Source organism: Bradyrhizobium sp. AUGA SZCCT0177 (assembly GCF_018130125.1).
Classification (GTDB): domain Bacteria; phylum Pseudomonadota; class Alphaproteobacteria; order Rhizobiales; family Xanthobacteraceae; genus Bradyrhizobium.
In genome coordinates this window covers 1-56,137 of sequence record NZ_JAFCMA010000006.1, presented here as the reverse complement: position 1 = coordinate 56,137, position 56,137 = coordinate 1, and the positions used below count along the sequence as shown (strand labels likewise).

53 protein-coding genes, 1 tRNA gene and 1 pseudogene are annotated in these 56,137 nt (G+C 61.9%); 36 read left to right on the top strand and 19 right to left on the bottom strand.

The features are described from left to right. Positions 1-25: 25 nt before the first annotated feature. Positions 26-1,252: an acyl-CoA dehydrogenase family protein gene (locus JQ597_RS08910; protein ID WP_212263826.1), complete on the bottom strand. Its 1,227-nt coding sequence runs from the start codon at positions 1,250-1,252 to the stop codon at positions 26-28. Between the two features lie 245 nt (positions 1,253-1,497). Between JQ597_RS08910 and JQ597_RS08905 the strand changes: the two genes are divergently transcribed. From JQ597_RS08905 to JQ597_RS08885, 5 genes are all read left to right on the top strand, one after another. Further along, positions 1,498-1,767 carry an acyl carrier protein gene (locus tag JQ597_RS08905; RefSeq protein ID WP_192738752.1) on the top strand — a complete coding sequence of 90 codons (270 nt, stop codon included), beginning with the start codon at positions 1,498-1,500 and terminating at the stop codon, positions 1,765-1,767. A gap of 164 nt (positions 1,768-1,931) precedes the next feature. After that, complete coding sequence (locus tag JQ597_RS08900; RefSeq protein WP_212263825.1) at positions 1,932-3,749, top strand: long-chain-acyl-CoA synthetase; 1,818 nt, start codon at positions 1,932-1,934, stop codon at positions 3,747-3,749. A 42-nt stretch (positions 3,750-3,791) separates the two neighbouring features. Continuing rightward, positions 3,792-4,037, top strand: coding sequence for an acyl carrier protein (locus JQ597_RS08895; RefSeq protein ID WP_212263824.1), 246 nt, complete (start codon positions 3,792-3,794; stop codon positions 4,035-4,037). Then, positions 4,024-5,409, top strand: coding sequence for an AMP-binding protein (locus JQ597_RS08890; RefSeq protein ID WP_212263823.1), 1,386 nt, complete (start codon positions 4,024-4,026; stop codon positions 5,407-5,409). The genes JQ597_RS08895 and JQ597_RS08890 overlap by 14 nt, the downstream gene beginning before the upstream one ends. Then, positions 5,402-6,130, top strand: coding sequence for an SDR family NAD(P)-dependent oxidoreductase (locus tag JQ597_RS08885; RefSeq protein ID WP_212263822.1), 729 nt, complete (start codon positions 5,402-5,404; stop codon positions 6,128-6,130). Before JQ597_RS08890 ends, JQ597_RS08885 begins: the two co-directional genes overlap by 8 nt. Before the next feature lie 23 nt (positions 6,131-6,153). On the opposite strand, the gene JQ597_RS08880 is transcribed toward JQ597_RS08885, so the two are convergent. After that, a complete protein-coding gene (locus tag JQ597_RS08880; RefSeq protein ID WP_212263821.1) occupies positions 6,154-6,501 on the bottom strand; it encodes a hypothetical protein in 348 nt (115 codons plus the stop codon). A gap of 281 nt (positions 6,502-6,782) precedes the next feature. Here JQ597_RS08880 and JQ597_RS08875 point away from each other — a divergent pair, with 281 nt between their 5' ends. Continuing rightward, complete coding sequence (locus JQ597_RS08875) at positions 6,783-7,205, top strand: cupin domain-containing protein (RefSeq protein ID WP_211998602.1); 423 nt, start codon at positions 6,783-6,785, stop codon at positions 7,203-7,205. 110 nt (positions 7,206-7,315) lie between these two features. On the opposite strand, the gene JQ597_RS08870 is transcribed toward JQ597_RS08875, so the two are convergent. The 5 genes from JQ597_RS08870 to JQ597_RS08850 form a co-directional block, all read right to left on the bottom strand. After that, positions 7,316-7,391, bottom strand: a tRNA-Lys gene (locus tag JQ597_RS08870). Positions 7,392-7,667: 276 nt separating this feature from the next. After that, entirely contained in the window at positions 7,668-8,261 is a 594-nt protein-coding gene (locus JQ597_RS08865) for a Spy/CpxP family protein refolding chaperone (protein ID WP_212263820.1), read from the bottom strand. Between the two features lie 124 nt (positions 8,262-8,385). Further along, entirely contained in the window at positions 8,386-9,711 is a 1,326-nt protein-coding gene (locus JQ597_RS08860) for a TRAP transporter large permease (protein WP_212263819.1), read from the bottom strand. Continuing rightward, positions 9,708-10,283 (bottom strand): TRAP transporter small permease, encoded by a 576-nt coding sequence (locus JQ597_RS08855; RefSeq protein ID WP_212263818.1) that lies wholly within the window; start codon positions 10,281-10,283, stop codon positions 9,708-9,710. Before JQ597_RS08855 ends, JQ597_RS08860 begins: the two co-directional genes overlap by 4 nt. A gap of 177 nt (positions 10,284-10,460) precedes the next feature. Beyond that, complete coding sequence (locus JQ597_RS08850; protein WP_212263817.1) at positions 10,461-11,462, bottom strand: TRAP transporter substrate-binding protein; 1,002 nt, start codon at positions 11,460-11,462, stop codon at positions 10,461-10,463. A 1,068-nt stretch (positions 11,463-12,530) separates the two neighbouring features. Here JQ597_RS08850 and JQ597_RS08845 point away from each other — a divergent pair. The 4 genes from JQ597_RS08845 to JQ597_RS08830 all read left to right on the top strand — a co-directional run bounded on the left by JQ597_RS08845 (position 12,531) and on the right by JQ597_RS08830 (position 16,172). Continuing rightward, the gene (locus JQ597_RS08845) at positions 12,531-13,949 is read left to right on the top strand and encodes an APC family permease (protein WP_249133807.1); all 1,419 of its coding nucleotides are present in this window, start codon (positions 12,531-12,533) and stop codon (positions 13,947-13,949) included. Between the two features lie 154 nt (positions 13,950-14,103). Further along, the gene (locus JQ597_RS08840) at positions 14,104-14,691 is read left to right on the top strand and encodes a GNAT family N-acetyltransferase (RefSeq protein WP_212263816.1); all 588 of its coding nucleotides are present in this window, start codon (positions 14,104-14,106) and stop codon (positions 14,689-14,691) included. A 139-nt stretch (positions 14,692-14,830) separates the two neighbouring features. Continuing rightward, positions 14,831-14,974, top strand: coding sequence for a bacteriocin (locus JQ597_RS08835; protein WP_192734361.1), 144 nt, complete (start codon positions 14,831-14,833; stop codon positions 14,972-14,974). A gap of 235 nt (positions 14,975-15,209) precedes the next feature. Further along, entirely contained in the window at positions 15,210-16,172 is a 963-nt protein-coding gene (locus JQ597_RS08830) for an aldolase/citrate lyase family protein (RefSeq protein ID WP_212263815.1), read from the top strand. A 27-nt stretch (positions 16,173-16,199) separates the two neighbouring features. Here the strand turns inward: JQ597_RS08830 and JQ597_RS08825 are convergent, their stop codons facing one another. The 6 genes from JQ597_RS08825 to JQ597_RS08800 all read right to left on the bottom strand — a co-directional run bounded on the left by JQ597_RS08825 (position 16,200) and on the right by JQ597_RS08800 (position 22,902). Beyond that, entirely contained in the window at positions 16,200-16,520 is a 321-nt protein-coding gene (locus JQ597_RS08825; protein ID WP_212263814.1) for a DUF6665 family protein, read from the bottom strand. Between the two features lie 81 nt (positions 16,521-16,601). Further along, entirely contained in the window at positions 16,602-18,101 is a 1,500-nt protein-coding gene (locus tag JQ597_RS08820; RefSeq protein WP_192734358.1) for a tripartite tricarboxylate transporter permease, read from the bottom strand. Then, positions 18,101-18,586: a tripartite tricarboxylate transporter TctB family protein gene (locus tag JQ597_RS08815; protein WP_212263813.1), complete on the bottom strand. Its 486-nt coding sequence runs from the start codon at positions 18,584-18,586 to the stop codon at positions 18,101-18,103. Before JQ597_RS08815 ends, JQ597_RS08820 begins: the two co-directional genes overlap by 1 nt. Further along, positions 18,583-19,551 carry a Bug family tripartite tricarboxylate transporter substrate binding protein gene (locus JQ597_RS08810; RefSeq protein WP_192734356.1) on the bottom strand — a complete coding sequence of 323 codons (969 nt, stop codon included), beginning with the start codon at positions 19,549-19,551 and terminating at the stop codon, positions 18,583-18,585. The genes JQ597_RS08815 and JQ597_RS08810 overlap by 4 nt, the downstream gene beginning before the upstream one ends. A 196-nt stretch (positions 19,552-19,747) precedes the next feature. Then, a complete protein-coding gene (locus JQ597_RS08805) occupies positions 19,748-20,596 on the bottom strand; it encodes an IclR family transcriptional regulator (protein ID WP_212263812.1) in 849 nt (282 codons plus the stop codon). Positions 20,597-20,772: 176 nt separating this feature from the next. Beyond that, the gene (locus JQ597_RS08800) at positions 20,773-22,902 is read right to left on the bottom strand and encodes an acetate--CoA ligase family protein (RefSeq protein ID WP_212263811.1); all 2,130 of its coding nucleotides are present in this window, start codon (positions 22,900-22,902) and stop codon (positions 20,773-20,775) included. A 214-nt stretch (positions 22,903-23,116) separates the two neighbouring features. On the opposite strand from JQ597_RS08800, the gene JQ597_RS08795 reads away from it, so the two are divergent. The 8 genes from JQ597_RS08795 (at position 23,117) to oxlT (ending at position 32,542) form a co-directional block, all read left to right on the top strand. After that, positions 23,117-23,812: a GntR family transcriptional regulator gene (locus tag JQ597_RS08795; RefSeq protein WP_212263995.1), complete on the top strand. Its 696-nt coding sequence runs from the start codon at positions 23,117-23,119 to the stop codon at positions 23,810-23,812. Positions 23,813-23,907: 95 nt separating this feature from the next. Then, the gene (gene oxc / locus JQ597_RS08790) at positions 23,908-25,641 is read left to right on the top strand and encodes an oxalyl-CoA decarboxylase (RefSeq protein WP_212205590.1); all 1,734 of its coding nucleotides are present in this window, start codon (positions 23,908-23,910) and stop codon (positions 25,639-25,641) included. 61 nt (positions 25,642-25,702) lie between these two features. Next, positions 25,703-26,980, top strand: a complete 1,278-nt coding sequence (gene frc / locus JQ597_RS08785) for a formyl-CoA transferase (RefSeq protein ID WP_212263810.1) — start codon at positions 25,703-25,705, stop codon at positions 26,978-26,980. A 205-nt stretch (positions 26,981-27,185) separates the two neighbouring features. After that, the gene (locus JQ597_RS08780) at positions 27,186-27,323 is read left to right on the top strand and encodes a hypothetical protein (RefSeq protein ID WP_212263809.1); all 138 of its coding nucleotides are present in this window, start codon (positions 27,186-27,188) and stop codon (positions 27,321-27,323) included. Positions 27,324-27,855: 532 nt separating this feature from the next. After that, positions 27,856-28,866 carry a Bug family tripartite tricarboxylate transporter substrate binding protein gene (locus JQ597_RS08775; protein WP_212263808.1) on the top strand — a complete coding sequence of 337 codons (1,011 nt, stop codon included), beginning with the start codon at positions 27,856-27,858 and terminating at the stop codon, positions 28,864-28,866. A gap of 84 nt (positions 28,867-28,950) precedes the next feature. Further along, positions 28,951-29,445 carry a tripartite tricarboxylate transporter TctB family protein gene (locus JQ597_RS08770; protein ID WP_212263807.1) on the top strand — a complete coding sequence of 165 codons (495 nt, stop codon included), beginning with the start codon at positions 28,951-28,953 and terminating at the stop codon, positions 29,443-29,445. Between the two features lie 58 nt (positions 29,446-29,503). Next, positions 29,504-31,006 carry a tripartite tricarboxylate transporter permease gene (locus tag JQ597_RS08765; RefSeq protein ID WP_212035307.1) on the top strand — a complete coding sequence of 501 codons (1,503 nt, stop codon included), beginning with the start codon at positions 29,504-29,506 and terminating at the stop codon, positions 31,004-31,006. A 243-nt stretch (positions 31,007-31,249) separates the two neighbouring features. Beyond that, complete coding sequence (gene oxlT, locus JQ597_RS08760) at positions 31,250-32,542, top strand: oxalate/formate MFS antiporter (RefSeq protein ID WP_192734343.1); 1,293 nt, start codon at positions 31,250-31,252, stop codon at positions 32,540-32,542. Between the two features lie 123 nt (positions 32,543-32,665). Here the strand turns inward: oxlT and JQ597_RS08755 are convergent, their stop codons facing one another. Beyond that, entirely contained in the window at positions 32,666-33,103 is a 438-nt protein-coding gene (locus JQ597_RS08755; protein WP_212263994.1) for an Lrp/AsnC family transcriptional regulator, read from the bottom strand. Between the two features lie 133 nt (positions 33,104-33,236). On the opposite strand from JQ597_RS08755, the gene ocd reads away from it, so the two are divergent. From ocd to JQ597_RS08725, 6 genes and pseudogenes are all read left to right on the top strand, one after another. Then, complete coding sequence (ocd, locus tag JQ597_RS08750; RefSeq protein ID WP_212263806.1) at positions 33,237-34,292, top strand: ornithine cyclodeaminase; 1,056 nt, start codon at positions 33,237-33,239, stop codon at positions 34,290-34,292. A gap of 1 nt (position 34,293) precedes the next feature. After that, on the top strand, positions 34,294-35,223 hold the full coding sequence (gene ctlX / locus JQ597_RS08745) for a citrulline utilization hydrolase CtlX (protein ID WP_212263805.1): 930 nt from the start codon (positions 34,294-34,296) through the stop codon (positions 35,221-35,223). Between the two features lie 205 nt (positions 35,224-35,428). Continuing rightward, on the top strand, positions 35,429-35,857 hold the full coding sequence (locus JQ597_RS08740; RefSeq protein WP_192734339.1) for a CBS domain-containing protein: 429 nt from the start codon (positions 35,429-35,431) through the stop codon (positions 35,855-35,857). Positions 35,858-35,963: 106 nt separating this feature from the next. Beyond that, on the top strand, positions 35,964-37,043 hold the full coding sequence (locus JQ597_RS08735; RefSeq protein WP_212263804.1) for a ketopantoate reductase family protein: 1,080 nt from the start codon (positions 35,964-35,966) through the stop codon (positions 37,041-37,043). Between the two features lie 29 nt (positions 37,044-37,072). Then, a pseudogene (locus tag JQ597_RS08730) lies at positions 37,073-37,228 on the top strand (fumarylacetoacetate hydrolase family protein); the annotation flags it as partial. A gap of 215 nt (positions 37,229-37,443) precedes the next feature. Further along, positions 37,444-38,508 carry a ketopantoate reductase family protein gene (locus JQ597_RS08725; protein ID WP_212263803.1) on the top strand — a complete coding sequence of 355 codons (1,065 nt, stop codon included), beginning with the start codon at positions 37,444-37,446 and terminating at the stop codon, positions 38,506-38,508. Between the two features lie 103 nt (positions 38,509-38,611). On the opposite strand, the gene JQ597_RS08720 is transcribed toward JQ597_RS08725, so the two are convergent. Beyond that, entirely contained in the window at positions 38,612-38,830 is a 219-nt protein-coding gene (locus JQ597_RS08720) for a hypothetical protein (RefSeq protein ID WP_212263802.1), read from the bottom strand. Between the two features lie 324 nt (positions 38,831-39,154). Next, positions 39,155-39,739, bottom strand: coding sequence for a DUF6647 family protein (locus JQ597_RS08715; RefSeq protein ID WP_212263801.1), 585 nt, complete (start codon positions 39,737-39,739; stop codon positions 39,155-39,157). 321 nt (positions 39,740-40,060) lie between these two features. On the opposite strand from JQ597_RS08715, the gene JQ597_RS08710 reads away from it, so the two are divergent. The 4 genes from JQ597_RS08710 to JQ597_RS08695 all read left to right on the top strand — a co-directional run bounded on the left by JQ597_RS08710 (position 40,061) and on the right by JQ597_RS08695 (position 43,801). Beyond that, complete coding sequence (locus tag JQ597_RS08710; RefSeq protein WP_212263800.1) at positions 40,061-40,330, top strand: hypothetical protein; 270 nt, start codon at positions 40,061-40,063, stop codon at positions 40,328-40,330. A gap of 227 nt (positions 40,331-40,557) precedes the next feature. Continuing rightward, complete coding sequence (locus JQ597_RS08705) at positions 40,558-41,553, top strand: NAD(P)H-dependent flavin oxidoreductase (RefSeq protein WP_212263799.1); 996 nt, start codon at positions 40,558-40,560, stop codon at positions 41,551-41,553. A gap of 163 nt (positions 41,554-41,716) precedes the next feature. Next, complete coding sequence (locus JQ597_RS08700) at positions 41,717-42,685, top strand: zinc-binding dehydrogenase (RefSeq protein WP_212263798.1); 969 nt, start codon at positions 41,717-41,719, stop codon at positions 42,683-42,685. A gap of 267 nt (positions 42,686-42,952) precedes the next feature. Continuing rightward, positions 42,953-43,801 carry an SMP-30/gluconolactonase/LRE family protein gene (locus JQ597_RS08695; protein ID WP_249147633.1) on the top strand — a complete coding sequence of 283 codons (849 nt, stop codon included), beginning with the start codon at positions 42,953-42,955 and terminating at the stop codon, positions 43,799-43,801. 48 nt (positions 43,802-43,849) lie between these two features. Here the strand turns inward: JQ597_RS08695 and JQ597_RS08690 are convergent, their stop codons facing one another. Further along, positions 43,850-44,167: a hypothetical protein gene (locus JQ597_RS08690; protein WP_249147631.1), complete on the bottom strand. Its 318-nt coding sequence runs from the start codon at positions 44,165-44,167 to the stop codon at positions 43,850-43,852. Positions 44,168-44,690: 523 nt separating this feature from the next. Between JQ597_RS08690 and JQ597_RS08685 the strand changes: the two genes are divergently transcribed. From JQ597_RS08685 to JQ597_RS08655, 7 genes are all read left to right on the top strand, one after another. Further along, complete coding sequence (locus tag JQ597_RS08685; protein ID WP_192734771.1) at positions 44,691-44,855, top strand: hypothetical protein; 165 nt, start codon at positions 44,691-44,693, stop codon at positions 44,853-44,855. Further along, entirely contained in the window at positions 44,852-45,088 is a 237-nt protein-coding gene (locus tag JQ597_RS08680) for a hypothetical protein (RefSeq protein WP_192734329.1), read from the top strand. Before JQ597_RS08685 ends, JQ597_RS08680 begins: the two co-directional genes overlap by 4 nt. A gap of 100 nt (positions 45,089-45,188) precedes the next feature. Continuing rightward, entirely contained in the window at positions 45,189-45,437 is a 249-nt protein-coding gene (locus JQ597_RS08675; protein WP_212263795.1) for a hypothetical protein, read from the top strand. Between the two features lie 10 nt (positions 45,438-45,447). Next, the gene (locus tag JQ597_RS08670) at positions 45,448-45,948 is read left to right on the top strand and encodes a hypothetical protein (protein WP_212263794.1); all 501 of its coding nucleotides are present in this window, start codon (positions 45,448-45,450) and stop codon (positions 45,946-45,948) included. Between the two features lie 153 nt (positions 45,949-46,101). Continuing rightward, positions 46,102-46,752 (top strand): histidine phosphatase family protein, encoded by a 651-nt coding sequence (locus tag JQ597_RS08665; protein WP_212263793.1) that lies wholly within the window; start codon positions 46,102-46,104, stop codon positions 46,750-46,752. 1,381 nt (positions 46,753-48,133) lie between these two features. Further along, a complete protein-coding gene (locus tag JQ597_RS08660) occupies positions 48,134-49,522 on the top strand; it encodes a cation diffusion facilitator family transporter (RefSeq protein ID WP_212263792.1) in 1,389 nt (462 codons plus the stop codon). A gap of 205 nt (positions 49,523-49,727) precedes the next feature. Beyond that, positions 49,728-52,028, top strand: a complete 2,301-nt coding sequence (locus JQ597_RS08655; RefSeq protein ID WP_212263791.1) for a sensor histidine kinase — start codon at positions 49,728-49,730, stop codon at positions 52,026-52,028. Positions 52,029-52,035: 7 nt separating this feature from the next. Here JQ597_RS08655 and JQ597_RS08650 read toward each other — a convergent pair whose 3' ends face one another. Then, the gene (locus tag JQ597_RS08650) at positions 52,036-52,932 is read right to left on the bottom strand and encodes a LysR family transcriptional regulator (protein WP_212205530.1); all 897 of its coding nucleotides are present in this window, start codon (positions 52,930-52,932) and stop codon (positions 52,036-52,038) included. 534 nt (positions 52,933-53,466) lie between these two features. On the opposite strand from JQ597_RS08650, the gene JQ597_RS08645 reads away from it, so the two are divergent. Next, entirely contained in the window at positions 53,467-54,633 is a 1,167-nt protein-coding gene (locus JQ597_RS08645; RefSeq protein ID WP_249147629.1) for an acyl-CoA desaturase, read from the top strand. A 54-nt stretch (positions 54,634-54,687) separates the two neighbouring features. Here JQ597_RS08645 and JQ597_RS08640 read toward each other — a convergent pair whose 3' ends face one another. Continuing rightward, positions 54,688-54,885 carry a hypothetical protein gene (locus JQ597_RS08640; RefSeq protein ID WP_212263790.1) on the bottom strand — a complete coding sequence of 66 codons (198 nt, stop codon included), beginning with the start codon at positions 54,883-54,885 and terminating at the stop codon, positions 54,688-54,690. Between the last annotated feature and the right edge of the window lie 1,252 nt (positions 54,886-56,137).

The window sequence follows — 56,137 nt, the reverse complement described above, 5'->3', positions numbered from 1 at the left end:
AACCCCATTTCTTCGAGAAAAAAAATCAATCGCGCAGGGACGCCGGGACGGCGCTCATCAGAGTGGCGCTACCCATGCTGGCAAGGATGCGATCGTTGTTGATCATGATCGGAGCCGACAGCACGTCGCGGAGATGGCGGCCGACACTGACATCGGTGTCGTTGCGATAGCCGGACAGGCCGCACGCGCGCATCGCATGCATGACGACCGTGACTGCGAGTTCCGAAGCCTCCACCTTGAGAAGGTTGATCGAGGACTGGAAGTCGATGGACGAAAGCGCGCGCTCGTCTTGTTCGCGGGCCGCAAAGGAATCGAGGTTTGCGGCGATGATGGCGCGCAGTTTCGTCAGAGTCATCTTGGCGGAGGTAAAATGCGGCGCGCCGGGAGGAAGGTTGCCGCCGGCCCCGCGGGCGGCCTTGCGGATGAAGAGCTGCGCCCGGTCCACTGCCGCAGCCGCGATTCCCGCCCAGACCGACGACCAGCATAGGTGCGCGACGGGCGTCATGGTCTGCGCATGGACCTTTTCGTATGCCACCGGGAATATCTGTTCCGCCGAGCCCTTGAAGCTCAGCTTGAAGCCGGCGCTGCAGGTGCCACGCATGCCGAGCGTCTCCCATGCGAGAGTTTGCTCCAGCGTGTAGTCGTCACGTGTGATGGCCAACAGTACCTGATCGGATCCGGTGGCGTCGTCGGAGCGGCGGGCGATGGTTACGATGCCGTCCGCCTCGGCGCCGTAGGAAATCACCGTCGCGTCGCGCACCAGCGAGATCTCGGCGCCCTCGTGCTCCACCGCGGCCGAGCTGAAGCGAATGTTTCCACCGTTCTGGCCTTCCGTGGTCGAAGACGCCAGGAGCATTTGTTCGGCCGCCACGCGGCGCATCAGCCTTTCGTGCCAGCTGCTGCCCGCGCCGTGACGGACCAGACAGGCGATCTTGGTCTGATGCATCGCGAAGATCATCCCGGCCGATGCGCAGGCGCGTCCGAGCGCGTAGCACATGTCGGCCACCTCGGAAATCGACGCGCCGTCGCCGCCGAACTCGATCGGGATCTGGGCGCCTAGAAGTCTTTCCGCGCGTGCAGCGTCGATCGCCTTCTGCGGGAAGCGCGCTTCGCGGTCGACCGCTACGGCCTCCGACGCCGCAGCCTCCGCGACGGCGGCAACTCGCTGCTGGAACGAAGCGCGATCGGGAGAGAATGGCACTCGGCTGGCTTCCCGAGCGAGACTGCGGAACTGGACTTCCTGCACATTCATGGCCCAACAGCTCCCATTTGGATGGTTTGATGGTCGAAGACCCCGACGGGTCGAGACGAATTCCGCGAGTGCGATGGCGGCAATCTAACCGACCGCAGTTGCGGTGTCGGCGGCGCAAAGGTGGATGTTGCCGAGAACGTGCTCCCAAGCGGGGTACCCCCGAAGTGGAGCTACTGACCTGAGCTGCAGTCAGGTATCGTGACGTCGATCAAGATCTGCCCCGTCACGCGATGAGTGGAGCTGAAATGCAAGACTTTGCCGCCAACGTCCAAGAGCGTGTTCTTTCCGTCGTCAGGAACGTCCTTGCGCAGAACGCTATCATTGCGGATGTCCACCCGGAGTCCCGGCTGGTGGATATCGGACTGGACTCGATGGATATGGTTGCGCTGATGCTCAAGGTCGAAGCCGAGTTCGATCTCACCCTTCCCCAGCCCGAGATCACGCCCGAGAATTTCCAATCGGTGAAGACGCTGGAGGTTATGATCCTCAACCAACTCGGACCCGCGACGGGATAAGGGAGTTGGACAGAGATGCGTCTTGTGCGATCGAGCGAAACCTCATCGACAGTGATCGCAAGATCGCGCGCGGTCCGGTGCGCCTCGTCACTCCTTCCGCCGCAGCTCTGCCGCCTCGCAACCTGGTCGGCGCGAGCAAAGATCGAAATCACTTGGGTCAAATCATGAAAGCAGGCGCACTTCAGCGGGCGACTGAAAGCGGTGACCCGCGACCCAGACCGTCTGCCACCAAGGCCTGGCTGAAGGCCATCGAACTGACCTCGCGGATCGAGGCCGAACCGCAACGGCTGTTCGCCGACGTCGTGGAAGAATGGGCGAAACGGCAGCCCGAACGCCCTGCACTGCTCTCGGACCGCCAATCCTTCACCTACGGGGAGCTCAGCGCCCGGATCAGCCAGTATGCGCGCTGGGCGCGGAGCCTGGGCGTCCGCGCCGGCGACACCGTCTGTCTGCTGATGCCGAACCGGCCGGAGTACGTTGCCTGCTGGCTCGGAATCAGCAGCGTCGGCGGTACGGTGGCGCTAATCAACACCCGGCTGGTCGGCCGGTCCCTTGCCCATTGCATCGACGTCGCGCGTGCCGACCACATCATTCTTGCCGCCGATTGCATGAATGCGTTCGAAGCCGCACGTCCGCACCTGGATCGCGTGCCCCAGATCTGGAGACTGGGTCCTGGCAGCGCTGGCGCCGATCTGGATGCGGCGCTCGCCGGCACGGATCCACGCCCGCTGTCCTCCGTCGAGCGCGGCGACGTCACTATCAATGAACGCGCCCTGCTCATCTACACCTCGGGCACCACGGGATTGCCAAAGGCGGTAAACGTCAGTCATCGCCGCATCCTCAGCTGGGGAGGATGGTTTGCCGGGCTGACAGACGCTTCCATCCACGACCGCCTTTACAATTGCCTGCCGCTCCATCATTCGGTGGGCGGTGTCGTCGCGCCTTGCAGCATGCTTCGCGCCGGCGGTTCAGTCGTGATCGCCGAGAAGTTCTCCGCGGAAGACTTCTGGGACGACATCATGTATTTCGACTGCACCGTCTTCCAATATATCGGTGAACTCTGCCGCTACCTTCTGAACGCACCGGCCTCGGGGCTGGAGGTCGGACACGGGCTGCGGCTCGCCGTCGGCAACGGATTGCGCGACGACATCTGGGAGGCGTTCGCGAAGCGGTTCGCGATTCCGCAGGTCCTGGAATTCTACGCCGCGACGGAAGGTAATTTTTCGCTGTTCAACTTCGAGGGAAAACCCGGCGCGATCGGCCGTGTCCCGCCGCTGCTGGCGCATCGCTTTCCCGCCTCGATCGTGAAGGTCGATGCCGACAGCGGCAGCCCGGTCCGCGGCGACGACGGGCTCTGCATCGCCTGCACCCACGGCGAGGTCGGCGAGGCAATCGGGCGCATCGGCACCGCAGATCGGGGTGGCGGACCTTTCGAAGGCTATACGGAGCCGGCCGAGACCGAGAAGAAGATTCTCCGCAACGTGTTTGCGGAAGGCGATGCCTGGTTCCGGACGGGCGATCTGATGCATCGGGATCAGCAGGGCTACTTCTATTTCGTCGACCGGGTCGGCGACACCTTCCGTTGGAAGGGCGAGAACGTCGCGACCAGCGAGGTGAACGACGCGATCAGGGACTGCCCCGGCGTTGTTGACGCCTCAACCTACGGGGCCGCCGTCCCCGGTGCCGACGGCCGCGCCGGCATGGCGGCCTTGGTCGTGGACCAGCATTTCGATCTTGGGATCTTCGCCGAACACCTGTCGCGCCGGCTCCCGGTCTATGCCATTCCGGTCTTCGTCAGGTTCTGCGCGGAACTCGACGCCACCGAGACCTTCAAGATGAACAAGCAGCGGTTGATCCGCGAGGGATTCGATCCTTCCGTCGTGAGCGACCGGCTGTTCCTGCGCGATCCGGCGACCCGCGCCTATCGTTCGATCGACCGGGCCGTCTACGCGCGCGTCGCGGAGGGCGGAATCAGGTTTTAGCATCGGCTCGAAGAGCCGTTTTTTTGAAGAGGTGAGGTGTTCATGTCGGTAAAGTTGAGGATTTTTTCGGCGATGCAGCAGATCGCTGAAGAGCAAAAGGTCACCCTTCCGCCGCTCCGGGACGATCTGGCGCTGCAGGACACCGGGTTCGATTCTCTGGCCTTCGCGATCCTGGTCGCGCGGCTGGAAGACGATCTCGGCATCGATCCGTTCACCATCGCGGAAGACGCCGCCTTCCCGTCGACCGTCGGCGAGTTCATCAGAGCATACGAGAATGTCCCAGCCTGACGTCTTAGCGCTTCGCGAGTATCTCGGCCCGGAGCTGAAGGGCCGCACGATTTCCGATGCCCGGCACGTCATATCGCTGACCGACATTCTCGGGTACAGCTGTCTGATCGGCAGATATCGCGAGCTGTCCGGCCGCTCGGTGCTGCTTGCGACGTCGGGACAGCTGCAGTCTGCGCTCGCGATGATCGAGCTCGACGGCGTCGCTCGCCGCATGCTTCTGTGCCCGCCCGACCTCGATCCGGATCACATCGAGGGCCTGCTTGCGGATGCCGAGATCGACGCCATCGTGACCGACAGGCCGCTGCACCGATGGGATGATGGCGCGTATCTGGTCGTCGGCGCCGGTCTACCTGAACGGCCGGGTGCGGGATGGAAGACCGAACGCGCGACCGAGTGGCTGATGCTGACCTCGGGCACATCCGGGCCGCCCAAGATCGTCGGCCATACGCTCGACGGGCTGGCCGGCGCGATCATCGCCGACGGTGCTGCGCGCTACCAGAACGCTACCTGGGCGACGTTCTACGACATCCGTCGCTACGGCGGCCTGCAGATCTTCCTGCGCGCGGTGATCGGCGGCGGATCGATGGTGCTGTCGGAGCCCAAGGAAGCCACCGTCGATCACGTGGCACGGCTGCGCGCGGGCGGCGTCACCCACATTTCCGGGACGCCGTCGCACTGGCGCAAGCTCCTGATGAGCAGCGCGGTCGCGGACTTCTCGCCACGCTATGTCCGCCTGTCCGGCGAAATCGCCGACCAGGCGGTGCTCGACGGCCTCGCCCGGGCGTTTCCGCATGCGTCGATCGGCCATGCCTATGCTTCGACCGAAGCCGGCGTTGGTTTCGCGGTCAACGACGGGCGCGAGGGTTTTCCCGCCGACCTGATCGGGCAGAACCGCGACGGCGTCGAGATGAAGGTCGTCGACGGCTCGCTTCGGATCCGCTCGCACCGCACGGCGCGCTCCTATGTCGGCACCGGCGCGCCGCAGCTCACCGACGCCGAGGGCTTCGTCGACACCGGTGACTTGGTCGAACTGCGCGACGAGCGTTACTACTTTGTCGGCCGGCGCACCGGCATCATCAACATCGGCGGGCTGAAGGTCCATCCCGAGGAGGTCGAGACCGTGATCAATCGGCACGAGTCCGTCCGAATGTCGCGCGCGCGGTCGCGCAGAAGCCCGATCACTGGCGCCATCGTGGTCGCCGACATCGTCCTCGCCGACGGCACCGAGGCTGGTCGCCACGAGACGATCCGTACGGAGATTCTCAGCCGGTGCAACGACGCGCTGGCAGCATACAAGGTGCCTGCGGTGATCCGCTTCGTCGAGCGGCTGGACCTCACGGCAGCCGGCAAATTGACGCGCGCCGATGCATAACGTCCTCGTCACTGGCGGCAGTCGCGGCATCGGGCTTGCGATTGCACGCAGGCTTGCCGCATCCGGCGACTACAACGTGGTGGCGGTCGCGCGCCGCGAGAGCGAGGAGCTGGGACAGGCCATCCGCGAGGCGGGTGCGGACCGCCTGCACTTCAGGGCGTTCGATCTCGGGCAGACCGACAAGATTCCCGCCTTCGTGAAGGAACTGCGCGACGCCTTCGGCGCGATCTATGGCCTCGTCAACAATGCCGGGATCAGCGCCGAAGGGCTGCTGGCCAACACGCGCAATTCCGAGATCGAGGCGTTGATCCGTCTGAACGTGCTGTCGCCGATCGTTCTGACCAAATACGTGGTGCGCCATATGATGGCCGACGGCGCCGGGCGCATCGTCAACATATCCTCCATCATCGCCTCGACCGGCTACAACGGCTTGGCCGTCTACGGCGCGTCCAAGGCAGCGGCCGGCGGATTTACCCGTTCGCTGGCCCGCGAGGTCGGCAAGCTCGGCATCACCGTGAACGCGATCGCGCCCGGCTTCGTCGACACCGAATTGACCAAGTCCCTGGACGACGACGGCCGCCGGCGGATCGCCGGCCGCAGCGCGTTGCGCCGCCTGCCCGAGGCCGACGACATCGCTTCGATGGTCGAGTATCTGCTGGGCGAAGGCGGTCGGAACATCACCGGCACTGTGCTAACGGTCGACGCCGGCAACACTGCCTAAGTGTAGCCGCCCCTCACCTCGGCCTACCCTGGCATGCCGGGGAAACAGCGGCTGAACACTTCCCGAACAGCGATCAGACTGCCAAGCTGACTCTCCAGCTCCTGCACGCGCTTTTCGCCGGCTATCATCTGCGACTCGTATTCTTTGATCATGGACGCGTCCTTGGCATCCCGGGTCAGATATTCTTCGTAATCCGTGCCCGCGACAAAGGAAGCCAGATCGCGGGCCGCATCTACTCGCCCACGCAACGCGTCCCTCTCCTTCTGAACTGACGCAACCGCGGCGCTAATCGCGGCCGAAATCGAACCGAACCGTTCGCTATCGGTCTGAGCATCGCGCTCAGCGGAACGAACCTTGAAACTTCGAACCATAGCCGGTCTCCTTGTCGCACCAGCTTCGTCGCATCACCGACCCTGTTCGCCGGGCGCCAGAAGATAGCGCATTCTAGCTTCATCTCGAATGTCGAAACGGCCTGAGGTGGCTCTTTAGAGGTAACCCGCGTTGAACGACCCGTTGGGCGCCCCCAAACTGGCCTCTTCATTCTTTGTGGGATAATCTAATCCCATCCGTTCCGGGAGAGTTAGCAATCTGCAACTCGCGTAGCCGGGACGCTGTTGAGCCGTGCATATTTTTCAATCCGCTGAGGTGATCGATGCCGCTTGCGCTTATTGAAACTGGCCATTTGAACGTGGATCTCAAGCCGTCGCCGATCGAGCCATCCTGGATCCTTGAAGGCAATCCGGAAGCCCGCTCGCATGTGCTGTCGACCAGCGCGGACGGCGCTGCCACAACCGTGATCTGGTCCTGCACCGAGGGCAAATTCAACTGGTACTACGATGTCGACGAGACCATCGTGATCCAGGAAGGATCGATCGTGCTTGAGAGCAAGGGCATGCCACCGAAACGTTACGGCGTCGGTGACGTGATCGTTTTCCACAACGGTGCCCACGCCAAATGGCATGTCGAGGGCTATGTGAAGAAGGTCGCCGTCTTCCGCCAGACCAGTCCGTTCTTGCTCGGTTTGGCCGTTCGCGCCGTCAACAAGCTGAAGCGGACGCTCGCCCCCGTCCATTGACTTCCTGACTGCCGATCCGCCATGCGGAGCATTCAGATATTGCTCGGCCGCGACCGCGCAAACGGTTCGCGGTCTGCGTGGCGGCTATCTGGCCAAATTCTTGAAAAGCTTGGTGGGCGCACCAGGGCTCGAACCTGGGACCCGATGATTAAGAGTCATCTGCTCTACCAACTGAGCTATGCGCCCGGACTTGGTCCGGAAAAGCCTTCGCAAGAGGGCGTCGTTTAGCAAAGCGATTCCCCGATGTCCAGCAAAGCTGACGGAGTTTTCCCGGCCTTTGGCGTGGGCCCGGAAAGGCAAAAAGCCGCTGGATTTCAGCGGCTTCCGCCCCTAGAGCCTTTTCCGTTCCGATTGAATCGGAACGGGGCTCTAGATTCATGATTTGACGCGCTTTCTTGACGCGAACCGGTATCCACTTCGCTGGAAAACGCCCTACCCGGGCCGAACTCGGCAAACCTGCGCTCAGAGCCGCTCCGGGCCCCCTCGGTCCGGCCCGTCATCCCGGTCATAGCGGTTGCGGTTATAGCCGCGGTCCCGGCCGCCATCGTCGCGATCCCGCTCAAAACGCTCCATCCGGCGCTCCCGCCAGCCTTCGCCACGACCATGAAACCGGTTCATTCCGGTCAGCACGGCCAGGCGGCGCTTCTGGCCATCATCCAGCGTCTTGTAAAGCGGATCGGCCGCGTCAGCGATTTTCTTCATGGCGGCCGCCGAAGTCGCCATGTTGTCGGCGCGCTCGCGCAGGCGCGTCAGCGGATCATCCGGCTTCTGCTGGCTCGAATCGTCCCGCCGCGTATCCATCCGCGCATTGGCGCGATCGATCCGCAGTTTGGCGAATTCCCGCACCGCGGTTTCCACCGCCGGCCACAGCTTTTCCTGGTCGGCGGTCAGCTTGAGCCCGGCATGCACGGAGGCGATCCGCGCGTCGGCAAACGCCGCCCGGTCTTCCGGGTTCATCCGCGTATGCCCGTAGCCCCAATGACGGTGCTGGGCATAGACCGCCGTAGAACCGGCGATGGCGAGCACCGCGACCGCGGCGATGGCGAACTTCCTCATGCTGACCTCCGTTGAAAGGTTGCATGAAGATGGGCCCGCGGCTGCCGGCAATCAACTTAACGATAGGCAAGAGTGCCTTCCCTTACCAAGATGTAATGTCGATGAACTTCGTCTGTCCAGATCGTTAAAGCATCCCGAGGGTACGCGGCAGCCACAACGACAATTCCGGGATGTAGGTGATGAGGCCGAGGAAAACCAGCAGCGTGACCAGCCATGGCAGCACCGCGATCGACAATTCGGTAATGCCCATCTTGGCGATGCCGGAGGCCACATAGAGATTGAGGCCGACCGGCGGATGGCACATGCCGATTTCCATGTTGACCACGATCATGATGCCGAAATGCACCGGATGGATGCCGAGCTTGACCGCGATCGGATAGAGGATCGGCGCCATGATCAGCACGATCGACGACGGCTCCATCACGTTGCCGGCCAAGAGCAGCAGCAGGTTCACCACCAAAAGGAAGGTGATCCAGGTGATGCCGCTGTTCGTGATCCAGTTCGACATCGCCTGCGGGATCTGCTCGCTCGTCATCAGGAACGAGAACAGCACCGCGTTGGTGACGATGTAGAGGATCATCGCGCTCATGTTGGCGGAGATGAGCAGGACTTTTGGCACGTCCTTCCACCTCAGGTCCTTGTAGATGAACATCTCGATCAGGAAGGCATAAACCGCGCTCATCGCCGCGGCTTCGGTCGGCGTGAACCAGCCGAGATAGATGCCGCCGAGAACCACGACTATCAGGGAGACGCCCCAGAACGAGTCTACAAACGCCGTGAACGCCTCGCCCCACGAAGCCTTCTCGACCCGCGGAATATTATTCTTCCACGCGCGATACCACGTGGTCCCCGACAGCATGATCGCCAGGATCACGCCCGGCACCATGCCGGCCATGAACAACTGCCCGACCGAGGCAGAGGCGACTTTCTCGCCATTCGGGCCAAAGTAAACCGCCCCGCTCGTCGCCACCGCATAGATCACCATGATGATCGACGGCGGAATGAGGTTGCCGAGCGCGCCGCCGGTGACGATGACCCCGGCGGCAAAGCGCTTGGGATAGCCGACCGACAGCATCGCCGGCAGCATGATCGAGCCGATGGCGACGACGGTTGCGGGCGAAGACCCCGACACCGCCGAGAACAGCGCGGCTGCCATGGTGGCGGCGATGCCGAGCCCTCCGGGCCAATGGCCGATCATCGTTCTGGCAAAAGCGATCATGCGTCTGGCGACGCCGCCATGGGTCAGAAAGTTGCCGGCCAGGATGAAGAACGGGATCGCCATGATCTCGAACTTCTCGATGCCGGTGAAAAGCTTCAGCGCCACGGACTCGATCGGCACCGAGGTCATGAAGAACAGGAACGTCAGCACGGTCAGGCCGAGCGCGATCGAGATCGGCATGCCCGTCAGCATCAGGGCGACGAGCAGCCCGAAGATCATCAGCGTGATCATCGGGCGATCCCCCCAGCGCCGACACCGGGCGCATCGATCTCCACGCCCTCGACCTGGGTTTCGTCGTGATGCGGCAGATGCCCGGTATGCCAGAAATTATTGGCCACCTGCAGGAAGCGGAAGCACATCAGGTAGGAACCGAGCGGAACGCAGAGATAGGTGATCCAGCTCGGAATCTCCATGTCGGCCGTCACCTGGTCGGTGTGGTAGAGCCCCCAGACGAACTTCGCCCCCATGGAGCCAACGACGAACGTAAACAGCGCACCGCACAGCAGACTGAACATGACGGTGACTTTGCGCTTATTCGGACCGAGCTTGTTGACCAGTACGTCGACGCCTACATGGATGCCGGTGCGCACGCCATAGGCGGCACCGAACTTCGCCATCCACACGAACATGATGATGCAGAGCTCCTGCGCCCATGCGAGGTTGATGGGAAACAGGTACGGATAGAAAAGAGGAATGCCGACCAGATAGCGATGCATCACCGCGATGAAGATAATCACCGTGGCCGCCGCGATCAGGAATGTGATCAGCAGTTCCTCGAGCCGGTCGAGGATGCGTAGAAACATCTATATCCCCCAATTATCGAACTTCGTCATGGCCGGGCTTGTCCCGGCCATCCACGTCTTTCTAGCTGCTAAGCGAGTAAGACGTGGATGCCCGGCACAAGGCCGGGCATGACGAAGAACGATTTACTTGCCCCTACCAAGAGCTTGAAAAAGCTCACAGCATCCCAAATCGTCGTCTTAGTTGGTCGCGCCCCTGGTCTCCTTCAGGAACTCGTCGATCAGCCCTTGGCCGACGCGGCCGGCGACATCCTTGTAGATCGACTCCATCGCCTTGCGCATCGCAGCGTCCTGCTCCGGCGTCAGCGTGACGATCTCCGTCTTGCCGCTCTTCTTGATGTCGGCGAGCGCTTCGTCGTTTTCCTTCTGCGACTGGCCGTTGCCGTAAGCGGTGGCTTCCTTCATGGCCTTGTCCAGCTGGACACGAATATCATCCGGCAGGCCGTCCCAGAACTTCTTGTTCACCACCACGATATAGCCGATGTAACCGTGGTTGGTGACGGTGATATGCTTCTGCACCTCGTGCATTTTCTGGGTGTAGATGTTCGACCAGGAATTTTCCTGACCGTCGACGACGCCGGTCTGCAGCGCCTGATACACTTCGGAGAACGCCATCACCTGCGGGATCACGCCCAGCGCACGCATCTGCGCCTCGATCACTTTCGACGACTGGATGCGGAATTTGAGGCCCTTGTAGTCGGCCGGCGTGATCAGCTTCTTGTTGGCGCTCATCTGCTTGAAGCCGTTGTCCCAATAGGCGAGACCGGTCATTCCCTTGGCATCGAGCAGCTTCAGCAGCTTTGCGCCGAGCGGCCCGTCGGTGACTTTGCGCAGCGTCTTCAGGTCGGGGAGGATGTACGGCAGATCGAACACCTCGAATTCCTTGACGCCGATCGGCCCGAACTTGGCGCTTGATGGCGCCAGCATCTGCACCGCGCCGAGCTGCAGCGCCTCCAGCTCTTCCTTGTCCTTGTAGAGCTGCGAATTCGGGTAGACCTCGACCTTGACCTTGCCGCCCGTGTACTTCTCGGCCAGTTCCTTGAATTTCTCCGACGCCAGCCCCTTCGGCGTGTTCGGCGCCACGACATGGCTGAGCTTGATGACGATCGGCGACTGCGCCGAGGCCGGGCTCGCCAGGGCCAAAGCTGCAATCGATGCCGCAGCCAAAATCAATTTGCGCATGTTTCCTCCCAATTTATTTTTGCGGAGCGCGAACACCCGGCTCCGAAGCTTGTATGCCACCGAACCAATACAGAGAAGCCGGGCAAAACGCCATTGCCCGTTAGCAGGGGCCGGTCTTTGGAGGTTTGCTGCAGCGCAAAATGCGACATCCTGTCCATCCACGGTGTTCACCAAAGAGGCGGTTTGCTGCTTCGCAATGCAGGGACATGGTTCAGGGACATGGTTCCGCGCCCTCGCCGCGCGATGCGCCCGAGCTTTGCCAGAAACTCCTTGCCCTCTCATGAGAGGGCGCAGGGAAGACCGGGTGCGCGCTGCACCCGCGGTCTCGCGTGCGGTTTGCACAAAACAAAGTGCACACGAGCATACAGGGCAGCGGAGAACACCCGGCCTTCCCTGCGCAATGGCTTTACGGCTTATGCCGTGATCTCCCCGGAGACGAGTTCTTGGTTGACTCCGTCACCGTCGGTTCAGCTCACGCTTAGCCGACGGCTTGACGCCAGCAACGGGCGCCAGGACCACACGGTTTTGCCGTACGCTCATCCACGCCGTCGTCTCAGCGTAAACCAGCGTCCACCGCAACCCGTCCAACGTCCGTGACGACGGCCGACGCCCTCTGAGTGGGACGGGATGGGCAAAACAAATATCCCTGATTTGCCTTCTGGTAAACAGAAATATTTTTTATTTCGGGGCTTGACACGATTTCCGCAAATCGGAAATGATTTGCCCGACGGGCAACAGCCCCCACGGCAAGCGAACACGACGCAGTAAGATCCTAGATCATCCGGTAGCCCCTGTAAGCTACTCCACCGTCGCCCAAATAACCCGTCCCAACGGGGGCAATCCATGCTTCCCTTGCGCGGCGCGATGGATTGTTTCGCGGAGCCTGTCATCGGGCGCGCATTCGCGCGACCCGGTGGCTCGCAATCCGGTGGCTCGCAATGACGAGGAAATGGCTTCGCATCCCGCAGCGCGATGCACCGAGCTGTGAATGGTTTGACCCGCACCTTCCACAAGCCGCGAACTGCCGATACACTGCACCGGCGCTACCGAGAGTGGAAAGGACGTACGATGGCCGATGTCACCGTCAACGCCGGCACCCCGTCAAGCAGCGTCGAACCTAGCCTTCACAGGGTCATGGGCCCCTGGCTGCTCCTCCTGTTTATCGTCGGCGACATTCTCGGAACCGGGATCTATGCGCTGACGGGCCAGGTCGCCAAGCAGGTAGGCGGGGTGGTCTGGCTGCCCTTCGTGGTGGCATTCGTGGTCGCGCTGGTGACCGCGTTCAGCTATCTCGAACTGGTCACGAAATATCCGAAAGCGGCGGGAGCCGCCCTCTATACCCACAAGGCTTTCGGCATCCATTTCATCACGTTCATCGTCGCGTTTGCGGTGATGTGCTCGGGGATCACCTCGGCATCGACGGCTTCCCGGGCGTTCGCTGCGAACATGTCGCATGCGATGGGGCTCGGTCTGACGGGGTTTGGCATCACCGTCACGGGTCTTGCTTTCATGGCGGTCGTTGCAGCGGTCAATTTCCGTGGCGTCGGCGAAAGCGTGAAAGCCAATGTGGTGCTCACCTGCGTCGAGCTGACCGGACTGCTGATCATTATCGTCATCGGCCTTTGGGCCATCGGCCTCGGCCAGGGCGATGTGTCGCGCGTGATGCAGTTTCGCTCAACCCCGGACGGCGGCATGTTCTGGCCGGTGGTCGCAGCGACCACGCTCGCGTTCTTTGCCATGGTGGGCTTTGAGGATTCGGTCAACATGGCCGAGGAATGCAAGGATCCAACCCGCCACTTCCCAAAAGTGCTGCTTGCGGGCCTTGCGATTACCGGTGTCATCTATGTTCTGGTCTCGATTTCCGCGATCACGCTGGTGGCTCCGGAGCAATTGGGCGAAGGCGAGACCCCTCTTCTGCAAGTGGTTCAAAAAGGCGCGCCCGGTTTCCCGCTCTGGATCTTCGGCTTCATCACCATGTTCGCGGTGGCGAACAGCGCGCTCATCAACATGCTGATGGCGAGCCGCCTTGTGTATGGCATGAGCCGCGAGCATGTGCTTCCGCCCACCCTCGGCAAGGTGCACCAGACGCGGCGCACGCCCTATGTCGCGATTGGCTTCACGACGCTCCTGGCATTCGGACTGATCACCTTTGTCGGCGAGGTGCCGGCGCTCGGAGGCACCACGGCGCTGCTTTTGTTGTGCGTGTTCACGGTGGTCAATGTTGCGGTGCTGGTGCTTCGGCGCGACCCTGTCGATCATCAGCATTTCCGCACGCCGACCATTCTGCCGATCCTGGGGGCGGTGTTCTGCGCCTTCCTGACCGGTCCCTGGACCGGCCGTGACCCTGTGCAGTACCGCATCGCCGGCGTTCTGCTCGCGGTCGGCGTCGTTCTCTGGTTCGTCACGGTCATGGTCAACCGCGCGACCGGGGTGAAGCGCGCGGACCCGGATGCGGAAAATCTGGGTCGCGGCGGGCCCGTCAACTAAGCGGCGATCGCCGTTGCGATTTGCGGATCCGGCCGCTGCCGCAGGCCGGAACTGGCCTTGCCGACCACGCCGGGCATTCAGGTTCCAACGCCTGGAAAGAAGGCATTCGCACGCCTACATTGGCGGTGACCAGATCGAAATGAAGGATGACCCGATGTCGGCGGTGCCGGAAGTAAAATCCGCGGACGCAAGCATCCAGGCAACCGTCATCAGCACCATCGTGCTCGGCTTTGCAGCCGACCCGATGACGCGCTGGGTTTGGCCCGACCCGTCCGAATACCTCAAGGTGATGCCGCGATTCGTCAAAGCCTTTGGCGGCCGGGCATTCGAGCATGGCACAGCCGACATCACCGAACACGCTCGCGCCGCCGCCCTGTGGCTACCGCCAGGCGTCGAGCCCGACGACACGGCGATGGGCGCAGTCATGGAGGGCTCCCTGCGCCCGGAGATCGCCGACGATGTTGGCGTGCTGATGAAGGGCATGGCCGAACATCATCCGCATGAGCCGCATTGGTACCTGCCGCTTTTTGCCGCCGATCCGAAATGGATCGGGCAAGGGCTCGGCGCGCTACTGATGAAACACGCGCTTCGACGCTGCGACGAGCAGGGCACCGCCACCTACCTCGAAAGCTCGAACCCGCGCAACATTTCCCTGTACGAACGCCACGGCTTCAAGATCATCGGCAGGATACAAAGCGGCTCGTCTCCCGCATTGACGCCAATGCTGCGGGCGCGGCGCTGAGCCACAGTGCGGATTGGTTCAACGGATCCGCACACACCCTGCAGAGTTCGTGACGTGGATCACACCCTCGGCTGAGCGCCCGTTCTAGCCTCCCCGGCACGGTGGATGAGGCGTCCATCGCTTGAGAGGAGATCAACGGATGCAGAACGATCACGAGTTGAACATCGACGAGCTGTCCGCGGTGTACGGAGGCATGGCTACGTCCAGGGACGGCACGATGCCCTATCCCAAGCCTTCGCCGATGGATCAGCTCATCAAGTGGATTCTCGGCATGTTCAAATGACAACGGTCCGCGGAGCGGACTGAATCAACAGTCCGCCCTGCGGCCCTTGGCCGGCTTCACGGCGTCATTCCGTCGATCGCTGGTTGGGCTGCCGATTGCGGCGGCCCATTTCCTGTTTCCCCAACAACGCTTTTGCACATTCAGCGCGATAGTGATCACCGCCCCTGTCCACGGTGGCGCGGCAGCGTGCTAGCCTTGCTCCGGTATCGCCGGAAACTGTCGGAGGAAACCCTTGATGGGCAAGCGGATCAGTCGCTGCATCGAACTGTTGGAGCAGGATCAGGCGATCTATTATGACGGCCCGCACAGCGGCCATGTGTTGACCCATGCGCAAGGCCGCATCGATGCCGGGACCTGGGCCGACTACATGAATGTCGGCATGGAGCACGGCGCATTCGATATGACCGGCCTTGCCGCGTACATGCGCGGCATGATCGATGCCGGGCCGACACGTTCGGGGCACCGCACGCCGACTGTCATTGTCGAGGCGCCGGTGAATGGCATCGACGCCGCACATGTGCGTTACAACGCCTGGCAGTTCCGCCAGATCCTCGGCCGCGGCGTGCATGGCATCCTGCTGTGCCAGGCGGAAACCGCCGACGCGGTGCGGGCCTTCGTTGAATCCTGCCGCTATCCGCACAACACTGATGGCGTCGATCCCGAAATCCCCTCGCCGCTGGCACGGATGGCGGGAGCGATACGCGCAAAAGACGGCGGCACCGACGCCGCCGGTCGCAAGCTGCTCGGCATCGGCACACGGGGGCGCGGATCGGAGACAACGGCCGCCCCGGTCTGGGGCCTGACCACCGAAGAATATATGGCGCGCTGCGATCCTTGGCCGCTCAATCCGAAAGGTGAACTGCTGCTGGGCGTGAAGCTGGAAAGCCCCGAGGGCGTCGCCAATTGCGAGGAGATCCTTAGCGTGCCCGGACTGGGATTTGCCGAGATCGGCCCGGGCGACCTCAGTCTTTCGCTCGGCTATCGCGAAATTCCCCGCGAACCCTTTCCGCGGGAAATGCAGGCGGCGCGCGACCGCATTCTGGCGGCCTGCCGCAACAACGGCGTCGCATTCCTGCAAGGCTGCACCGCGGACAACATCACGACACGAATTGACGAAGGCGTGCGCGTAATCGCGGGGCATAGCCAGGCCGCCGCCATCAAGGGCCGGGCACACCAGAAGCGGAAGCTGCCGGTGTAGCCGGAGCGGATTGGGGCGGCCCCTGGATCACGCCGGAGGGCGGGCTTTCGGCAATGGCCCCATGCGGGCAAGCACCTCGTTCGGCACCCCGTAAAGCTTAATCACGTGGTCGATCTTGTTGAGACCGCAGGCCTCGCGCTGCACGACGAAGAGCCAGAGCGCATACCCCGCCTGTTCGACGAGACGATCGCGGACTTTTCGATCGGGATTCGCCGTCCGCGGACATGCGGCAAGTTCCGTCAGCGCGGCCTCGAGCCGTCGTCCAAGCCGTCCGAGCGCCGACGCCCTCTCCTCGGCGATCTCGTATTGGAGAGTTGCGTATCCGGATTGAAGTAGGTTCAACGCCATATCGGCGCGCTCCGAAAAATGGCCTGTCAATTAGCTCTTATAATATTGGCCGGTACGGGACCGTTCAAGACACGCGTGCCGCTAATCCTCGTTCGCCTTGAACCGGCCCAGCCCCTGCATCACGAACGGCGCAACCAGCGCGATCAGCGCGATGCCGAGCAGCGTCGCCGACATCGGGCTTTGCAGCAGCGCCATGGGATCGCCGAGGCTGATCGACATCGCGCGGCGCAACTGGCTTTCGGCGATCGGCCCTAGGATGAGACCGACCACGACAGGCGCGATCGGAAAATCGAACCGGCGCATCAGGAAGCCCATCACGCCGAAACCCGCCAGCATCGACAGTTCGACCACCGACGGTTTTGCTGCGATCGTGCCGGTGGTCGCAAACACCAGAATGCCGGCGTAAAGCCACGGCTGCGGGATCGCGAGCAGTTTCACCCACAGGCCGACCAGCGGCAGGTTGAGCACCAGCAGCATGACGTTGGCGATGAACAGGCTGGCGATCAGGCCCCACACCAGATCGGGCCGCTCGGCGAACAGCAGCGGTCCCGGGTTGAGGCCGTATTGCTGAAAGCCCGCCAGCATCATCGCGGCGGTAGCCGAGGTCGGAAGCCCCAGCGTCAAGAGCGGCACGAGGGTGCCGGCGGCGGATGCGTTGTTGGCGGCTTCCGGGCCCGCGACGCCTTCGATCGCGCCCTTGCCGAATTCCTCGGGGTGTTTCGACAGCCTCTTTTCCGTTGAGTAAGACAGAAAGGTTGGAATCTCCGCGCCGCCGGCGGGCAGCGCGCCGATCGGAAAACCGAACATGGTGCCGCGCAGCCACGGTTTCCACGACCGTTGCCAGTCCTCTTTGGTCATCCATAGCGAGCCGCGCACCGGCTCGAGCTTTTCTTCGGAGTGATGACGGCGCGAGACGACGTAGAGCGCCTCCCCCACCGCGAACAGGCCGACCGCCAGCGTCGTCACTTCGACGCCGTCGAGCAGTTCGGGGATGCCGAAGGTGAGCCGGGGCTGCCCGGTGAGCTTGTCGATGCCGACGAGCCCGAGCGTCAGCCCGATGAACAGGCTGGTCAGTCCGCGAATCGGCGAACTTCCGAAGGTTGCCGACACGGTGACGAAAGCCACGCACATCAACGCAAAATAATCTTCCGGCCCGAAGTGCACCGCGAAGTCGACCAGCCAAGGCGCCAGAAAGGCGAGACCAATGGTGGCGATGGTGCCGGCGACAAACGAGCCGATTGCGGCGGTCGCCAGTGCAGGCCCGCCGCGGCCGGCCTTGGCCATCTTGTTCCCCTCCAGCGCGGTCGCCATCGATGCGCTCTCGCCGGGCGTGTTGATGAGGATGGCGGTGGTGGATCCGCCATACATGCCGCCATAATAGATGCCGGCGAACATGATCAGCGAACCGCCGGGATCGAGCTTGTAGGTCACCGGCAGCAGCAAGGCGACGGTGAGCGCAGGCCCTATGCCGGGCAACACGCCAACCGCGGTGCCGAGCAACACGCCGATCAACGCATAGAGCATGTTCATGGGCTGGATAGCGACAGCCATGCCGTTAGCGAGTGCGACGAAGGCATCCATCAAAACAGCCTTTCCAGTGGGCCGGCGGGAAGGCTCAACGTCAGCAGGCGACTGAAGGCGACATAGATCAGGGTGGTCATGACGAAGCCGATGGCGAGATCGGTGAGAATGGCGCGCCGCCCGAAGGCCGTCGCCGTGGCGACGAACAATGCCGTGGTCGCCGGGATAAAGCCGCCGCCAAGACCGATGATGGCGATCAGCAGCGCCAACCCGCCGAGAATCAGCCACACCGCTTTGGCATCGGCGCTCTCGCGTGCCGGCAGATTGCCGCGCAACGCCTCGACCAGATTGCCGATCGCGAGAATGCCGAGCCCCACGGCGATGACAACAGGCATCACGTGGGGCCCCATGCCGTAGGGATTGTTGGATTGCAGCTGGCTCGCGTCCCACACCAGCACCGCGGCCAACGCCGCAAGCGCGAGCGCAATGACCACGCCCGCGGAATCGATGCGCCGCTCCGCCGCCCCCTGCGGAAGGTCGCTCATGATTTGACCAGGCCGACCGACTTCAGCACGTCGGTAACGCGCACCGTTTCCTTCTTCAGGAAATCCGCGAACGCGTCGCCGGAAAGATAAGCGTCGTCCCAGCCCTTCTGCTTGAGAACCTCTTTCCAGGCGTCGGACTTGACCATCTTCTCCACCGCATCGCTCAGCGTCTTCTTCTGTTCCGCCGTGATGCCGGGAGGCGCCATCACCGCGCGCCAGTTGGCCAGCACGAGGTCAATGCCCTGCTCCTTGAAGGTCGGAATATCGCTGCCGGGGATCCGCTTTTCCGAGGTCACGCCGATCGCGCGCAGTTTGCCGGACTTGATCTGACCGTCATATTCGCTCATTCCCGAAATGCCCGCGGTGACCTTCCCGCCAAGGATGGCCGCCAGCGACTCGCCGCCTCCGGAAAACGGGATGTAGTTGACCTTCTTGGCGTCGGCGCCGACGGCGCCCGCGAACAATGCCGCCATCACGTGGTCGACGCCGCCGGCCGAGCCGCCGGCAAAGGTGACCTTGGCGATATCGGCCTTGAGCGCGGCGGCCAGATCCTGCGCCGTCTTGATCGGCGAATTCGCCGGCACGACGATGACCTGGATCTCCTCGGTGAGGCGTGCAATCGGCGTCACCTGTTCGAGCGTGACCGGCGATTTGTTCATGGCGAGCGCGCCGACCATGACGAAGCCGTTCACCATCATCTGGTTACCGTCGCCCTTGGCGCCGTTGACGAACTGCGCGATGCCGACGCTGCCGCCCGCGCCGGCAACGTTGGTGACCTGGACGCTGCGCGCGATACCGGCGGCGACAAACGCCTGCTGCATCGCACGGGCGGTCTGATCCCATCCGCCGCCGGGCGCTGCGGGCGCCATCAGCTTGAGTTCGAGCTGCTGCGACAGCGCCGGGCTACCTGCCGCGAGCGTCAGCGCGACCGCCGCGCCGATGAGGCGCGTATAAAACGGGATCATGGGAGTTCCTCCAGGCTGATGCAGATGGCTACGCATTTGCCGCATCGTGTCATTTCGTCGCATATCAGCCGGAAAAGTCGCCGCTGTCCAGACGGACTGTTCGCCGTCGTGATGTTCCGCAGCGAAAACGTGGGGCGGTATTGCCTGCCGACCGGCCCTGGACGTCCGGCGGCGTTTTCGCCGAAATTTCCGCTGCTCAGGCCGGTTTCGGCGCCGGCATCACGCCGCCGAGCGCCACCGTCAGTTCGGCCGCCACCTCGCGCACGGTCTGGCCCAGCGACGGCAGGCGATCGTCGGTGAGACGGCCGGTCATGCCGGAAACCGAGATCGCGGCGAGCGGCTCGCTGCAATCGTTGTAGACCACGGCGGCGATGCAGCGCAGGCCCATGCAGGCTTCCTCGTCGTCGATGGCAAAACCCTGGCGGCGGACTTTTTCGAGCTCCTTGAACAGATCGCTCGGCCGCACGATCGACTTTTCGGTCAGGCGCGGCATGCCGTGATGGCGGATGATCGCGTTGACGTCCTCGTCGGACCAGGTCGCGAGCACGGCCTTGCCGACGCCGGACGCCACCATCGCGACGCGGCCGCCGACTTGTGTCAATGACCGCATGATTTCGCGGCTTTCCATCCGCGTCAGCACGACGATGAACTCGTCATCGACGACCGCAAGATTGGCGGTCTCGCGCGTCAGGTCGCGCAATTTGCGTAAGTAAGGCACGGCCTGCGCGGAAAAATTGCGGCGGCGGGCGAAGGTCGCGCCGACGGTAAAGGCGCGCGCGCCGACATGCCATTTCGATTCGGTGCGGTCGAACTGCACGAAGCGCCGGCTTTCCAGCGTCGACAGCAACCGGTGCACGGTCGAAGTCGACAACCCCGTGCGGATCGCAAGATCGCTCAGGCGATAGCCCTCGTCGTCCTCGGCGAGCGTTTCGATGATCGAGAGCGCGCGATCGACGGACTGCACGCCGCCGTCTCTCGACTCGGCCTCACTGTCGGGGGCGGATTTCGGCTCGAGTGGTTTGCGCCGGATCACGTTTCGCTTCATCGCGACCTGCCCGTTCTCCCTCGCCCCGCTTGCGGGGAGAGGGTCGGGGTGAGGGGGAGCTTCCACAAGGACGGTGAGAATTGGACTCGCGGAGAATCCCCCCTCACCCGAATTCGAGCTCCGCTCGAATTCGACCTCTCCCCGCAAGCGGGGAGAGGTTAACAGTCGTCGCCAGCTCAGAGCAGGCCCGCGCCGCGCGCCCATTTGTACTTGGCGCCCAGCACTTCGACCGGCAGTTCGGTCGAGTAGGCATAGGCCGGGATGCCGTTCTGGTAGAGATATTCGGCGGCCTCCTCGACCTCGACATCGCCGGCGAGCGAGGCGACGATCGGCTTCACAAAGCCCTTGGCCTCCATCTCCTTCTTCACCTCGACCATGTTACGGGCGAACACCATCGGCGGCGTGACGATGGTGTGCCAGTAGCCGAGGATCAGCGAGTGGATGCGATCGTCCGACAGGCCGAGCTTGACGGTGTTGACGTAGGTGATCGGCGGCTCGCCGCCGGTGATATCCACAGGATTTCCGGCCGCGCCGAACGGCGGAATGAATTTCCGGAACGCCGTATCGAGATCCGGCGGCATCGCCATCAGCGACAGGCCATTATCGACACAGGAGTCCGACAGCAGCACGCCGGAGCCGCCGGCACCGGTGATGATCAGGATGTTTTCGCCCTTCGGCGTCGGCAACACAGGCACGCCGCGCGCGAATTCGAGCAACTGGCGCAGCGAGCGGGCCCGGATCACGCCTGATTGCGCAAAGACATCCTCGTAGATCTTGTCGTTGCCGGCGAGCGCGCCGGTGTGCGACGAGGCCGCCTTGGCGCCGGCCGAGGTACGGCCGGCCTTGAGCACCACCACCGGCTTCTTCTTGGAGACGCGCTTGGCGGCTTCGGCGAAGGCGCGGCCGTCTTTCAGGTCCTCGCAATGCTGCGCGATGATCGCCGTGTTCGGATCCTGCTCGAAGAAAGCCAGCAGGTCATCCTCGTCGATGTCGGACTTGTTGCCGAGGCCGACGATCGCGGAGACGCCCATCTTGGCCGAGCGCGAGAAGCCGATGATCGCCATGCCGATGCCGCCGGATTGCGACGACAGCGCCGCCGAGCCCTTGACGTCATAGGCGGTACAGAACGTGGCGCAGAGATTGGCGGGCGTATAATAGAAGCCGTAGATATTCGGCCCCATCAAACGGACATTATACTTCTTGCCGATCTCGACGATTTCTTCCTGGAGCTCGGGCGCGCCGGCTTCGGCAAAGCCCGACGGAATCAGGACCGCGCCGGGAATTTTCTTCTCGCCGCATTCGACCAATGCGCCGGCGACGAATTTTGCCGGGATCGCGAACACAGCGGTGTCGATCACGCCGGGAACGTCCTTGACGCTCTTATAGGCCTTGTAACCCAGGATCTCCGCGGCCTTGGGATGGATCGGATAGATATCGCCTTTATAGCCGCCGTTGATCAGGTTCTTCATCACGGAGTTGCCGATCTTGCCGTCCTCGGCGGAGGCGCCGATCACGGCGACCGCCTTTGGCTGCATGATGCGGTTCATCGCGGTGACGATTTCTTCGGTCGGGCGCGGCGCCGGACGCGGCTTGTAGTCGAAGTCGACGACGATACGCACGTCAGCGGCGATCGCGTCGTTCTTGGTGGCGAATACCGGATTGAGATCCAGTTCGACGATTTCGGGGAAGTCGCTGACGAGCTGCGATACTTTGACGATGACTGCGGCCAGCGCTTCGCGGTTGACCGGATCGCCGCCGCGCACGCCCTTCAGCATGTCATGGGCCTGGATGCCGTCGAGCATCGACAGCGCGTCGTCCTTGGTGGCAGGCGCCAGACGGAAAGTGATGTCTTTCAAAACTTCGACCAGCACGCCGCCGAGGCCGAAGGCCACCAGCTTGCCGAACGAGCCGTCGGTGATCGAGCCGACGATGACCTCGGTGCCGCCGGCCAGCATCTGCTGGACCTGGATGCCCTCGATCTTGGCGTCCGCCTTGTACTTCTTTGCGTTGGCGAGAATGGTCTCGTAATTCTTTTCCGCATCCGCCGCGGTCTTGACGCCGACCATGATGCCGCCGGCCTCGGTCTTGTGGAGAATGTCCGGCGAGACGATCTTCATCACGACCGGGAATCCCATGTCGGCCGCGAGCTTGGCGGCCTCGGCCGCCGATTTGGCGACGCCCTCCTTCGGAACCGGAATTCCGTAGGCATCGCAGACCAGTTTGCCCTCCGGGGCCGTCAGGCTGGTGCGCTTATCGGCCTTCACCGCATCGAGAACTTTGCGGACCGCATCTTTGGGATTCGACATGGACTTCCTCCTGGGGCATATTTTATGGCATTTGGTATGCCAGCGCGGAGAAAGTCAAGTCACCTGATACCCCGGAAACGCTGAAAATACTGTCAACTTGACATGGTGGTATTTGGTATGCCAAAAATATTAGACGTTATTCCTGTTACAACTGGTCTCCCACCGGAGGAGACGAATCGTGCCCGCACGCAAACAACCCAAGGCCACGCCTGCCATGGCTGATGCAGATATCGCAATCGTTCGGATTGCACCTGAGACGAGCTTCAAGAACAAGGCCTATGAAGCCTTGAAGGAAGCTATTCTCAAGATGGATATCTATGCGACGCCCGAGCAGGTGATGCTCGACGAACGCGCGTTGTCCGAACGCCTCGGCGTCAGCCGCACCCCCATTCGCGAAGCCATCGCGATGCTGGAACAGGACGGCTTCGTCAAAACCGTGCCACGCCGCGGCATCGTCGTGGTCCGCCGCACCAAGACCGAGATCGTCGATATGATCCGCGCCTGGGCGGCGCTCGAGAGCATGGCCGCGCGCCTGATCACCACCACCGCGCGCAAGAAAGACATCACGGCGCTGCGCGATTTCTTCAAGGATTTCGGCAAGGACCGCCTGCCGCAGGACCACGTCGAGGAATATTCGAAGGCCAATATCGCCTTCCACCAGGCGCTGATCTCGCTCTCGGAGTCGCCGGTGCTGGTCGATATGACCAACGACATCCTGCTGCATGTGCGCGGCTACCGGCAATTGACGATCGGCCGTACCGATCGCACCGCGACCTCGCTGCCCGAACATCTGGGCATGATCGAAGCGCTCGAAGCGCGCGATACCGAACTCGCCGAAAAGCGCGCACGCGATCACACGCTGGGCCTCGCCGCTTATGTCGAAGCGCATGGCCAAGAACTCTTTAGCTAGAGGACTGTTTAGTTAGAGAATTACCTAGTTAGAACGACTTCACAGCAGAAGACGATCAACTCGTCCGAACCACACACGATCAGGGAGAAAGTGGAATGTCCGTAACCGCAGCCAAGAGCATCGATACCAATCAAGCCGAGCGCGAGCTCACCGACGGCTTTAATCTCATGATCGATGCGCTGAAGCTCAACGGCCTTACCACGATCTACGGCGTGCCCGGCATTCCGATCACGGATTTCGGCCGCATGGCGCAGGCCGCGGGCATTCGCGTGATCTCGTTCCGCCACGAACAGAATGCCGGCAACGCCGCCTCGATCGCCGGCTACCTGACCAAGAAGCCCGGCGTCTGCCTCACGGTTTCGGCGCCCGGTTTTCTCAACGGCCTCACGGCCCTCGCCCACGCCACCACCAACTGCTTCCCGATGATCCTGATATCCGGCTCGTCCGAGCGCGAGATCGTCGACCTGCAGCAGGGCGACTATGAAGAGATGGATCAGCTCGCGATCGCAAAGCCGCTGTGCAAGGCCGCGTTCCGCGTGTTGCATGCGCAGGACATCGGCATTGGCCTAGCACGTGCGATCCGCGCCGCGGTCTCGGGCCGTCCCGGCGGTGTCTATCTCGATCTGCCCGCGAAACTGTTCGGTCAGGTGATGGATGCCGAGGCCGGACAGAAGTCTCTGGTGAAGGTGATCGACGCCGCTCCGGCGCAGATCCCCGCCCCGTCAGCGGTGAAACGCGCGCTCGACGTGCTCAAGGGCGCAAAGCGTCCGCTGATCATCCTCGGCAAGGGTGCGGCCTACGCGCAAGCCGATGATGAGATCAAGAGCTTCGTCGAGAAGAGCGGCATTCCGTTCCTGCCCATGAGCATGGCCAAGGGACTGCTGCCCGACACCCATCCGCAGTGCGCGGGCGCTGCGCGCTCGACCGTTCTGAAAGACGCCGACGTCGTGATGCTGATCGGTGCGCGCCTCAACTGGCTGTTGTCGCACGGCAAGGGCAAGTCCTGGGGCGAAGCGCCGAAGAAGTTCATCCAGATCGACATCGAGCCGAAGGAAATGGATTCCAACGTCGAGATCGTCGCTCCCGTGGTCGGCGACATCGGCTCCTGCGTCTCGGCGCTGCTCGAAGGCATGGGCGCGAACTGGGCGGCGGCGCCTTCCGACTGGACCGGCGCGGTGACCAAGAAGCGCGAAGAGAACGTCGCCAAGATGGCGCCGCGGCTGATGAACAACAATTCGCCGATGGATTATCACGGCGCGCTCGGCGTGCTCAGAACCATCATCAAGGAACGGCCCGACGCCATCCTCGTCAACGAAGGCGCCAACACGCTCGATCTCGCCCGCGGCGTCATCGACATGTACCAGCCGCGCAAGCGCATCGACGTCGGCACCTGGGGCGTGATGGGTATCGGCATGGGCTATTGCATCGCCGCCGCGATCGAGACCGGCAAGCCGGTGCTCGCGGTCGAAGGCGACTCGGCGTTCGGTTTCTCCGGCATGGAGGTCGAGACCATCTGCCGCTACAATTTGCCGGTCTGCATCGTGATCTTCAACAATGACGGCATCTATCGCGGCACCGACGTGAACTCGGTTGGTTCGGATCCGGCGCCCACGGTGTTCGTCAAGGGCTCGCGCTACGACAAGATGATGGAAGCGTTCGGCGGCGTCGGCGTCCACGCCACATCCCCGGATGAACTGAAGCGCGCGGTCAACGCCGCGATGGATTCCGGCAAGCCGACGCTGATCAACGCGGTGATCGATCCCGCGGCCGGCTCCGAAAGCGGCCGCATCGGCAACCTCAATCCGCAAAGCGTGCTGAAGAAGAAGTAATCCAATCACTTTCCAATCCATCCTGCGCGTTGCAGGGCAGACAGAGTACGGAGCATAGACGATGACAAAGGCGCTGAAGGGCGTTCGCATTCTCGATTTCACCCACGTCCAGTCGGGACCGACCTGCACGCAGTTGCTGGCCTGGTTCGGCGCCGACGTGATCAAGGTCGAGCGTCCCGGCGTCGGCGACATCACGCGCGGCCAGCTGCAGGACATTCCCAATGTGGACAGCCTGTATTTCACCATGCTGAACCACAACAAGCGTTCGATCACGCTCGACACCAAGAACCCGAAGGGCAAGGAAGTCCTGACCGCACTGATCAAGAATTGCGACGTGCTGGTGGAGAATTTCGGCCCCGGCGTGCTCGACCGCATGGGCTTCCCCTGGGAGAAGATCCACGCCATCAACCCGAAGATGATCGTTGCCTCGATCAAGGGCTTTGGCCCCGGACCTTACGAAGATTGCAAGGTGTATGAGAACGTCGCCCAGTGCACCGGCGGCGCGGCGTCGACCACCGGCTTCCGCGACGGCTTGCCGCTGGTCACCGGCGCGCAGATCGGCGACAGCGGCACCGGGTTGCATCTCGCGCTCGGCATCGTCACCGCGCTCTATCAGCGCACCGTCACCGGCCAGGGCCAGAAGGTCACCGCGGCGATGCAGGACGGCGTGCTCAATCTCGCGCGCGTAAAACTGCGCGACCAGCAGCGCCTCGCCCATGGCCCGCTGAAGGAATACAGCCAGTTCGGCGAAGGCATTCCGTTCGGCGACGCGGTGCCGCGCGCCGGCAACGATTCCGGCGGCGGCCAGCCCGGCCGCATCCTCAAGTGCAAGGGCTGGGAGACCGATCCCAACGCCTACATCTATTTCATCACCCAGGCGCCGGTGTGGGAGAAGATTTGCGACGTGATCGGCGAACCCGGCTGGAAGACCCACGCCGATTACGCCAAGCCGCCTGCCCGGCTGTCGCGCCTCAACGAAATCTTCGCCCGCATCGAGCAGTGGACGATGACGAAGACAAAATTCGAGGCGATGGAAATCCTCAACAAGGACGACATCCCCTGCGGCCCGATCCTGTCGATGAAGGAGATCATCGAGGACGAGTCGCTGCGCGCAACCGGCACCGTGGTCGAGGTCGATCACCCGACCCGCGGCAAGTATTTTTCGGTCGGCAATCCGATCAAGATGTCGGATTCACCTTCCGAGGTGACGCGTTCGCCGCTGCTCGGCGAGCACACCGACGAAATCCTGCGCCAGGTGCTCGGCTTCAGCGATCACCAGGTGGCCGAGATCCACGACTCCGGCGCACTCGAGCCGCCGCGCAAGCAGGCGGCCGAATAAACCGCCTTATCTGCCGAATTCTGCCAAAGGCCGCCGGTTTCCGGCGGCCTTTTTGTTATTGGGAACGAACGGCTCGATCTATGTTGCATTGCAGAAGACTAATTGCTGCTATGCAAACAAATGCGTTGTTTCTGGCATCTGGTATACATAAATTCCCTTCAGATCACGAAGCGGAACCACTCCGCGACTCAGAAAAGGGGACCAAATGTCCAAGACCGCCTCCATCAGCCTCGTACCCTCCAGCAGTTTCTTTGGCCGGCTGATGGCTTCCATCGACCGCCTGCTGACCGCGAGCACCCGCATCGCCAATCGCAACGGCGACCTCCCCCGTTTCGGTCTCTGAGCACGCTAAGGCGCAGTAGAGACTGCGTTTTCAGGCTCGACCACTTCAGGTTTCCTCCCAGACTAAGGGCCCCGGTTTTCCGGGGCCCCTTTTTTTGGCATCGCCCCTAAGCACTCCGGGCCAGGCGCCAACTGCGACAAATTAGCCTGAGCTATGCTCTGGCATCATTATTCGTTTGCAGTATTGGCATATCGCATACCAATATGTCCTCCAAGCGTTCCGGCCCAACAACGAACGGAGGCGATCAGGAGGATGGCGGCAGGCTCTTCGGCGCCTAGGCGGCGATATCAGCAGGCGGTGCCGCGGTTCGCAGTTCAGACTTATCCGAAAGACGCGGATGCTGCGCCGAGCGGTCAGGCTTACAGTTCACAAAGGTCTGCAACCCTGACCTGCAATGCCATCTGACCAAACCTCATGAGATAATTGGACAAGTGGGGAAATCCGGCTGGATCAGAAGTGTTGAGTTAAGAGTTGAGTTAAAGACAAAGCCGGCAAAGAACGGCGCATTTAAATTTTACGGGGAGTACGTCAAATGAAGCATTCTGTCTTGCAGACCGCGTTAGCCGCGATTGCCGTGTTCGGCGCGGGCACTATGACCGCCTCCGCCGCATGGGAGCCGGTTCGCCCGGTTGAATTCATCGTACCCGCCGGCACCGGCGGCGGCGCCGACCAGATGGCTCGTACCATCCAGGGCATCGTGACAAAACACAGCCTGATGAAGCAGCCGATGGTCGTCATCAACAAGTCAGGTGGCGCCGGCGGCGAAGGCTTTCTCGACGTCAAGGGTTCGGGAAACAATCCCCACAAGATCATCATCACCCTGTCCAACCTGTTCACGACACCGCTTGCGACAGGCATTCCCTTCAGCTGGAAGGACATGACGCCGGTCGCGATGCTGGCGCTCGACGAGTTCGTGCTCTGGGTCAATGCCGAGAAGCCCTACACCACCGTCAAGGACTACGTCGATGCCGTGAAGCAGGCACCCGCCGGCGGCATGAAGATGGGCGGCACCGGATCGAAGCAGGAAGACCAGATCATCACGGTCGCGCTCGAGAAGGCGACCGGCACCAAGTTCACCTACATTCCCTACAAGGGCGGCGGAGAAGTCGCGGTCCAGCTGGTCGGCAACCACGTCGATTCAACGGTCAACAATCCGATCGAGGCAGTCGCGCAATGGCGCGGCGGCAAACTTCGTCCGCTCTGCGTGTTCGACGGCAAGCAGATGGCCTATGACGAAGTCGTCGCGGACGGCAAAGGCTGGAAGGATATTCCGACCTGCAAGTCGCAGGGCCTCGACATCGAATATCTGATGCTGCGCGGCATCTTCATGTCGCCCAAAGCCACCAAGGATCAGGTCGAATATTACGTCGAGCTGTTCAAGAAGGTGCGGGCCACGCCGGAGTGGCAGGATTTCATGAAGAGCGGCGCCTTCAACACCACGTTCCTGACCGGGCCTGAATACGCCAAATGGGTCGAGACGGAAGAGAAGCGCCACGAAACCCTGATGAAAGAAGCCGGTTTCCTCGCTACCCCCGGAAACTGACCTTTAGTCACGTCGCGTACACCGGCGAATGCGCAGCGCATGAAGCGCTGCGAACCCAGAACCGTGATTCCGGATGGAGTTTGAATGACTACGAATAGCCCGCACGCCGGCCCGACCCACAAGGCCGTGGAAGCCGGCGTCACGCTGCTGATCGCGTTGTTCGGCGCGATCGTCGTCTACGGCAGCCTGAAGGCCGGAATCAATTGGGGTGCGGAGGGACCGCGTGCCGGTTTCTTCCCGTTCTACATCGGGATCTTCATTATCGCCTCCAGCGCGATCAATCTGTGGAACGGGCTGCGTGACGGGGACGACGGGCTGTTCGCGGAATGGGGACAGCTGCGCCAGGTCCTGAGCGTCGTCATACCGACCGCGATCTATGTCGGCGTGATGCCGTTCACCGGCCTCTATCTCGCCTCCATCATCTTCATCGGCTGGTTCATGCGATGGCTCGGCAAATACAGCTGGCTCGTGGTCACCGCCGTGGCGCTCGGCATGCCGATCGTCACTTACCTGATTTTCGAACGCTGGTTTCTGGTCCCGCTTCCAAAGGGACCGATCGAGGAATGGCTCGGTCTCTAGAAATCTCGTGTCGCTGGAATTGTCACGTCGTTAGCTCAACGCTTGCAGGACTTGAAGCATGGAAGAACTCGTCAATCTTTTTCACGGCTTTGCGGTCGCCCTGCAGCCATTCAACATCATGGTGATGGTCCTGGGCATCGTGCTCGGCGTCATCATCGGCGTGCTTCCGGGATTGGGCGGCGCCAACGGCGTCGCGATCCTGTTGCCGCTGACCTTCAGCATGCCGCCGACATCGGCGATCATCATGCTGTCCTGCATCTACTGGGGCGCGTTGTTCGGCGGCGCCATCACGTCCATCCTGTTCAACATACCCGGTGAACCCTGGTCGGTGGCGACCACGTTCGACGGCTATCCGATGGCGCAGAAGGGCAAGGCCGGCGAAGCGCTGACCGCCGCCTTCACCTCCTCGTTCGTCGGCGCGCTGTTCGCCGTCATCATGATCACGCTGGTCGCGCCGCTGGTCGCAAGTTTTGCGTTACGCTTCGGTCCAGCGGAAAAATTCGCGGTCTATTTCCTGGCGTTCTGCAGTTTCGTCGGCTTGAGCAAGGAGCCGCCGTTCAAGACCATCGCCGCGATGATGATCGGCTTTGCGCTCGCGGCCGTCGGCCTCGATTCCATCACCGGACAATTGCGGCTGACATTTGGGTCGACTGAACTGCTCAACGGCTTCGACTTCCTGATCGCCGTCATCGGCCTGTTCGGCATCGGCGAGATCCTGCTGACCATGGAAGAGGGTTTGGCCTTCCGTGGCGGCAAGGCGAAGATCGACCTGCGCGTCGTCCTGCAGACCTGGAAGGAGATGCCGCAGTATTGGGTGACCTCGCTGCGCTCCTGCCTGATCGGCTGCTGGATGGGCATCACGCCCGCGGGCGCCACGCCGGCGTCATTCATGAGTTACGGCATCGCCAAGCGGGTCTCCAAGAACGGCCATAATTTCGGCAAGGGCGAGGTCGAGGGCGTGGTCGCGCCGGAGACCGCGGCGCATGCCGCCGGTACCGCGGCATTGCTGCCGATGCTTTCGCTCGGCGTGCCGGGATCGCCGACCGCGGCCGTGCTGCTCGGCGGCCTCCTGATCTGGGGCCTGCAGCCGGGTCCGATGCTGTTCGTCGAGCAGAAGGAATTCGTCTGGGGACTGATCGCCTCGATGTATCTCGGCAATCTCGTCGGCCTGATCGTCGTGCTGACCTGCGTGCCGATCTTCGCCGCCATCCTGCGCGTGCCGTTCAGCATCATTGCGCCGCTCATTCTGGTGCTGTGCGCGATCGGCGCCTATTCGGTCCACAGCTCAACCTTTGACGTCGTGCTGATGCTGGTGTTCGGCGTGGTCGGCTATCTCCTGAAGAAGTGCAACTATCCCCTCGCCCCTCTCGTGCTTGCCATCGTGCTCGGCGACAAGGCGGAGGAAGCCTTCCGGCAATCGCTGCTGGGATCGCAAGGTTCGCTCGGCGTGTTCTTCTCGAACTCGCTGGTCGGCACGATCATGGTGCTTGGACTGATCGCGCTGTTCTGGTCCGCGATCCAGGAAGGCTATAGCCGCTTGCGTCCCCATTCGGTCGCCTGACGGCTAAAAATACCAGACAAAAATATTTTTCGACCTTGTAAAGCCGCCGGATCGTAAAGCGATCCGGCGGCTAAGTCTTTTTGATTGCAGTATATTCCAAGAGGATTGAGGAAAAAGACATCCACGAAAAAATCGAGTAACCTGCGACATCTAGTCAAGATTTCTCTTGTCTACTGGCATATCATATACCAAACTCCTTCCTTAGAGCTGTCGGGCGATAGAACAGCGCACATAGGAGGGAAGATGACGGACACAGTTCAAGGAGCGGCCCCTGCAGTAGCCCGCGTCAGCGATACCTACCGCTGGACGCAATTGGCGATCGGCGTCGCTGCCATGGTGATGATCGCGAACTATCAATATGGCTGGACGTTCTTCGTCCCCGACATCCAGAAAAAATTCGGTTGGGATCGCGCGTCGATCCAGTGGGCGTTCACCCTCTTTGTCTTGTTCGAAACCTGGCTGGTGCCGGTCGAAGGCTGGTTCGTTGATAAATACGGCCCGCGCATCGTGGTTCTCGTCGGCGGCGTCCTTTGCGCCGTCGGTTGGGCGATCAACGCGCAGGCAGAAACACTCAACGGTTTTTATCTCGGCATGATCATCGCGGGCATCGGCGCCGGTGGCGTCTACGGCACCTGCGTTGGCAACGCGCTGAAATGGTTTCCCGACAAGCGCGGCCTTGCCGCCGGCATCACCGCTGCCGGCTTCGGCGCAGGCTCCGCGCTGACGGTCGCCCCGATCCAGGCGATGATCAAGGATTCCGGTTTCCAGACCACCTTCCTCTATTTCGGCCTCGGACAAGGCATCATCATCGTGCTGCTCGCCTTCCTGATGTTCTCGCCGAAAGCAGGGCAAGTCCCGGCCGTGATCCAGAACGCCAACGTGATCCAGAGCCGCCGCAACTATGCGCCGACCGAGGTGATCCGTCAGCCGATCTTCTGGTTGATGTATTTCATGTTCGTGATCGTGGGCGCCGGCGGATTGATGGTCACCGCCAACCTCAAGCCGATCGCCGTTGACTGGAAGGTCGACAGCGTACCGGTGACGCTGATGGCGGTAACGATGACCGCGGTGACGTTTGCCGCGACCATCGACCGTGTCCTCAACGGCCTGACCCGGCCGTTCTTCGGCTGGATCTCCGACATGATCGGCCGCGAGAACACCATGTTCATCGCCTTCGGCATGGAAGGCGTCGGCATCTGGGCGCTGTACATGTGGGGCCACGATCCGATCTGGTTCGTGCTGCTGTCGGGCTTCGTGTTCTTTGCCTGGGGCGAGATCTACTCCCTGTTCCCCTCGACCTGCACGGACACGTTCGGCGCCAAATTCGCAACCACCAATGCCGGCCTGCTCTATACCGCCAAGGGCACGGCAGCCTTGCTGGTTCCGATCGCGAACTACATGCAGCAATCGTCCGGCACCTGGGACAGCGTGTTCATCATCGCGGCGGGCGCCAACATCCTCGCCTCGCTGCTGGCGATCTTCGTGCTCAAGCCATGGCGCAAGGTGGTGGTCGCGAACGCGAAGGCGTCCACCTAACCTGCGCTACCAGATCCGACGACAGGCGCGCTCATCCCTGCGGGATGGGCGCGCTTTCGCTTTGTGGGGCTCCTGAACCTGCATACCTGACGGTGGCTTCGCGCTGACGCGTCCACATCCTGGTCAAACCGTGCTCAGCAAAAGACTGGTCTCGCTGTTGGCGATGCCATCGATCATCCGCACCTCGCGAAGAAGCCTGTCAAAATCTGCGAGGCTCGCCGCCCGGATATCGGCGACAAGGTCCCAGTTGCCGTTGGTCGTGTGCAGCGCTGAAATTTCCGTCAGGCCGCGTAGCTTTCGCACGACCTGGGTGGTCGATTTTCCGACGACCTCGACCATCATCACGGCACGTATGGTATTGACGTCGTAATCCTCCCGTACGCGGACGGTGAAGCCGAGCAGCGTACCGGTCTCGATCAAGCGATCCAGCCGGTTTTGCACCGTGCCGCGCGCGACCCCGAGGGCGTCGGAAAGCTTGGTCAGTGAAGCGCGTCCATCAGTCCGAAGGTGGGCGATGATCCGGCGATCCAGATCATCCGGTGCAAACTTTGCTGCGGCCATCTCTGCTCCAGTGTAGCAATAGAACTGTACAAATTGCCCAATTTTATGACCGAAATAGCACAAAACTGATATTTCGGCCAACATGTGCGGTCGCTATCCTTCGCCATCAAACATGTGCGATCGGAACCCGACAATGACTTCGCCCCTTCCATCGGAAAAAGCGTTTGTGCCGTTCGTCAGTGTCGCGAACATGATGCGCCTCGTGCATCACATCGGCATCGAGACCCTGCTCAGCGAACTCACTGACGTCATCGAGGCAGATTTCCGTCGCTGGGAGTCGTTCGACAAGACGCCGCGCGTTGCATCTCATTCCGGCGAAGGCGTGATCGAGTTGATGCCGACCTCCGATGGCGAAATCTACAGCTTCAAATATGTGAACGGCCACCCGAAGAACATGGCGCACGGCCTGCAAACCGTGACGGCCTTTGGCCTACTGGCGAAAGTCTCGACCGGCTATCCCGTGCTGCTCGCGGAAATGACGCTGCTGACGGCGCTACGGACCGCAGCCACCTCGGCCATGGCGGCGCGGCACCTCGCGCCCAGGGGTACCCGCACGATGGCGATGATAGGGAATGGCGCGCAAGCCGAGTTTCAGGCGCTCGCCATGAAAGCCGCGGTCGGCATCGATCATATCCGGCTCTACGACATCGATCCGCAGGCGACGGCAAAGACGGTTCGCAACCTTTCCGGCATGGGTCTGACTGTCACCGCCTGCACATCATCGCAATCCGCGATCGAAGGTGCAGGGATCATCACCACCTGCACCGCCGACAAGTCGTATGCGACGATCCTGACGGACAACATGGTTGCGGCCGGGGTTCACATCAATGCCATCGGCGGCGACTGCCCGGGCAAGACCGAACTGCATCGCGATATCTTGCTGCGCGCCGATACCTTTGTGGAATATCCGCCGCAGACCCGCATCGAGGGCGAAATCCAGCAGATGGATGCAGATTACCCCGTCACTGAGTTCTGGCAGGTTATCACGGGACACGCGACCGGCCGCCGCGATGCAAACCAGATCACCCTGTTCGACAGCGTCGGCTTCGCGGTCGAGGATTTCTCCGCCCTTCGCTATGTCCGTGACAAGCTCAGAGGCACGGGGTTTTACCAGGACCTCGACATTATCGCCGATCCCGATGAGCCCCGCGACCTGTTTGGCATGTTGCTGCGCGCAGAGCAGGCCTAGGATGGCAAGATACATTCCATACTCCGTCCAGGCACCTTCTGCGGTGATCATGGTTCGTCCGCAGCACTTCACGGTGAATACCGAGACCGCCACCGACAATTTCTTCCAGGCCTGCCCGGACCCGAAGGATGACCTCTCGTTGACGGCCTACGCTGAGATCACCCAAGCGGCCGATACGCTTCGCAGCCATGGTGTGAACGTGCATCTGTTCGACAGCACCGGCACCGACACGCCGGATGCGGTCTTTCCAAACAACTGGTTCTCCACCCACGCCGGCGGTCATGTGGCGATCTATCCGATGAAGGCTGCCAGCCGCAGGCGCGAGCGTCGCATCGACGTCATCGAAATGCTGAAGAGCCATTATCGGGTGCAGGAGGTTATCGACTATTCGGGTCTCGAGCCCGACGGGCTGTTTCTTGAGGGGACCGGCGCCATGGTTCTCGATCATATCGACCGTGTGGCCTATGCGGTCCGCTCGGATCGCACCAATCCGATTGCGCTTGAGCGCTTTTCGACCCAATTCAATTTCGAGCCGATGGTCTTCGATGCGCGGGACGATAATGGAGTCGCGATCTATCACACCAACGTCCTGATGTGCATCGCGACCGACTTCGCCCTGATGGGACTGGACATGATGACTGACCTCACAAGACGGCGGGAGGTCGTTACGAGGCTGGAGCGTTCCGGCCGCAGTGTTATCGCGCTCGCGAACGAACAGATTTCAAAATTCGCCGGCAACGCCCTGGAACTTCAGGGAAACGATGGTCGAAACCTGGCCCTCTCGACGACGGCGCTTGCCTCGCTTAACAAGGATCAGCTCGGCATGATCTCGGAAAGCGCCAAACCCGTCGCACTCGATATCCCCACGATCGAAAGAGCCGGTGGTTCGGTCCGCTGCACGCTTGCGGGAATTCATCTGGCGCCGAGATAGACTGGCCTCTGGTATACCTGATCGCCTCAGATCAGCTCTTCGTCGCTGCCGGATCGTCTCGCCCTCCCTCGCTAAATCTCCGATAATGTCAGTAATACTGCCTATTTCTGTGCACGACGCGTGCGCAGATGCCTGTTCTTTTCGGTGTTGACTTATGGTATTATGTATACCAGAATTGCGCATAATCCACCCCAAGGAGGTTGCCATGCAAGTCGGAGATATCCTGCGCAAGAAAGCCGCCCGTGTCGCAACGGTTCGCATGAACGAGACGGTTGCCATCGCCGCGCAACTGATGCGCTCCAGCAATATCAGCGCGCTGGTGGTCAAGGATGTCGTTCGCACCGAGGGCAATACGGCCGTCGGCATGTTCACCGAGCGCGACGTGGTTCGCGCAATCGCCGAGTATGGCGCAGCCGGCGCCAATCTCAAGGTTTCGCAATTCATCTCGGTGCAGCAGCTGGTGTCGTGCAGTTCGCAGGATTCGCTCGAGCACGTTCGCCATCTCATGAACAGGCACCACATCCGCCATGTGCCGGTGCTCGAGAATTACAGCCTGATCGGCGTCGTCAGCATCCGTGACATCTCGACCGCGTTTGACGAGGAAGCCAACGCTCAGCTGGCCATTTCGGCCTGACAACGACTTCGAGCGTCGCACCGCACCACAGATTGTAACTCTTCGCAAACGGCGCCACCCGCGCCGGAGGAGTGGTGCGCCCACGAAAAGGACTGGAAGAGAGAGTATGGCGCGCAACATTCTGATACTTGGAGCCTCTTATGGCTCATTGCTGGCGACAAAGTTTTTGATGGCGGGTCACAACGTGACCCTGGTTTGCCGAAGCAATACCGCCGAACTCATCAATCGCGACGGCACCGAAGTCCGTATCAAGCTGCGTGAGGAGGCGACGCACCGGGCGATCTTTTCGCGCGATCTGCCTGGAAATCTGGACGCGGTTGCACCCGCCGACGTCGACCTGTCGCGTTATGATCTGGTCGGCCTTGCGATGCAGGAACCGCAATACGCCGACCATGCGATCGAGGTCTTGATGATCGAGATCGCCGATGCGAAGCTGCCCTGCCTGTCGATCATGAACATGCCGCCGCTGCCTTATCTCAAGCGGATCCCGGCGCTGGCGAAAGCGAACCTGGAAGCGGCCTATACCAATGCGCTTGTATGGGAGCGGTTCGAGCCGGGACTGGTATCGCTCTGCTCGCCCGATCCGCAGGCCTTCCGCCCGCCGGAAGAGCCGGCGAATGTCCTTCATGTTGGCCTGCCGACAAACTTCAAGGCCACAACCTTCGAAGACGAGAAGCACAATGTCCTGTTGCGTGAGCTGGAAGCCGACATCGACGCGGTGAGGCTCGATGGGCTGGACGTTCCGGTGAAGCTCAAGGTGTTCGATTCACTTTTCGTCCCGCTGGCAAAGTGGTCGATGCTGCTAACCGGGAATTACCGCTGCGTCACACTGAACGGACCGAGGTCGATCCGCGACGCGGTGTACGATGATCTGACGCTCTCGCAGTCGATCTATGACCACGTCGATGCCATTGCTCAACGTCTGGGGGCGGACCCGAAGGACCAGGTGCCTTTCGCAAAATATGCCAAGGCGGCCGAAAGCCTTCTCAAACCATCGTCGGCAGCGCGTGCGGTGTCCAGCGGCGCGCCGTTCATCGAGCGGGTCGACCTCCTGGTGAAGTTGATTTCGCATCAGCTCGGCATACCCAATGCCGAGATCGACCGCACGGTTCAGACCGTGGATCAAAAACTGAACGAGAGGATCAAGCTGCCGGAGCCGGCTCGCAGTGACGCGCTCCAAACCTAGTTCGAGAAAGCCCTCAGCCACGTGTGGCACTCTTCAGCAAGATCTCGCACGACATGACGGTGTCGCCGGGCGACCTGATCGCCTGCGGAACGTCAGTCGGCGGCGGCGTCATGAAGGAGCCGGTCGACACCGTGACCGTCGCGATCGACGGCATTGGCGAACTGACCAATGAATTCCGGCGGTAAACGGCGGCACCTCGGGGCCCAATTGGCATTTGTAATGCCAGCCGACTTGCGATAAGCACGGCCGCTCCTCGCCAGAAGGGGCTGCCCCGGGTGACATAAGGCCTACCCCGTCTCTCCGCCTCCAAACGTGGATCGTGGACGGGAAATTCTCGAAGGCCAGGCGTGGGGCGAAACGTCAAAACATAACCCAGCACAACCGGTGGAAGAGAGAGAGTATGGCGCGCAACATTCTGATCCTTGGAGCTTCCTACGGCTCGTTGCTGGGAACAAAGCTATTGATGGCCGGTCACAACGTGACCCTGGTTTGCCGGAAGAAGACGGCCGAACTGATCAACCGCGACGGCACTGAGGTTCGCATCAAGCTGCGCGACGAGAAGGCGCACCGGGCGATCTTTTCGCGCGACCTGCCGGGCAAGCTCGACGCAGTCACGCCTGCCGAGGTCGACCTGTCCCGTTACGATCTGGTTGGCCTTGCGATGCAGGAGCCGCAATACACCAACCACACCATCCGGGTGCTGATGATCAAGATCGCCGAGGCGAAGCTGCCTTGTCTGTCGATCATGAACATGCCGCCGCTGCCCTATCTCAAACGGATTCCCGCACTGGCGGACATGGACCTCGAAGAGGCCTACACCAACGCGCTGGTATGGGAGCGCTTCAAGCCGGGACTGGTGTCGCTGTGCTCGCCCGATCCGCAGGCCTTCCGCCCGCCGGAAGAGGCCGCGAACATCCTTCATGTCGGCCTGCCGACAAACTTCAAGGCAGCGGCATTCGAAGACGAGAAACACAATAAGCTGCTGCGCGAGTTGGAAGCCGACATCGATGCGGTGAAGCTGGATGGCCAGGACGTTCCGGTAAAGCTCAAGGTGTTCGACTCGCTGTTCGTGCCGCTGGCCAAATGGTCGATGCTGCTGACCGGCAATTACCGCTGCATCACGCCGAACGAACCGCAGTCGATCCGCGACGCGGTGCATGGTGATCTGAAACTGTCGCGATCGATCTATGAGCATGTCGACGGCATCGCGCGGCGTCTCGGCGCCGACCCGACAGATCAGGTGCCGTTCGAGAAATATGCCAAGGCGGCGGAAAGCCTGCTCAAGCCCTCATCGGCGGCCCGAGCCGTGGCCGCTGGCGCGCCGTTCATTGAGCGGGTCGACCTGCTGGTGAAGCTGATTTCGCATCAGCTCGGCGCGCCCAACGCCGAGATCGACAACACGGTGCAGGTGGTCGATCAGAAGCTGAGCGAGAAGATCGTGGGGAGCGGAACCGGCTCGGCGTGACCGGCGCCGTCGCAGGCGCAGCCGGCACGCTTTGAGCGTGCGGCTTCGTCAGGCCCGTAGCGGCAGCCGGATGCCAACAACCGGCATCGGCTGCCTCATTGCTTTAGAAAATCGGCGTGGGATACGGCTGGCCGATCCAGGGATTCCAGGTGACCGTTCCCGGGGGATAACCGCCGAACGGGGGCTGCGTCGTGCAGCCGATGATGACGACCTTGTCGCCGAAGATGCCGCCACCGATGCGGCCGCCGCTGACGGCTTCGAGTTGCGCGAGGCTGAGGATTTCGCAGTCAGCGCCCGTGTTCTGATTCAGGGAATTGCTCATGATCATCCAATCCGTTCGCTAGAGGGGTTGATGTTCCGGGCATAAGCGGCCCGTGATGGCAACCTGCCTCAGCGCTCCCGGACGTACCGTGATTTTGATCACCTACGAATTGAAGGCGGTTGGCCGGGCTCCGGTGGTCGCCCTTCAAGGAATAAGCGCCGCCGGCATCGGTCCAGTCGGCAGGGGTTTGAACTGGCGCTGATGCCCCTGCACCATCGCCAGGAGCGCTACAGCAAACGTAACAGCCATCAAGAGCTTGAACATGAGCATCAGAAGCCGATTGGGTCCGCCAACTCTTCCTGATTCAGTTTTGCCGAATGGCGGTCAATACATGCACGTGGAGGAGATCAGAACCGTAAACATGTCGAGCTCAAACTCCGATTCCAGGCTCGTTCCAAACCGTCGTAGCCACGTGTCCTGCGCCATGTAGGCGACCTTCTCCCGCGCCATCGGGCATTCAAACTTGAGTCCTGCGAGATTTTGAAGGTGATGAACCATTTCATGAACCAGGATCGATTGGCCCGCTGGTGATTTTCCGGTCCAGTCGTCGGGGAGAAAGATTGTTTTCAGATTGATGTCGTAGACGGCAACGACACGACGCGGAGCTGGTTCATCGCCCACGGCACCCTGCGTCAAGCCTCGCGAGAACGCACGGTCCTCGGCGCGCATCGTTTCAAGCCTCGACTGCGAGACGAAAGCGACGGCCGGATGATCTGCCGCGGCGGGCAGATCAAAGTTCGAACCGAGCCAGGTCACGATTTCATCGAGCAGATCTCTTGTCGCCCGGGTTGCTTCAGACTGAGGCTGAACAGCAGAAGAGTCAGCCGCCACTCTCGCGGCCGGGTCAGCATGACAAGAGGATTGTAAGGAACCAACAAGAGCCGCAACCAAAAGGAATTGCTTGAACATAAGCGCCTCCGGTCTCTGACTTGTTTTTAATCAGATTGCTCTTCTTCAGAGCAGTCGTTCAATATCTGCAACGCTAACACGGGGAACGCGACGCGGCTGTGAAGCCACTCACAGTCGTGTCGCGCGCATCGCGCAACGAACAGCCTTCATCGCACTCTCGCGTGTTTGTGATCGCGAACCGACGCGATGACGCAACAAACACCTTCGGCATGTGAGCCAGATTACGTTCGCATGCGGATTGCAGGCGTAATGAGTTGATGATGATCCAGCGTCGATTGGACCGCAGGCAATGCGCTGTTGCGGACGATGGGGACAGCCGACATGAATCTATCGTTGATCGATTTGTCGTTGATTGACTTTCTCGGCTTCGTGGCAGCGCTCAGCGTTCTCGCGAGCTTCTGCATGACGACCATACTGTCGCTTCGTTCGTTTGCGTTGCTGAGCAACGTGCTTTTTATCGTCTACGGATTGTTGTCTCAGGTTTACCCGGTGTTTTTCCTGCACCTTGTGCTGCTGCCGGTTAACATCACCAAGCTCTGTCGGCTTCAGATGGAAACCAGATCGCTGCCGGACCAGCGCAACGGCATCTAGCGGAACAAATGGCCTGCCCGATGAAACCAGGCAACACCCGCGCCCCGGCGCGAGAAGCCGCAAAATTGTCCGCCCGACGGACAAAAGCCCCGCTTTTGCATGCTTGCGATGCCCCGCCTTGTGCCGTCCCCCGGTAGACTTTTGCGCCTGCTGACGGCATCCTGCCCCTCGAATTCCAACAAAAACGCGCGTGGCTCCGCCCGCGCCCGGAAAACAAAGGGCAGGACATGATCAAGACGCGGTTCACCGAAATGTTTGGCGTTGAGCACCCGATCGTCCAGGGCGGGATGCAATGGGTCGGGCGGGCCGAGCTCGTCGCGGCCGTCGCCAATGCCGGCGCACTCGGCCTGATCACCGCGCTGACGCAGCCCACCCCGGAAGACCTCACAAAAGAAATCGCGCGCTGCCGCGGCCTCACCGACAAGCCGTTCGGCGTCAACCTCACCATCCTGCCCGCGATCAAGCCGCCGCCTTACGCCGAATACCGCCAGGCCATCATCGAGGCCGGCATCAAGATCGTGGAAACCGCCGGCAACAAGCCGCAGGAGCACGTCACCGAATTCAGGAAGCACGGCATCAAAGTAATTCACAAATGCACCAGCGTCCGCCACGGGCTGTCGGCGGAGCGGATGGGCGTCGATGCGCTTTCGATCGACGGCTTTGAATGCGCCGGCCATCCCGGCGAGGACGATACCCCGGGCCTGATCCTGATTCCGGCGGCCGCCGACAAGATCAAGATCCCGATGATCGCCTCCGGCGGCTTCGGCGACGGCCGCGGTCTGGTCGCAGCGCTCGCGCTCGGCGCCGAGGGCATCAACATGGGCACGCGCTTCATGTGCACCAAGGAAAGCCCGATCCACCAGCTGGTGAAGGAGCGCATCGTCGCCAATGACGAGCGCGAGACCGAGCTGATCTTCCGCACCATGCGCAACACCTCGCGCGTCGCCAAGAACATGATCTCGACCAAGGTGGTGCAGATGGAAAAGGAAGGCGCAAAATTCGAGGATGTGCGCGAACTCGTCGCCGGCGCGCGCGGCAAGATGGTCTATGCCACCGGCGATGCCGATGAAGGCATCTGGTCGGCCGGCCAGGTCCAGGGCCTGATCCACGACATCCCGACCTGCGCCGAACTGGTGTCGCGCATCATGCGCGATGCGGAGGCCATCATCCGCAGCCGCCTCGAAGGCATGATGTCGGGCGCGGCGCGTCAGGCGGCGGAATAAGGCGCGGCTAGCGCCACGAACTCGGTCACCTCTCCCGCTTGCGGGGGAGGTCGGCGCGCAGCGCCGGGTGGGGGCTCTTTCCTCACGAAGACTCTGACTCGCGGCAACACCCCCACCCCAACCCTCCCCCGCAAGCGCGGGAGAGGGAGAAAAAGAGAAGCCCATGAAAGCTTACGTGTACGGCGCCAACGGCGCTGAAATCGCCGACGTCGCAAAGCCCTCGCCAAAGGGCACGCAGGTGCTGGTCAAGGTCAGCGCCTGCGGCCTCAACCGCGCCGATCTCGGCATGACCAAGGGCCATGTGCATGGCGCGGCCGGCGGCGTCGGCACCGTGCTCGGCATGGAATGGGCCGGCGAAGTCGCCGAGCTCGGGCCTGACGCCAGGGGCGTCAAAATCGGCGACAAGATCATGGGCTCGGGCGGCGCGGCGTTCGCCGAATACACGCTGGCCGATCACGGAAGACTGTTCCGCGCGCCCTCCAACATGAATTTCGAGGAGGCCGCCACCCTGCCCGTCGCGCTCGCCACCATGCACAACGCTGTCGTGACCAACGGCGCGCTGCAGGCGGGCCAGACCGTGCTGATCCAGGGCGCCTCCTCCGGCGTCGGGCTGATGGCGATGCAGATCGCAAAATACAAGGGTGCCAAACTCGTGATCGGCTCCTCCACGGATGCGATGCGCCGCGGCCGGTTGAAGGAATTCGGCGCCGACCTCGCGGTGGATTCCTCTGATCCTGCCTGGGTCGATGAAGTGCTGAAGGCGACGGGCGGCGAAGGCGTCGATCTGATCGTCGATCAGGTCTCGGGGTCGGTCGCGAACCAGAACCTCAAGGCGACCAAGGTCAAGGGCCGCATCGTCAATGTCGGCCGGCTCGGCGGCACCCATGCCGATTTCAACTTCGACCTCCACGCCGCGCGCCGCATCCACTATATCGGCGTCACCTTCCGCACCCGCACCATCGAGGAAGTCCGCGAGATCTTTGACGAGGTCCGGAAAGGCATCTGGCCGGCGGTGGAATCCCGAAAGCTGCAGCTGCCGATCGACAAGGTTTTTCCCTTTGCCGAGATCGGCGCGGCGTTCGCGCACATGGAAGCCAACAAGCATCTTGGGAAGATCGTGGTGACGATGTAGCTGTCCGCGCTATGAAATTAGGTCAAATAGCAACCACGAAGGGATTGCGCTCCCTCTCCCGCTTGCGGGGGAGGCGTAGGCGGCCTACGGCCGCCGTCCTTGTTAAGAACGCCGATGCGAAGCATCGGCTATGGGTGGGGGTGTCGCCGCGAGTCAGACTGCTCGTGTGGAGAGAGTTCCCCCACCCGCCGCGCTCTTCGAGCGCGTCGACCTCCCCCGCAAGCGGGAGAGGTGCAGCGAGTCTGCCGCCCGAACGAGTCACCTAAGTTGCCACATTCCAAACCACACACCATCCACGACGGCGGCCGCTACTTCGAAGGGCCGCGCTGGCATGCGGGCCGGCTGTGGTTCGTCGACTGCATGGAACGGACGCTGCTCAGCCTTGCGCCCTCAGGCGAATGCCGGCAGCACGCGAAATTCGATGACACGCCGTGCGGCCTCGGTGTGCTGCCGGACGGCAGGCTGATCGTGCTGACGATGTTTCAAAAACGCCTGCTGGCCTTTTCCGACGGCGAGCTGTCGCTCTACGCCGACCTGTCCGATATCGCGACCGGCACGATCGACGACATGATCGTCGACGGGCTCGGCCGCGCCTATGTCGGCGATCTCGGCTTCGACCTGCCGCCGCCGCCGGATCGCGGCGCGCGCGGCCGCATCATCCTGGTGATGCCTGACGGCGCGCGGCGCGTGGTGGCCGACGGATTGCGGTTTCCCAACGGCATCGCGGTCTCGCCCCAAAACGACCGGCTCGTCGTGGCCGAGATGGATGGCGCCTGCCTTGCCGATTACGACATCGCACCCGATGGCGGTTTGAAGCTTCGCAGCTGCCTCGGCAGCATGAAATCGCCTGACGGCATTTGCCTCGACGCTGATGGCGCGGTGTGGGTCGCGGCCTTCGAGGAGGACGCCTTCATCCGGCTCGACCGCGAGGGCCGCGAACTGCAGCGCATCGAAGTGCCCGGCCGCCGGGCGCTTGCCTGCGTGCTCGGCGGCCCCGAGCGCAAAACCCTGTTCTGCCTGAGCGCCGCGACGTCGTACGAGGAACTGCGGCAACGGAAATCGTCGTCGCGGGTCGATGCGATCGAGGTGGAGATTCCGGGCGCGGGTAATCCCTGAGCGCAGGTCCGCGCACCGAACCAACGTTCAAGCGGGCCTGAAGCGGGATCAAACCACCGGAGTGGCGATCCTGTCCTTCAGCTCGGTGCAGGTCCTGCGGACCTCCGCCGTCATCAGCGAACAGTCCTCGATCTGAACGAAGATGCGCTTGGCCTCCTCGCGGTAGCGGGCTGCGGTTTCCCTCATCTCCTGGGTCACGGCGAGCGCATCGCGGGTCATCGCTTCGCATTGCTTGACGCGCTCGATCAGTTCCGCGCCCATCGACTCGATGTCTTTCGCGGCAGCTTCGTATTCGCGGACAATGGCTTCCGCCGTCAGCTTGCCGATTTCCGTGGCTCCCTCGCGGTGCTCGACATAATCTGGCATCGACCCGGTGTCCGCGATGGACACGGTGGGCTCACGTACCCTTGGCGGCGAGAAAATGGCGGGCCGCGGCTCGTGAACTGGCGGCCTTCTTCGAAACTCGGCCTCGATTTCGCCCTCCAGATCAATGACGCTGGAGACCCGTTCAACTATAGACTGTACCATCACTACTACTCCCTTTGTCCAAAAGTGAGTCTTCGTAATCGAGTTTAATCAGACTCCACCTCTTTGGGCGCTGCGCGCCCGCGCTCTTGCTTGAGGGCGAAGAGAATATCGCCAAAATTCAAGCAGTTCTACTGCAACCGATACCCTTTGTTCACTAAACGTTCCTACTCCTGAATTGCCGACTACGTTGCTCACCTTGGGTTTCGGCGGCACTGGATTTGCAGAAGCTCCTGTACTCCCCGCGGATGCCTTGCACGCCGGGCGTGACCTTAGCGGCACGCGCTTCCCGGTTGCCGGACACGCGAAACCGCGCCCGACGCTGCCGCCTGGAACCACACCACGGGCAAGACATTGACCTTCCATGAAAATGGCCAAGGCCATCCGTCAGCAGGCAGCCACCGCGGAGCGGGTCGCGGCGAGCGCCGTTGACGCCTATGCCGCCGAACAGATGCGATCGCTGGCGCACGCCTTTCGAGCCCAGGCCGAGATCATCAAGAAGAAGCAGAAGAAAAAGAAGAAGAAATGAGCTTTTCCATCAAAGCCAAGTGCCAGCACGGCGAACTGATCCATCGCAGGAAGACTGCCGAAGCCGCGCTCAAGAAAGCGCGGGAAATGTCGCGAACCGGCTGTTACGACATCTACATCACCACGCCCGAAGGACGCGATTACCACTCGTCCGAGTTCGCGGAGTTGCCTCGCACGCCCAAAGTGCGACCCGTTCGGAAATCGCATCCAACTCACAAGCCGGATACGCCGTGATGTGCCCGATCGATGACTCCGAATCCTTTGGCTCGCCCGCTGCGATGAGGAACCAATAGCCGGCTGATCGATTGGCTGGGAATGATCCGGAGTTCAAACCATGACCGACGACGCCCCCACCCAGCCGTTTATCTACGAAGGCCTGGATCCGATCCCCGAATCCAAATCCACGATCGAGGAAGTCTCTGACGCCGTCAAAGGCGCGGCCAGCCGGGTCAGTGACGCCATCGAGACCGGCCGGAAACCCGGTATGCCGCTAAGCATCCTTAGCAACATTGCACGCGAAGCTCCGCTCGGATCTCTCCTGGTCGCCTTCTTGCTCGGCGTCGCAGTAGCAAGGCGACGGTGAGGAGAAGGTCATGGCTGACAAATCAACATTTACCGCCGACGAATGGAAAACACTTCTGGAGAGCGTGATGGCGCCTGGCCTTGCCATAACGGCCGCCGAGCCAAGCGGGCTTTGGGGCCTGCTCCAGGAGAGTTTCGCAAGCGGAAAAATGCTGGCGAAGACGAAGATGGACACGGGCTCCAATCCGCTCATCAAGGCCGTGGTCGATGATTTCGCAACAAGCGAGGGGCGAGCCGTGGCGCGCGACGGTTTGAAGGAAAGCCTCAGCGGCAAAAAGCCCTCCGAGGTCAAGACCGCCTGCATCGAAATCCTGCAAAAAGTCGACGGCGTCCTAAGCGCCAAAGCGCCCGGCGACGCTGCTGCATTCAAGAACTGGTTGCGCGAGATCAGCGAAAATGTCGCCGAGGCATCCACCGAGGGCGGATTTCTCGGGATTGGCGGTGTTGCGGTCAGCGATACCGAGAAGGCGACGCTTGCCGAAATCTCCAGCGCACTCAAACTGGCGGGTTAGCGCACGTCGGCGGATTGGCGTAGTTTCATCCGGCATCTTGGTTGAAATCCGCGGCGGACTACGCCTTTGCCCTACGCACTGGTAGTATAACATTCCTGGAGTCAGGCCGGCTTCCGGCGAAGCCATGCAGATCCCACCCAGGCATCCTGCGTTATGAAGAATCTGTTCGTCGTCTCCCACCCGGAATCTGTTCACCACGTCGAACACCTCGTGGGGGGCTGGTACGATACGGCATTAACCGCAAATGGGCGCGCGGCGGCGAAGCTGCTCGCGGATCGTCTGTCATCGCTCGTCGGTGCTCCGCAAACGGAAATTTACAGCTCTGATCTTCTTCGTTGCTCCCAGACGGCCGACATCGTCGCCGAGCGGCTCGCTGGCCCGGTTGTTCGGACGTCGGACCTGCGCGAGATCAGCTATGGAGTGGCCGAAGGCAAGCCGCAAGCCTGGCTCGATGCTCACCAGACCGTCGCCCCGGACGACAACCGCCTCGACCATCGAGGCGGCATCGAGAATGCCGAGACGCGTCGAGAGTTTGCAAATCGCATTTACCGGGCAACCGAGATGATCGTGGGCCGCCCATGCAGCACCCAGATCATCGTGACCCACGGTCTCGCCCTGACCTTCGTCGTCGCGGCATGGATCAAAATGCCGATCGACGCCGCCGGCTACGTAAACTTCGCAAGCAAGCCCGGCAGCATCACCCATCTGCAGCAGGACCATTTTTGGAAGAGCCGGACGGTGCGGACCCTCGGCGACGTCAGACATCTTGCGGATGGCGGGAATGGGATCGGCAGGGCGGATTAGCGTAGCGTAATCCGCCGTCTTGTTTGAATGCTAGATAAAGCTAGGCCGCAGCTTAAGAAGAATAAAAAGCATTCGAGCGATTCAAAGAAACCGCTCAAATGCTAGGGCTTTGATGAGAGCGGGAAAGAGTTTGAGAAGGCAGTGAAAAAGGCCCTAACCGTCGGACCCAAATAGTTTGCTGGTTGGATCAGGAAGCGTCATGACATTCCCGCCTCGAAAGAAGGGAACTGTTTTACGCATGAAGTCGATATCCCTCTCACTCATCGCTCTGCAAACGTGCTCTCTGCTCAACAAGAGTTCGAAGAGTTCGTTTTGTATTCTGGGTTGCCTTTCTCTGTACCCGCCGGTTCGCGACCAAGCTTACGATGATTCTCCTACCCGACCGATGGTAACCATCGGCGAGTGCAACATCGGGAAAATATTCCCTTCTCTCCACGCCTTTCCGCGTGATTAAACGCACTCCAATACTCTCAAGCGACGCTCAGCAGCCCACCAGCGTCGACAAACTTCCGTTTTCCAGAAATTTCGCTTGACGCCACCCCCAAATCACCTGCACACCTTCATCCATCCCGTCCCAATGAGAGGGGCGCTCGCGATCGTCACGAACGTGGGACGGGGTGCGGTGGACGCGGCAGCGTCGCGCGCGATACGTGGCTGCAGGGTGAGATGAACCTCATGAGCGGCACACGGCGCGCAGGACGAGCGATGCCAACGCCCGAATGGACCTGAAAGCGAAGACGGGCCCTGCCCGGCGAAGCCGAAGGCGAAGACGGGAATGCTGCGTACGGCAAAACCGTGTGGTCCTGGCACCCGTTGCTGGTGTCAAGCTGGCGGAGGCGCGTTTGGCCCAACCGGGTTCAGACAAACCTTCAATCCGTCAGCGACGGTGACAAAAGCGAACTCGTCACCGGGGAGAGCACGGCATAAGCCGTAAAGCCATTGCGCAGGGAATGTCGGATCGCCTCCGCTGCCCTGTATGCTCGTGTGCACTTTCCTTTGTGCAAACCGCACACGAGACCGCGGGTGCAGCGTGCATCCGGCACCCCTGCGCCCTCTCTTGAGAGGGCGGGAAGATTTCAAACAAGACTCGGGCGCAATGCGTCGCGAGATCGCGAACACACATCCACGTCGTCCCGGCGAAGGCCGGGACCCATAACCACAGGGAGAAGTTTTGCGAAAGGTCTCTGCTACCGAGCCTTCACCGAGAGATCACGCGGTATGGGTCCCGGCCTTCGCCGGGACGACAAAACGGATAAGCTTTCGCAATGGCGGCTCTCTTAAATCGGAACAATTCGCAACAAACCTGCTTCTGCAAACCAGTTGCGACTAGCGCTGTGGATGGGCGCTTGATGTTGACGGACGCCCTGCTAAACCGCCGGTCATGACATTAACCCACGCCCGCGTTTCCAACCTCAAGACCAACGTCGCCGCGATCTCGATTTTTGCCAGCGCCGGCATGGCCGCGGCGAAATTCGCGGTCGGGATTGCGATCGGCAGTCTGGCGCTGATCTCGGAGGCCCTGCACTCCTCGGTCGACGTGGTCGCGACCATCATCACCTGGCTGGTGGTGCGCGTTTCCGACCAGCCGGCCGACGCGGAACATCATTACGGCCACGGCAAGTTCGAAAGCCTGTCGGCGCTGTTCGTCATTGCGCTGCTCTACGTGCTGGCCGGCGGCATCTTGGTGGAATCCTGGAGCCGGCTGCGCGAAGGCGCCGCGCCGCCGACGCTCTCGGCCGTGCCCTTCGTGGTGCTGGTGATCGACATCGGCGTGAATTTCTGGCGGGCGCGGGCGCTGCATCGCACCGCGCGCGAAACCAAGAGCCAGGCGCTGGCCGCCGATGCGCTGCATTTTGCCTCCGATGTGCTGGGTTCGGTCGCCGTCATCATCGGCCTGGTGCTGACCGGCTTCGGCTATGCGTGGGGCGACACGGCGGCGGCGATCGCGGTCGCCGTGATGATATCGCTGCTGGGATTGCGGCTGGGACGATCCACCATCGAAACGCTGCTCGACCGCGCCCCGGAAGGCGCGGCGGAAAAAGCCACCGTGGCCATCCGCGCCGTACCCGGCGTGGTCGGCGTCGAGCGCCTGCGCGTGCGCATGGTCGGGCCGACCCATTTCATCGACGCCATCGTCAACGTGCCGCGCACCACCCCGATCGACCGGGTCGAGGCGATCAAGCGGACCGCGCAGGCGGCGGTGAGCCAGGCGCTCGGCGACGCCGATCTGACCTTCACCGCGGTGCCGGTGGCGCGCGACAATGAGAGCGTGCGCGAGCGCATCATGGTGATCGCGCGCAATTCCGGCCTCGCGGTCCACCATGTCACGGTGCACGATCTCGGCGGCCGGCTGACGGTCAGCATCGACCTCGAAGTCGACGGCGACATGGTGCTATCAGCGGCGCACGACATCGCCCATGAACTGGAGCGCAGCATCCGCGAGGACTTTGGCGAGGATGTCGAGGTCGACACCCATATCGAGCCGCTGGAGCCGGAACTGCCCCACGGCACCGACGCCTCACCCGAACGGGTAGAAGTCATCAAGGCGGCGCTGGCCGGTTTCGCGGCCAACGGCGCCATCCACGACATCCATAATGTGCGGGTGCGCGACACCGACGCCGGCGAAATCGTCAACTTCCATTGCCGCGCCGCGCCCTCGATGAGCGTCATCAAGGTGCATGAGAACGTCGACGAGATCGAGCGCGCGCTGCGCCGCGCCTTCCCGACCATCAAGCGCGTGATCAGCCACGCCGAACCGCCCTATTTGTGAGTTGGACGTAATATTACGGACGCGTTCCTGTTTCGGACTCTTTTTGGAGTCCCCGATTCGCCGTTGGACAAGATTTATTTCAAATTAACGAATCGTTGACTCTCGACAGCCCGGGAAAAACGGATTCAAATCGCTGTGATTCGGAAACGACGTGGGGTTCTTCCGAACGATGTGAAAAAATTAATTTCGGCGGGGGTTTATTAGCATGGCGCGCGCGCATGCGGCGAACGCGTGTGTCCAATCCGACTCGATCAAGGGATTGGCGCAATCGATCGCTAAACCGGCTTACCACAGGCTGCTCATCGCCGAGCCGGCGCTGCGACGCGCCGTGCCGACCCTGATCATCGCCTTCCTGATCACGATCTGCCTCGGCGCGGTCGTGCAGGTGATCGACCAGACCCGGCAGAAGCGCGCCGCCATGAAGCGCGACCTCGCCGCCGTCACCGACCTCATGGCCGAACGCATCGATCGCCTCGCCTCCGTCCGGCAGGATCGCGCCCTCACCATCGACCGGCTGCAGAGCCTGCTGCCCGAACTCATTCCCTCCTGGGGCAACGCGGCCGGCCGCCATTTCATCATCACCGGGGTTGAGCATCGCGTGCTGGCGCGGATTCCGGTCGAAGGCCTCAGCGGAAGCGACCGCGTGCTCGACGTGATCTCCACCGCGCAACTGCTCGCCGCGCCGGCTCAGCAGGGCGTCGTCAACGACATGACGCTGCCGAGCGGCAACGGTGCGCTGGCGATTTCGCGGCTGGTCAAGGCGCTGCCCGGCCAGGTCATCGTGATCCAGGAGAAGAGCGATCCGCTGTGGGGATCGGACGCGGCGCTGTCGATGACGCTGTCCGCCACCACCGGCTTCGTCGTGCTGATCCTCGGCTTTGCGTTCCACTGGCAATCGACCCGCGCCCGCGAGGGTGACCTGATCAATGACGCGGTGCGCGGCCGGATCGACACCGCGCTCAACCGCGGCCGTTGCGGCCTGTGGGACTGGGACCTGTCGCGCGGGCGCATTTTCTGGTCGCAGTCGATGTTCACGATGCTCGGGCTCGACTCCCGCAACGATCTGCTGACGTTCGGCGAAGTCAACGCGCTGGTGAAATCCGACGACATCGATCTGTTCGCGATCGCCGACCAGCTGATCTCCGGCAAGCTCGACCATATCGACCAGACCTTCCGCATGCAGCACACCGGCGGTCACTGGATCTGGCTGCGGGTGCGCTGCGAACTCAGCCAGGCCGCCGCCGACTCTGGCCTGCATCTGATCGGCATCGCGGTCGACATCACCGAACAGAAGAGCCTCGCCGAGAAAACGGTCGAGGCGGATTTGCGGCTGCGCGACGCGATCGAGACCATTCCGGAAGCCTTCGTGCTGTGGGACGCGGAAGACCGCCTGGTGCTCTGCAACTCGCATTTCCAGCGCCTGCACAAACTGCCGGATTCGGCGGTGACATCAGGCACCTCCTATGAAACCGTGATCGAAGTCGGCAGCATGCCGGAGGTCCGCACCAGGCTGCAGGAGACCGGCGCGCAAGCGCCGGGAGCGCGCACCTTCGAAGCCCAGCTCGACGACGGCAGCTGGCTGCACATCAGCGAACGCCGCACCAAGGACGGCGGCTACGTCTCTGTCGGCACCGACATTACCCGCATCAAGGAGCACGAGCAGAAGCTGGTCGAGAACGACGCGCGGATGCGCGCCAACGTGCTCGATCTGAAGCGCTCGCAATCCGAACTGGCCGACCTCGCCGAGAAATATTCGCAGGAGCGGACCCGCGCGCAGGAAGCCAACCAGGCAAAATCAAAGTTCCTCGCCAATATGAGTCACGAACTGCGCACCCCGCTCAACGCCATCATCGGCTTCTCCGAGATCATGGGTAGCGGCATGTTCGGCGTGCTCGGCTCCGACAAATATCAGGAGTACTGCCACGACATCCTGACATCGGGAAAATATCTGCTCGAAGTCATCAACGACATCCTCGACATGTCGAAGATCGAGGCCGGCCGCATGAAGCTCGACATGGAGCCGCTCGACCTGTCGAACATTCTGGCGGAGTCGCTGCGCGTGGTGTCCGGGCGCGCGGAAGACAAGCATCTGACGCTGGACGCCGATATCGAAAGCACCATCTCGGTCATGGCCGACCGCCGCGCGGTCAAGCAGATCTTCGTCAACCTGCTGTCGAACGCCGTCAAATTCACCCCCGACGACGGCCGGGTCACCGTGCGCGGCCAGGTGCTCAGCGATTCCATCGTGCTCGTGATCGCCGACACCGGCATCGGCATCGCGCCGGATTCGCTGCGGCGGCTGGGCAAACCGTTCGAGCAGGTCGAAAGCCAGCTCACCAAGACCTATCAGGGTTCGGGCCTCGGGCTTGCGATTGCGAGATCGCTGACCAGTCTGCACGGCGGAACGATGCGGCTGCGTTCCAAGCTCGGCGCCGGAACGGTGGTGCGGATCAAGCTGCCGCGCGAGCCGCAAAAGCCGAGCGCAAAGCTGTCGGTCGCGGCGTAGCCGGCCCTCAAGCCGATTCCAGGGTCGGCGCGACTTCGCGGGCGATCTGCACCAGGGCTGCGATCAGCGGCGTCATCGGATCGCGCTGCGGGATCACCATGCCGATGCTGTAATCGACCACGGGATCGACGATCGGAATGCTGCGGACGGTGTCCGCGAGCCCCAACGTCTCCGCCAGCTTCGCCGGCATCACGCTGGCCCAGCGTCCGGTCTTGACGTGGGTATAGAGCACCAGCAGCGAGTTCGACGTCAGCGTCGGCATCGCCTCGGCCCCGACCGACGTCAGCGCGCGGTCGATGATGCGGCGGTTCTGCATGTCCGGCGTCAACAGGCACAGCGGCACCTGGCCGACTTCTTTCCAGGTGACCTGCTTGCGATCGCCGAACATCGCATCGGGCGCCGTCAGCAGGCGATAGCTCTCGTTGTAGAGCGGAATGGTGCGAACCTTGCCGATCGGCTCGTTCTCGATATAGGTCAGCCCGGCGTCGACCTCGAGATTTTCCAGCAGCCCCAGCACCTCGGCCGAGGTGCATGACCGGATCTGGAAACGCACATCGGGATGGCGCGCGCGGAACGGCGTGGTGAGCTGCGCCACCATGCCGAGCACGGTGGGGATTGCCGCCAGCCTGATCTCGCCGGAGAGCTTGTCCTTGAGGCTGTTGATCTCCTGCCGCATGGCGCGGGTGTCGCCGACGATCCGCCGCGCCCAGTCGAGCGTGCGTTCGCCCTCGGGCGTGAAACCCTGAAAGCGCGAGCCACGCTGCACCAGCATGACGCCGAGGATTTCCTCGAGCTGCTTGAGGCTCGTCGACATGGTCGGCTGGGTGACGCCGCACGCCTCGGCGGCGCGTCCGAAATGCCGCTCCTTTGCGAGCGCCAGCAATAGTTCAAGCTTATCGAGCAAGAAGGCCTCAGTGAATCTGGTCGGTTAACCCCATCGTCCCGCGGTGACAAATACCACGGCCACCGCTGGACCCATACGTCAAAAGCCGAGCTCCGATACACGGTTTCGGCGCTCATTGGATACTGATATCGCCCGATTTTCAGGTCCTATCGGGCGAGCGGCATGGAACGGGTTCCCAATAATTTGGAACAATTCCAATTCCGATCAGGGCGCGGGGCCGGCCGTCATTTCGCCTGCCCTTTCGCCTGCCCCGCGCCCCTTTCGGCCGAGTGCGACCCACGGCCTCAGGATCGGTACCGGACATTGCCTTGCGCCGCCGGCTGGCCGGAACTATTTATGGTGATCGAACTTCGGCCGACCGACTTGGCCCCGCCCATAGTGCGCGTGACTGACGAGCCTCAGCCCACTCTCGACTAACATCGTCCGGCCCCTCAGCGGGTCTTTAACCGGTGGATGCGATCATCACCTCGTCCATCAACCGTGAGTCATGCCCGGCAGCGGCCGGCATGCGCCAGGGAGCCAAGTACGCACTTCATGTCCGACAAGCCAGACAATGCCGACGCCCAAACCGCCGATGCGCATGACGACATCATGTACCCGTCCGCGCTGCCGTTCATCGTGCTGCACCTCAGCTGCTTTGCCGCGTTCTGGACCGGCATCACCTGGCAGGCCGTCGCGATCTGCGTGACGCTGTACTGGCTGCGCATGTTCGCGATCACGGCGGGATATCACCGCTACTTCTCGCACCGCTCCTATTCGACCAGCCGGCTGTTTCAATTCGTGCTGGCGTTCCTGGCCCAAAGCACCACCCAGAAGAGCGTGCTGTGGTGGGCCGCCAAGCATCGCCACCACCATCTGCATTCCGATACGCAACATGACGTGCATTCGCCGCGCCACAAGGGCTTCTTCTACAGCCATGTCGGATGGATTTTTTACCGGCAACACGACCTGACCGATCTGGTCAAGGTCGCGGATTTTGCGGCCTTTCCGGAATTGAGGTTCCTGCACCGGCTCGAACAGCTGCCGAGCGTGATCCTCGCGATCACCTGTTTCCTGATCGGCGGATGGTCTGGCCTCGTGGTCGGTTTCGTCTGGAGCACGGTGCTGCTCTATCACGCGACCTTCTGCATCAATTCGCTGGCGCATGTTCACGGCCGCAAGCGCTACGTCACCGGCGATGATTCCCGCAACAACTGGCTGCTGGCGTTCTTCACCATGGGCGAAGGCTGGCACAACAACCATCACGCCTACCAGAGCAGCGCCCGCCAGGGTTTTCGCTGGTGGGAAATCGACGTCACCTTTTATATCCTGAAGGCGCTGTCATTCGTTCGGGTCGTCCGGGACCTGAAGACGCCGCCCGCCGAGGTGCTGCGCAACGAGCAGCGGCTGGGTTCGCGCGTCATCAATCGCGCCGCCGACGAACTCGTCGCATGGTTCAATCCCGAGCGGATTGCGCTCGCCGTTTCGTCGGCGCTGCATTCGTCCGAATTGCTGGCGTTGCAGGAGACGCTGAGCCAGGCCCGGTCGCAAACGGCCGAAGTACTGGCGTCGTTACATCCGAGGATTCCCACGCGCGACGAATTGCTGGCGCAGGCGCAGGCCATGTTTGCGCGCACCCGCTCGCTCGACGAAATCGTCGATCGCGCGCACCAGCTCCTGCTGGGCGCGGTCGGCTCGCAGCTGATTGCGGTGCGGGCTTAGGAAAAAGCGGCGGAATGGATTGGGCTCCATTCCGCCTGCGAGCCGTTCAAACCGTCAAAATCCAATGGGGCCGAGCGCCCTGATCGAATCCATAGTCAGATAGCCGGGGAACGGCTTCCACCAATCCGGCGCACCGGAGCCGGAGCCGCCTGTGACCGTGGTCGTCGGCAGCTTATCAAACGCCGATTTCAAGCCGCATCCACTGATCACCCCCAATTCGTCGATGCTCAGTTCATGATTGACCTTGGTCATGGCAAGTCTCCATCCGTTGGCGCAAGCGATCATCGCTCGTTGTGATTGCAACCTATGCCGGCAAGGCCAACTCTTCCGTGACTGTCGTCACGTGAGCGCCGCGCGGGCCCAGGACAGGCTGCGGGGCCATCGCCCACCACAAAAGCTGGCGGAATAGTTTCCGCCTTCTGTTAGCCTTTGCGCGCAAAAGTTCCGACATCCATGGTGCGCGGTCAAAAACATTTGGCTTACATGAGCACTATTGATTGGCACTTTCGCGTAATAGCGCGCATCCTGCCTTATCACCGCCCTGCCCGTGGCACCCTTCGGTGACTGAGAGTTCGGTAACACTCCCGCCTCAGTTCGAGGTCAGTTCATGGATCGATTGATCCGCGAACGAGATCTCGCTCGCAAAGCGCTGTCGGGAATGACCGACCCAGTGAAACGTCAGCGGCATTGACGCTCTGACGGGCAAGTGAACGTCCGCCGCTACCGCGCGATTTGAAACCAGCTTGATGCGCAACATCGACTGGTGGGACTGCAAGCGATCAACCCTGTTGGAGGATGTCATGGAAACAAGTTTTGGATCAACGTTCCTTGCATGCGGGGGGATATTCGTCCTCTCGTTCGTTGCCATCTGGGCATTCTGGTATGTCGAACGATTGCGCGGATCGAGCGCGCCTCACGTCTAGAGCCACGGGTCTGTCGCTGCGGTGACAATGTGCGAAGTCATTGGCTGTCTCCATGGTTGGTCCGGCAACGGACCACCCGTTGTCGGACCGGCAGCCTCATGTCGGCCGACGATCGCGGCTGTGCGCGCCATCACGGATAAGCGCTGCTTGCCCCAAGGCGCTTCGCCTTCATTGCGCTGCCGATTCAAATTTCAAACAGCCCAGCACGTCGTTGCGCTTCTCAGCTCTCTCCACTCGTCGTCCCGGCGAAGGCCGGGACCCATACTCCGTGACGCTCGTTGTTGCGGAAGGTCACTAATGCCGGCGCTCTTACCGATGGGCCGCGGCGTATGGGTCCCGGCCTTCGCCGGGACGACGCGGATATAGTTTCGCGTTCTCGCGGCGCGGTGCGTCCGAGGTTTGCTATCAAATTCTTCACCCCCAAAATTCAGAGGGCGCAGGGAATGCCGGATGCGCGCTGCACCCGCGGTCTCATGTGCGATTGTGCATAAGAATGCTGCACATGAGCATACAGGGCAGCGGAGAACATCCGACATTCCCTGCGCAATGGCTTTACGGTTTATAACGCGCTCTCCCCGGTG

Excerpts from the sequence above, each read along its gene's own strand:
- JQ597_RS08725 (WP_212263803.1), top strand. The coding sequence starts at position 37,444 with ATGGCGCGCAACATTCTGATCCTTGGAGCTTCCTACGGCTCGTTGCTG.
- JQ597_RS08720 (WP_212263802.1), bottom strand. The coding sequence starts at position 38,830 with ATGAGCAATTCCCTGAATCAGAACACGGGCGCTGACTGCGAAATCCTC.
- JQ597_RS08670 (WP_212263794.1), top strand. The coding sequence starts at position 45,448 with ATGGCTGACAAATCAACATTTACCGCCGACGAATGGAAAACACTTCTG.
- JQ597_RS08880 (WP_212263821.1), bottom strand. The coding sequence starts at position 6,501 with ATGGTTCGAAGTTTCAAGGTTCGTTCCGCTGAGCGCGATGCTCAGACC.
- JQ597_RS08795 (WP_212263995.1), top strand. The coding sequence starts at position 23,117 with ATGGCTGATGCAGATATCGCAATCGTTCGGATTGCACCTGAGACGAGC.
- JQ597_RS08830 (WP_212263815.1), top strand. The coding sequence starts at position 15,210 with ATGGGCAAGCGGATCAGTCGCTGCATCGAACTGTTGGAGCAGGATCAG.
- JQ597_RS08845 (WP_249133807.1), top strand. The coding sequence starts at position 12,531 with ATGGCCGATGTCACCGTCAACGCCGGCACCCCGTCAAGCAGCGTCGAA.
- JQ597_RS08665 (WP_212263793.1), top strand. The coding sequence starts at position 46,102 with ATGAAGAATCTGTTCGTCGTCTCCCACCCGGAATCTGTTCACCACGTC.
- JQ597_RS08910 (WP_212263826.1), bottom strand. The coding sequence starts at position 1,252 with ATGAATGTGCAGGAAGTCCAGTTCCGCAGTCTCGCTCGGGAAGCCAGC.
- JQ597_RS08895 (WP_212263824.1), top strand. The coding sequence starts at position 3,792 with ATGTCGGTAAAGTTGAGGATTTTTTCGGCGATGCAGCAGATCGCTGAA.
- JQ597_RS08640 (WP_212263790.1), bottom strand. The coding sequence starts at position 54,885 with ATGACCAAGGTCAATCATGAACTGAGCATCGACGAATTGGGGGTGATC.
- JQ597_RS08855 (WP_212263818.1), bottom strand. The coding sequence starts at position 10,283 with ATGTTTCTACGCATCCTCGACCGGCTCGAGGAACTGCTGATCACATTC.
- JQ597_RS08875 (WP_211998602.1), top strand. The coding sequence starts at position 6,783 with ATGCCGCTTGCGCTTATTGAAACTGGCCATTTGAACGTGGATCTCAAG.
- JQ597_RS08715 (WP_212263801.1), bottom strand. The coding sequence starts at position 39,739 with ATGTTCAAGCAATTCCTTTTGGTTGCGGCTCTTGTTGGTTCCTTACAA.
- JQ597_RS08865 (WP_212263820.1), bottom strand. The coding sequence starts at position 8,261 with ATGAGGAAGTTCGCCATCGCCGCGGTCGCGGTGCTCGCCATCGCCGGT.
- JQ597_RS08690 (WP_249147631.1), bottom strand. The coding sequence starts at position 44,167 with ATGCCAGATTATGTCGAGCACCGCGAGGGAGCCACGGAAATCGGCAAG.
- JQ597_RS08780 (WP_212263809.1), top strand. The coding sequence starts at position 27,186 with ATGTCCAAGACCGCCTCCATCAGCCTCGTACCCTCCAGCAGTTTCTTT.
- JQ597_RS08735 (WP_212263804.1), top strand. The coding sequence starts at position 35,964 with ATGGCGCGCAACATTCTGATACTTGGAGCCTCTTATGGCTCATTGCTG.
- JQ597_RS08755 (WP_212263994.1), bottom strand. The coding sequence starts at position 33,103 with ATGGCCGCAGCAAAGTTTGCACCGGATGATCTGGATCGCCGGATCATC.
- JQ597_RS08645 (WP_249147629.1), top strand. The coding sequence starts at position 53,467 with ATGTCCGACAAGCCAGACAATGCCGACGCCCAAACCGCCGATGCGCAT.
- JQ597_RS08800 (WP_212263811.1), bottom strand. The coding sequence starts at position 22,902 with ATGTCGAATCCCAAAGATGCGGTCCGCAAAGTTCTCGATGCGGTGAAG.
- JQ597_RS08765 (WP_212035307.1), top strand. The coding sequence starts at position 29,504 with ATGGAAGAACTCGTCAATCTTTTTCACGGCTTTGCGGTCGCCCTGCAG.
- oxc (WP_212205590.1), top strand. The coding sequence starts at position 23,908 with ATGTCCGTAACCGCAGCCAAGAGCATCGATACCAATCAAGCCGAGCGC.
- JQ597_RS08835 (WP_192734361.1), top strand. The coding sequence starts at position 14,831 with ATGCAGAACGATCACGAGTTGAACATCGACGAGCTGTCCGCGGTGTAC.
- JQ597_RS08710 (WP_212263800.1), top strand. The coding sequence starts at position 40,061 with ATGAATCTATCGTTGATCGATTTGTCGTTGATTGACTTTCTCGGCTTC.
- JQ597_RS08685 (WP_192734771.1), top strand. The coding sequence starts at position 44,691 with ATGAAAATGGCCAAGGCCATCCGTCAGCAGGCAGCCACCGCGGAGCGG.
- JQ597_RS08805 (WP_212263812.1), bottom strand. The coding sequence starts at position 20,596 with ATGAAGCGAAACGTGATCCGGCGCAAACCACTCGAGCCGAAATCCGCC.
- JQ597_RS08680 (WP_192734329.1), top strand. The coding sequence starts at position 44,852 with ATGAGCTTTTCCATCAAAGCCAAGTGCCAGCACGGCGAACTGATCCAT.
- JQ597_RS08905 (WP_192738752.1), top strand. The coding sequence starts at position 1,498 with ATGCAAGACTTTGCCGCCAACGTCCAAGAGCGTGTTCTTTCCGTCGTC.
- JQ597_RS08810 (WP_192734356.1), bottom strand. The coding sequence starts at position 19,551 with ATGATCCCGTTTTATACGCGCCTCATCGGCGCGGCGGTCGCGCTGACG.
- JQ597_RS08885 (WP_212263822.1), top strand. The coding sequence starts at position 5,402 with ATGCATAACGTCCTCGTCACTGGCGGCAGTCGCGGCATCGGGCTTGCG.
- ocd (WP_212263806.1), top strand. The coding sequence starts at position 33,237 with ATGACTTCGCCCCTTCCATCGGAAAAAGCGTTTGTGCCGTTCGTCAGT.
- JQ597_RS08770 (WP_212263807.1), top strand. The coding sequence starts at position 28,951 with ATGACTACGAATAGCCCGCACGCCGGCCCGACCCACAAGGCCGTGGAA.
- JQ597_RS08850 (WP_212263817.1), bottom strand. The coding sequence starts at position 11,462 with ATGCGCAAATTGATTTTGGCTGCGGCATCGATTGCAGCTTTGGCCCTG.
- ctlX (WP_212263805.1), top strand. The coding sequence starts at position 34,294 with ATGGCAAGATACATTCCATACTCCGTCCAGGCACCTTCTGCGGTGATC.
- JQ597_RS08890 (WP_212263823.1), top strand. The coding sequence starts at position 4,024 with ATGTCCCAGCCTGACGTCTTAGCGCTTCGCGAGTATCTCGGCCCGGAG.
- JQ597_RS08660 (WP_212263792.1), top strand. The coding sequence starts at position 48,134 with ATGACATTAACCCACGCCCGCGTTTCCAACCTCAAGACCAACGTCGCC.
- JQ597_RS08900 (WP_212263825.1), top strand. The coding sequence starts at position 1,932 with ATGAAAGCAGGCGCACTTCAGCGGGCGACTGAAAGCGGTGACCCGCGA.
- JQ597_RS08775 (WP_212263808.1), top strand. The coding sequence starts at position 27,856 with ATGAAGCATTCTGTCTTGCAGACCGCGTTAGCCGCGATTGCCGTGTTC.
- JQ597_RS08815 (WP_212263813.1), bottom strand. The coding sequence starts at position 18,586 with ATGAGCGACCTTCCGCAGGGGGCGGCGGAGCGGCGCATCGATTCCGCG.
- JQ597_RS08860 (WP_212263819.1), bottom strand. The coding sequence starts at position 9,711 with ATGATCACGCTGATGATCTTCGGGCTGCTCGTCGCCCTGATGCTGACG.
- JQ597_RS08840 (WP_212263816.1), top strand. The coding sequence starts at position 14,104 with ATGTCGGCGGTGCCGGAAGTAAAATCCGCGGACGCAAGCATCCAGGCA.
- JQ597_RS08675 (WP_212263795.1), top strand. The coding sequence starts at position 45,189 with ATGACCGACGACGCCCCCACCCAGCCGTTTATCTACGAAGGCCTGGAT.
- JQ597_RS08740 (WP_192734339.1), top strand. The coding sequence starts at position 35,429 with ATGCAAGTCGGAGATATCCTGCGCAAGAAAGCCGCCCGTGTCGCAACG.
- JQ597_RS08655 (WP_212263791.1), top strand. The coding sequence starts at position 49,728 with ATGGCGCGCGCGCATGCGGCGAACGCGTGTGTCCAATCCGACTCGATC.
- JQ597_RS08820 (WP_192734358.1), bottom strand. The coding sequence starts at position 18,101 with ATGGATGCCTTCGTCGCACTCGCTAACGGCATGGCTGTCGCTATCCAG.
- JQ597_RS08705 (WP_212263799.1), top strand. The coding sequence starts at position 40,558 with ATGATCAAGACGCGGTTCACCGAAATGTTTGGCGTTGAGCACCCGATC.
- frc (WP_212263810.1), top strand. The coding sequence starts at position 25,703 with ATGACAAAGGCGCTGAAGGGCGTTCGCATTCTCGATTTCACCCACGTC.
- oxlT (WP_192734343.1), top strand. The coding sequence starts at position 31,250 with ATGACGGACACAGTTCAAGGAGCGGCCCCTGCAGTAGCCCGCGTCAGC.
- JQ597_RS08825 (WP_212263814.1), bottom strand. The coding sequence starts at position 16,520 with ATGGCGTTGAACCTACTTCAATCCGGATACGCAACTCTCCAATACGAG.
- JQ597_RS08700 (WP_212263798.1), top strand. The coding sequence starts at position 41,717 with ATGAAAGCTTACGTGTACGGCGCCAACGGCGCTGAAATCGCCGACGTC.